Annotated in this window: 47 protein-coding genes, 2 pseudogenes and 2 riboswitches (1 of these 51 running past the window's edge); of the genes and pseudogenes, 6 read left to right on the top strand and 43 right to left on the bottom strand. The window is 34.2% G+C overall.

The genetic code is table 11. The annotated features are described in order from the left end of the window. From C7954_RS02505 to C7954_RS02410, 20 genes and pseudogenes are all read right to left on the bottom strand, one after another. Positions 1 to 204 carry the start of a threonine aldolase family protein gene (locus tag C7954_RS02505; protein ID WP_073157329.1) on the bottom strand. Its footprint begins 834 nt before the window's first position, so only the first 204 of its 1,038 coding nucleotides appear in the window; its start codon is at positions 202 to 204; its stop codon lies beyond the left edge, outside the window. Between the two features lie 53 nt (positions 205 to 257). After that, positions 258 to 581: an AzlD domain-containing protein gene (locus C7954_RS02500; protein ID WP_176760077.1), complete on the bottom strand. Its 324-nt coding sequence runs from the start codon at positions 579 to 581 to the stop codon at positions 258 to 260. Further along, positions 568 to 1,296: an AzlC family ABC transporter permease gene (locus C7954_RS02495; protein ID WP_089716361.1), complete on the bottom strand. Its 729-nt coding sequence runs from the start codon at positions 1,294 to 1,296 to the stop codon at positions 568 to 570. Before C7954_RS02495 ends, C7954_RS02500 begins: the two co-directional genes overlap by 14 nt. Before the next feature lie 101 nt (positions 1,297 to 1,397). Continuing rightward, entirely contained in the window at positions 1,398 to 2,429 is a 1,032-nt protein-coding gene (locus tag C7954_RS02490; protein WP_073157324.1) for an ABC transporter permease, read from the bottom strand. 22 nt (positions 2,430 to 2,451) lie between these two features. Then, a complete protein-coding gene (locus C7954_RS02485; protein WP_235817776.1) occupies positions 2,452 to 3,399 on the bottom strand; it encodes an ABC transporter permease in 948 nt (315 codons plus the stop codon). A 98-nt stretch (positions 3,400 to 3,497) separates the two neighbouring features. Then, positions 3,498 to 5,045: an ABC transporter substrate-binding protein gene (locus C7954_RS02480; protein ID WP_073157319.1), complete on the bottom strand. Its 1,548-nt coding sequence runs from the start codon at positions 5,043 to 5,045 to the stop codon at positions 3,498 to 3,500. A 76-nt stretch (positions 5,046 to 5,121) separates the two neighbouring features. Beyond that, positions 5,122 to 5,886, bottom strand: a complete 765-nt coding sequence (locus tag C7954_RS02475; RefSeq protein ID WP_073157316.1) for a gamma-glutamyl-gamma-aminobutyrate hydrolase family protein — start codon at positions 5,884 to 5,886, stop codon at positions 5,122 to 5,124. A gap of 232 nt (positions 5,887 to 6,118) precedes the next feature. After that, a complete protein-coding gene (locus tag C7954_RS02470) occupies positions 6,119 to 7,546 on the bottom strand; it encodes an alpha-amylase (protein ID WP_073157314.1) in 1,428 nt (475 codons plus the stop codon). Positions 7,547 to 7,705: 159 nt separating this feature from the next. After that, on the bottom strand, positions 7,706 to 7,909 hold the full coding sequence (locus C7954_RS02465) for a cold shock domain-containing protein (protein WP_073157311.1): 204 nt from the start codon (positions 7,907 to 7,909) through the stop codon (positions 7,706 to 7,708). A gap of 138 nt (positions 7,910 to 8,047) precedes the next feature. Beyond that, a complete protein-coding gene (locus C7954_RS02460; protein ID WP_134058610.1) occupies positions 8,048 to 10,579 on the bottom strand; it encodes a sensor domain-containing diguanylate cyclase in 2,532 nt (843 codons plus the stop codon). A 148-nt stretch (positions 10,580 to 10,727) separates the two neighbouring features. After that, a pseudogene (gene nrdD, locus C7954_RS02455) lies at positions 10,728 to 10,844 on the bottom strand (anaerobic ribonucleoside-triphosphate reductase); the annotation flags it as partial. Between the two features lie 127 nt (positions 10,845 to 10,971). Further along, positions 10,972 to 11,670: an anaerobic ribonucleoside-triphosphate reductase activating protein gene (locus C7954_RS02450; protein WP_073157303.1), complete on the bottom strand. Its 699-nt coding sequence runs from the start codon at positions 11,668 to 11,670 to the stop codon at positions 10,972 to 10,974. Further along, on the bottom strand, positions 11,671 to 16,011 hold the full coding sequence (locus C7954_RS02445; RefSeq protein ID WP_089719842.1) for a ribonucleoside triphosphate reductase: 4,341 nt from the start codon (positions 16,009 to 16,011) through the stop codon (positions 11,671 to 11,673). Between the two features lie 261 nt (positions 16,012 to 16,272). After that, a riboswitch (cobalamin riboswitch) is annotated at positions 16,273 to 16,471 on the bottom strand. A gap of 171 nt (positions 16,472 to 16,642) precedes the next feature. After that, positions 16,643 to 17,449: a metal ABC transporter permease gene (locus C7954_RS02440; protein ID WP_073157300.1), complete on the bottom strand. Its 807-nt coding sequence runs from the start codon at positions 17,447 to 17,449 to the stop codon at positions 16,643 to 16,645. Continuing rightward, positions 17,442 to 18,215 carry a metal ABC transporter ATP-binding protein gene (locus C7954_RS02435; protein ID WP_073157297.1) on the bottom strand — a complete coding sequence of 258 codons (774 nt, stop codon included), beginning with the start codon at positions 18,213 to 18,215 and terminating at the stop codon, positions 17,442 to 17,444. The genes C7954_RS02440 and C7954_RS02435 overlap by 8 nt, the downstream gene beginning before the upstream one ends. Next, positions 18,215 to 19,141 carry a metal ABC transporter solute-binding protein, Zn/Mn family gene (locus tag C7954_RS02430; protein ID WP_134058607.1) on the bottom strand — a complete coding sequence of 309 codons (927 nt, stop codon included), beginning with the start codon at positions 19,139 to 19,141 and terminating at the stop codon, positions 18,215 to 18,217. The genes C7954_RS02435 and C7954_RS02430 overlap by 1 nt, the downstream gene beginning before the upstream one ends. Before the next feature lie 35 nt (positions 19,142 to 19,176). Beyond that, the gene (locus tag C7954_RS02425) at positions 19,177 to 22,926 is read right to left on the bottom strand and encodes a DUF445 family protein (protein ID WP_134058604.1); all 3,750 of its coding nucleotides are present in this window, start codon (positions 22,924 to 22,926) and stop codon (positions 19,177 to 19,179) included. Continuing rightward, complete coding sequence (corA, locus tag C7954_RS02420; RefSeq protein WP_089655373.1) at positions 22,917 to 23,969, bottom strand: magnesium/cobalt transporter CorA; 1,053 nt, start codon at positions 23,967 to 23,969, stop codon at positions 22,917 to 22,919. The genes C7954_RS02425 and corA overlap by 10 nt, the downstream gene beginning before the upstream one ends. Before the next feature lie 243 nt (positions 23,970 to 24,212). After that, positions 24,213 to 26,057, bottom strand: coding sequence for a diguanylate cyclase domain-containing protein (locus tag C7954_RS02415; RefSeq protein ID WP_134058601.1), 1,845 nt, complete (start codon positions 26,055 to 26,057; stop codon positions 24,213 to 24,215). Between the two features lie 33 nt (positions 26,058 to 26,090). Continuing rightward, entirely contained in the window at positions 26,091 to 26,978 is an 888-nt protein-coding gene (locus C7954_RS02410) for a cation diffusion facilitator family transporter (RefSeq protein ID WP_073157282.1), read from the bottom strand. 158 nt (positions 26,979 to 27,136) lie between these two features. Here C7954_RS02410 and C7954_RS02405 point away from each other — a divergent pair, with 158 nt between their 5' ends. The 3 genes from C7954_RS02405 (at position 27,137) to C7954_RS02395 (ending at position 31,177) form a co-directional block, all read left to right on the top strand. Next, positions 27,137 to 28,843 (top strand): LytS/YhcK type 5TM receptor domain-containing protein, encoded by a 1,707-nt coding sequence (locus C7954_RS02405; RefSeq protein ID WP_089716357.1) that lies wholly within the window; start codon positions 27,137 to 27,139, stop codon positions 28,841 to 28,843. Continuing rightward, on the top strand, positions 28,840 to 29,625 hold the full coding sequence (locus C7954_RS02400) for a LytR/AlgR family response regulator transcription factor (RefSeq protein ID WP_166667666.1): 786 nt from the start codon (positions 28,840 to 28,842) through the stop codon (positions 29,623 to 29,625). Before C7954_RS02405 ends, C7954_RS02400 begins: the two co-directional genes overlap by 4 nt. A gap of 106 nt (positions 29,626 to 29,731) precedes the next feature. Next, on the top strand, positions 29,732 to 31,177 hold the full coding sequence (locus tag C7954_RS02395) for a carbon starvation CstA family protein (RefSeq protein ID WP_134058598.1): 1,446 nt from the start codon (positions 29,732 to 29,734) through the stop codon (positions 31,175 to 31,177). A gap of 66 nt (positions 31,178 to 31,243) precedes the next feature. Here the strand turns inward: C7954_RS02395 and C7954_RS13570 are convergent, their stop codons facing one another. The 17 genes from C7954_RS13570 to pdxR form a co-directional block, all read right to left on the bottom strand. Next, positions 31,244 to 31,387, bottom strand: a complete 144-nt coding sequence (locus tag C7954_RS13570; protein ID WP_166635202.1) for a hypothetical protein — start codon at positions 31,385 to 31,387, stop codon at positions 31,244 to 31,246. 47 nt (positions 31,388 to 31,434) lie between these two features. Beyond that, positions 31,435 to 33,483: a ferrous iron transport protein B gene (feoB, locus tag C7954_RS02390; RefSeq protein ID WP_089722787.1), complete on the bottom strand. Its 2,049-nt coding sequence runs from the start codon at positions 33,481 to 33,483 to the stop codon at positions 31,435 to 31,437. Then, entirely contained in the window at positions 33,483 to 33,713 is a 231-nt protein-coding gene (locus C7954_RS02385; protein WP_081374523.1) for a FeoA family protein, read from the bottom strand. Before C7954_RS02385 ends, feoB begins: the two co-directional genes overlap by 1 nt. 5 nt (positions 33,714 to 33,718) lie before the next feature. Beyond that, positions 33,719 to 34,396, bottom strand: a complete 678-nt coding sequence (locus tag C7954_RS02380; protein ID WP_073157266.1) for a metal-dependent transcriptional regulator — start codon at positions 34,394 to 34,396, stop codon at positions 33,719 to 33,721. Positions 34,397 to 34,689: 293 nt separating this feature from the next. Next, positions 34,690 to 35,325, bottom strand: coding sequence for an ABC transporter ATP-binding protein (locus tag C7954_RS02375; protein ID WP_073157263.1), 636 nt, complete (start codon positions 35,323 to 35,325; stop codon positions 34,690 to 34,692). After that, a complete protein-coding gene (locus C7954_RS02370) occupies positions 35,309 to 36,958 on the bottom strand; it encodes an ABC transporter permease (protein ID WP_089716355.1) in 1,650 nt (549 codons plus the stop codon). Before C7954_RS02370 ends, C7954_RS02375 begins: the two co-directional genes overlap by 17 nt. A gap of 96 nt (positions 36,959 to 37,054) precedes the next feature. Next, positions 37,055 to 38,074 carry a Fe(3+) ABC transporter substrate-binding protein gene (locus C7954_RS02365; protein WP_089716354.1) on the bottom strand — a complete coding sequence of 340 codons (1,020 nt, stop codon included), beginning with the start codon at positions 38,072 to 38,074 and terminating at the stop codon, positions 37,055 to 37,057. Between the two features lie 547 nt (positions 38,075 to 38,621). Further along, a complete protein-coding gene (purH, locus tag C7954_RS02360) occupies positions 38,622 to 40,199 on the bottom strand; it encodes a bifunctional phosphoribosylaminoimidazolecarboxamide formyltransferase/IMP cyclohydrolase (RefSeq protein WP_089655385.1) in 1,578 nt (525 codons plus the stop codon). Between the two features lie 2 nt (positions 40,200 to 40,201). After that, positions 40,202 to 40,816, bottom strand: a complete 615-nt coding sequence (purN, locus tag C7954_RS02355) for a phosphoribosylglycinamide formyltransferase (protein WP_073157253.1) — start codon at positions 40,814 to 40,816, stop codon at positions 40,202 to 40,204. Positions 40,817 to 40,829: 13 nt separating this feature from the next. Continuing rightward, the gene (gene purM, locus C7954_RS02350) at positions 40,830 to 41,864 is read right to left on the bottom strand and encodes a phosphoribosylformylglycinamidine cyclo-ligase (protein WP_110300972.1); all 1,035 of its coding nucleotides are present in this window, start codon (positions 41,862 to 41,864) and stop codon (positions 40,830 to 40,832) included. A 2-nt stretch (positions 41,865 to 41,866) separates the two neighbouring features. Next, positions 41,867 to 43,342 (bottom strand): amidophosphoribosyltransferase, encoded by a 1,476-nt coding sequence (gene purF / locus C7954_RS02345; RefSeq protein ID WP_073157247.1) that lies wholly within the window; start codon positions 43,340 to 43,342, stop codon positions 41,867 to 41,869. 25 nt (positions 43,343 to 43,367) lie between these two features. Further along, the gene (gene purC / locus C7954_RS02340) at positions 43,368 to 44,087 is read right to left on the bottom strand and encodes a phosphoribosylaminoimidazolesuccinocarboxamide synthase (protein ID WP_089719855.1); all 720 of its coding nucleotides are present in this window, start codon (positions 44,085 to 44,087) and stop codon (positions 43,368 to 43,370) included. Between the two features lie 3 nt (positions 44,088 to 44,090). After that, positions 44,091 to 45,503 carry a lyase family protein gene (locus tag C7954_RS02335; RefSeq protein WP_134058595.1) on the bottom strand — a complete coding sequence of 471 codons (1,413 nt, stop codon included), beginning with the start codon at positions 45,501 to 45,503 and terminating at the stop codon, positions 44,091 to 44,093. Then, complete coding sequence (gene purE, locus C7954_RS02330; RefSeq protein WP_073157239.1) at positions 45,493 to 46,023, bottom strand: 5-(carboxyamino)imidazole ribonucleotide mutase; 531 nt, start codon at positions 46,021 to 46,023, stop codon at positions 45,493 to 45,495. Before purE ends, C7954_RS02335 begins: the two co-directional genes overlap by 11 nt. A 14-nt stretch (positions 46,024 to 46,037) precedes the next feature. Further along, a complete protein-coding gene (locus C7954_RS02325) occupies positions 46,038 to 47,204 on the bottom strand; it encodes a 5-(carboxyamino)imidazole ribonucleotide synthase (RefSeq protein ID WP_073157235.1) in 1,167 nt (388 codons plus the stop codon). A gap of 21 nt (positions 47,205 to 47,225) precedes the next feature. Continuing rightward, entirely contained in the window at positions 47,226 to 48,497 is a 1,272-nt protein-coding gene (gene purD, locus C7954_RS02320) for a phosphoribosylamine--glycine ligase (RefSeq protein WP_089716352.1), read from the bottom strand. Positions 48,498 to 48,767: 270 nt separating this feature from the next. Then, positions 48,768 to 48,868, bottom strand: a riboswitch (purine riboswitch). A 51-nt stretch (positions 48,869 to 48,919) separates the two neighbouring features. Next, positions 48,920 to 50,356: a MocR-like pyridoxine biosynthesis transcription factor PdxR gene (pdxR, locus tag C7954_RS02315; RefSeq protein ID WP_073157229.1), complete on the bottom strand. Its 1,437-nt coding sequence runs from the start codon at positions 50,354 to 50,356 to the stop codon at positions 48,920 to 48,922. Positions 50,357 to 50,531: 175 nt separating this feature from the next. On the opposite strand from pdxR, the gene pdxS reads away from it, so the two are divergent. From pdxS to C7954_RS02300, 3 genes are all read left to right on the top strand, one after another. Next, positions 50,532 to 51,410: a pyridoxal 5'-phosphate synthase lyase subunit PdxS gene (gene pdxS, locus C7954_RS02310; RefSeq protein ID WP_073157227.1), complete on the top strand. Its 879-nt coding sequence runs from the start codon at positions 50,532 to 50,534 to the stop codon at positions 51,408 to 51,410. Then, on the top strand, positions 51,379 to 51,999 hold the full coding sequence (gene pdxT, locus C7954_RS02305) for a pyridoxal 5'-phosphate synthase glutaminase subunit PdxT (RefSeq protein ID WP_223174476.1): 621 nt from the start codon (positions 51,379 to 51,381) through the stop codon (positions 51,997 to 51,999). The genes pdxS and pdxT overlap by 32 nt, the downstream gene beginning before the upstream one ends. A gap of 217 nt (positions 52,000 to 52,216) precedes the next feature. After that, positions 52,217 to 52,681, top strand: a complete 465-nt coding sequence (locus C7954_RS02300) for a PTS sugar transporter subunit IIA (RefSeq protein ID WP_073157222.1) — start codon at positions 52,217 to 52,219, stop codon at positions 52,679 to 52,681. A gap of 40 nt (positions 52,682 to 52,721) precedes the next feature. Here the strand turns inward: C7954_RS02300 and C7954_RS02295 are convergent, their stop codons facing one another. From C7954_RS02295 to C7954_RS02270, 6 genes and pseudogenes are all read right to left on the bottom strand, one after another. Continuing rightward, positions 52,722 to 53,567, bottom strand: coding sequence for a carbohydrate ABC transporter permease (locus C7954_RS02295; protein WP_073157220.1), 846 nt, complete (start codon positions 53,565 to 53,567; stop codon positions 52,722 to 52,724). Positions 53,568 to 53,584: 17 nt separating this feature from the next. Continuing rightward, entirely contained in the window at positions 53,585 to 54,472 is an 888-nt protein-coding gene (locus tag C7954_RS02290) for a carbohydrate ABC transporter permease (RefSeq protein ID WP_073157217.1), read from the bottom strand. A 77-nt stretch (positions 54,473 to 54,549) separates the two neighbouring features. Continuing rightward, positions 54,550 to 55,881, bottom strand: coding sequence for an ABC transporter substrate-binding protein (locus C7954_RS02285; protein ID WP_073157214.1), 1,332 nt, complete (start codon positions 55,879 to 55,881; stop codon positions 54,550 to 54,552). 288 nt (positions 55,882 to 56,169) lie between these two features. After that, positions 56,170 to 56,632: pseudogene (locus C7954_RS14145) on the bottom strand (DUF3841 domain-containing protein). Then, a complete protein-coding gene (locus C7954_RS13995) occupies positions 56,623 to 56,754 on the bottom strand; it encodes a hypothetical protein (RefSeq protein ID WP_256208169.1) in 132 nt (43 codons plus the stop codon). Before C7954_RS13995 ends, C7954_RS14145 begins: the two are co-directional and overlap by 10 nt. Beyond that, positions 56,738 to 57,328, bottom strand: coding sequence for a DUF3841 domain-containing protein (locus tag C7954_RS02270; protein WP_073157205.1), 591 nt, complete (start codon positions 57,326 to 57,328; stop codon positions 56,738 to 56,740). The genes C7954_RS13995 and C7954_RS02270 overlap by 17 nt, the downstream gene beginning before the upstream one ends. Positions 57,329 to 57,671 lie beyond the last annotated feature (343 nt).

Here is a 57,671-nt window from a genome sequence, read left to right as displayed (position 1 = left end):
TGAAATTTGATTTGCCATTAAACCAGAGGGTAAATAAATCGCCTCATCTTTGCCCAGCATTTCAGCTGCCATTCGGCAGAGACGGTTGACACTTGGATCCTCTCCTAACTGCTCATCCCCAACTTCAGCCTCAGCCATAAATCTTCTCATATCCTGAGAAGGTCTGGTTCCTGTGTCACTAATTAAATCTACTTTAATTTCCATTTTAAAACCCCCATTTTTATTTTTAAATGTAAATAATTTAAATTTAGATTTCTTTAAAATAAGGCAGCAGTTATTAAATAAAAAACAAGCCCCCCACTTACAGTATAAAAAATATTCTTTGTTTTATAAGCAACTAATAATGTCGGAAAAAAGGCGACAAGCGAAGTATTTGCTAACTTTAAAGATAAAGAACCATTTTGAAGCAGGATTGAAGGTGCTAATAGTGCTGATAGGACAGCAGCTGGAATAAAACTCAACCAAAGAATCACTTTTTCAGGAAGTTCTTTATTTCCTAATAAAATCAGCGGTATTACTCGTGGAATAAAGGTAACTAAAAACATGCCAATAATCATTAATATGAATTTAATTATTTCCACTGATATACACCCCTAAAAATGAAGCTAAAACTGTTGCTAAAATTATATTCCAGCTTCCATCAATAGTTAAAGCAAAGAAAATAGATAATAAGGCTGAAAAAACAGCTACAATAATCTCACTCTTTGAACTAATCTGCATCACTAATAAGACAATGAACATTGCTGGTAAAACAAAATCTAAAGCTCCACCACTGCCAAAATTAATGAAGCCGGTTAAAAATGCTCCTAAAGCTGAGCTGGATACCCAGCCCAAATAAGCTGTTACACCTAAACCAAAGAAATATCGATGTTTGTTTTTCTGGTTACTTATTTTGCTCATCCCAACTGCAAAAGATTCATCAGTAATTAAAAATCCTAAAAAAGGATAATAATAAAATGGTAAATTTCTCAGATGTAGACTAAGTGATGCAGATAAAAGTAGATGTCTTAAATTAACCAAAAAAGTCATTGCTACTATTGCTGCTGCTGCAGCACCTGATGCAATCATTTCAATTGACACAAGCTGGGCTGAACCAGCAAAAATAAAGATAGACATTGCTGTTGCCTGCAGGGAAGTCAGTCCTTTGTTAACTGCAAGCATTCCAAAAGCCATCCCAATTGGCAGATAGCCCAAAACTATTGGAAAAGCATCTTTGATACCATTTTTAAAATTTGAATCTTTAAGCTTGGTTCTAATATTTTCTTTATTTACTAGCTTCTCATTACTCTGTGACATAAGTCTAATCTACCCCTTTAAGCAAATATCTTGACTACTCTAATTCTTGTTGTTTAATCTAGTTAATCTTAATCATTAAAACATCTTTATTACTCCAACTATCAATCAAGCTGTCTTGGATCTAAAGCATCTCTCAAAGCATCTCCAAGTAAATTAAAGCTTAAAACTGTGATTATAATTGCCAAGCCCGGGAAAATAGACATCCAAGGCGCCTGAATTAAATATTCTTGTCCCCTATTCAACATAGTACCCCAAGCTGCAGTTGGGGGCTGAATACCTAAACCTAAAAAGCTGAGCCCAGCAACTACCAGTATAGAAATACCAATTCTCAAAGTAGCAAGTACAATTAAAGATGAGATTGAGTTTGGTAAGATATGATAATATAAAATTCTTAAATCACCGGCTCCTAAAGCCTTGGCTGCAGCAACATATTCTTTTTCTTTAATCTGCAGGACAATAGAGCGTGTTAGGCGGGAAAAGTTTATCAAGCCTGTAACTCCAACAGCAATTATAATATTAAAAATACCTTTTCCTAGGGCAGAAATAATTGCCAGAGCCAGGAGAATAAAAGGTATTGAATTCCATATCTCAACAACTCTCATAATAATCATATCAGCTTTTCCACCATAATAACCAGCCATTAAGCCTAAAGTAACACCTAGGCTTGCATTTACTAAAACCGCAGCAAAACCAACACCTAAGGCTATTCTAGCACCATAAATAACTCGAGAAAACATATCCCGTCCAAAATCATCTGTTCCAAACCAGTGATTCCAGGACGGAGCAGCATAAGTCATATTACTGTAGTCAATCTCAGTTGGCGAATAAGGTGCAATAAATGGTGCCATAAAGGCTGCATAAAAAATGAAGGCCAGAATAAATACAGCAATTTTACCTCCATAACCCTTATTAAATTCTTTTAAAGTTTTGGCATAAAGATCATTTTCTTTAAATTTAAGAAATATGCTGTTTTTAAAGAGAAGCAGTAAAAGTGAAATTATAACAATTATTGAAAATACTGTAGCAAATTTGTATTCCAGGCTGCTCCAAACTCTACCCTCTATAATCCAATTTTGATAATTTACATATATTTGAATTAATAACAGTATAAACAAGATAATTTTATTTTTCAAATTTTAACACCTCGATTCTACACTATTTGTAGCTAATTCTGGGATTAATAAAAACATAAATTATATCTACCATAAGATTTACTACAACATAGAGCATTGATAAAATTAAAATTGAGCCAAAAACCAGTGGCTGATCTCTAAACTCAACTGCTTTAACAGCCAATCTTCCTACTCCAGGCCAGGCAAAAACAGACTCAATCAAAATTGCTCCCCCAAACATCATTGCCAGCTGATTGCCGATGTTAGTAATAATTGGAATCAAAGCATTTCTAAAAGCATGTTTTAAAATTATTATTTTCTCAGCCACACCTTTCGAACGCGCTGTGACCAAATAATCCTCTTTCATTATATCAAGCATTGATGATCTGGTTAAACGGCTGGTGCTGGCAATCATAACTGTACTTAATGAAAAGGCAGGCAAAATTAAATGTCTTAAACCAGATAAAGTCCAGAACCGCCCCCCATAACCGGAAGAAGGTAGGATTTGAAAATAGACTGAAAATAAATAAATAAAAATAATACCTGTAAAAAAAGCAGGAACTGAGATACCTATAGTGGCAATAAACATACTAAAAAGATCAAATAAAGAATTCTTTTTAACCGCTGCAATAACACCGGTGGGAATAGCAATTAAAACAGCAATAATTAAAGAAAGTGATCCAAGCTCAATTGTTGCTGTCATTCTTCTCCCAATGATATTAATGACTTTATCACCATAATAAATCGAATCTAATTCTCCGGTTAAAAAATTTTTAAGCATTAAAAAATATCTGACATAAAATGGTTCATTAAAACCGAATTTTTCATTTAGAGCTGCCACTGCTTCAGGAGTTATATTTGTACCAAGCATTATGGCAGCTGGATTACCGGGAACAAGCTGCATAATCCCAAATAAAATTAAGGAAACTCCTATCACAACTGGAATTAACCAGAGCAACCTTTTAATAATATAAGCAAACAATTTGTTCACCTCTTTCTAAAAAGACTATGCAGATAGTCTAAGCTATCTGCATAGTGATTTAAAATAATTTATCTTTAGTAAAAATAATTTCACTTTCAATAAAAATTTTATTCCTTATAAACATTTGCAGTTGGTGTAACTAAAGGAATTAAAAGTGAATTTCCTGGTTCTAACTCTCTTACATTATCCTGCATTACATAGATTTGAGTCGAATGAGCTAATGGATGGAAAACTAGATCTTCTATTAAAACTTTTCTTAAAACCTTATTATAAAGTTCTTCTCTTTTAGCCTGATCAGAAATCGCTCTAGCTTCTTCTAACCACTGATCAACCTCTTCGTCTGAATAAAAAGCTCTGTTTAAAGATCCGCCTTCATCAGGAGATTTAAAGAATCTATATAACCAGTAATCAGGATCTGGATCAGAAACAAATCTCAAGAAGAACATACCGATTTCACCACGTCCCAGCATATCCCACATTGTTCCAAACTCCATTGAATTAACTTCAGCTTTAAGCCCTGACTGATTTAAAGCAGTAACCATTGCTTCTGCAGTTTTAACCTGATTTGGACGACTGTTTGAAACATAAATTTGAGCTACATAATCTTCAGGAATAACTCCATCTGCTTTTAATTCTTCAAACTTCTGAGCAGCAGCTTGTGGATCAAACCCAACAGCATTTTCTTTTAAAAATTCTCTTTCTTCCGGCCAGATTGTTGGTGGTAACATTGAATATGCTCTTTCACCTAAAATACCAAATATCTGTGGAATAATCTGATCAAAAGGTACTGCCTGCAGTACAGCTTCTCTAAATTTACGCTCATGTGTTGGCTCCATTTCAAAATTAAAGCCCAAAAAGTTAATTCCTGCTCCAGCAGCTGATTTAACCTGATAATCAGGATTATCAGTAAATGATTCCAGCTGACCTACATCTAAGTTAACACCAAAATCAATACCACCACTTCGTAACTCCATTGCTTGAGTTGCAGATTCTGGTATAGATCTAATAACTAATTCTTTAATGTTAGGCACCTTATTCCAGTGGTTTTCAAAAGCCGATAATATTATCTGATTACCGGCATCCCATTCTTCCATTTTAAAGGGACCAGCACCGATAGGATTTCTACCTAATTCGTCGTCTCCAACTTCTTCAGCATATTCTTCAGGAACAATACCAAAAGTCATAGCTAAGATAAATGGTGCATAAGGTTCACTTAAAGTAAATTTAATTGTATAATCATCTATTACCTCAATTGATTCTATTGATTCTATTTTAGCTCTTAAACCAGAACCATAATCAGGATTTAAAATTCTATTGTAAGTATACTCTACATCCGCAGCTGTAAGTTCCTGACCATTGTGGAACATTACACCTTCTCTTAAATTAAAAGTATATTCTAAACCATCTTCTGAGATTGTCCAATCCTCTGCGATACCAGGGACTATCTTATTTGCCTCACCATATTCTACTAAACCGTCAAATATTAATGAAGCAACTCTTTCATTAACCGAAATAGTAGTCTCACCAGGATCAAGGTTGCTTACCTCATCCTCAATTCCCATTACAAATCTTTCAGTTTCCTGTGCCTGAACAGCTGAAAACATTGAAAATAAAAATAATGAAAGCAACAATAAAATTAAAAACTTATTTTTCATCATACTTCCTCCTCGTATAATATACTTAGCGATATTGAAATATATCACCATTTAAATATAAATTTGCTTGTTTCCATTAATTTCTACTGCGGTCCACAAAATCAACAAAGTCTTTAAATAACTTTAACTGAATTGGATCTTTGGCAGCCATCATTTCAGGGTGCCACTGCACTCCCAGCAAGTATGGATAATTTTTATCTTCAACAGCTTCTACAAAACCATCTGGAGCTACAGCAGAAACCGTCAAACCTTCACCAACTTTATCTACAGCCTGGTGGTGATAAGAATTAACCGCAACCTCATTTCCAGCAAGCACTTTGGCCAAGCGGGTGTTTTCTTTAATTTCTAACTGATGAGTTTTGTAATATTTAGGCACCATTAAAGCCATATGGGGAATTTTACTCTCATCATTATTACCACAGACATCTACCTTTAAAGAACCGCCATAATATATATTTATTAACTGAAAGCCTCTACAAATACCTAAAATTGGCTTCTTCATTTCCACAGCCATTTCTAATATTTTCAGCTCCCAGCGATCTCTTTCAGGAGAAATATCACCTAAGTTTTTTTCCGGATACGAATTATATAATGACGGATCGATATCACTTCCCCCAGGTAAAATCACACCATCAACTTCATCTAATACCTCTCTAATATACTTTTTATCATCAATTCTTGACTCAAGGTAGGGCATTATTAATGGTATAGCACCAGCCATACTCAATGATTCCGAATAATCTTGAGTGACTAAAGAAAAATCTACCCCCCCTAAACTGTACTGCTCTCCCATTTTTTCTGTTGGTACTTTAAAAGACGTAATTAAAATTTTAGGATACATACTCTTCCTCCATCCAAAAGCTTTTAACCGTTGTTGTAAGCTTGTTATTAATAGCTTATATTTTAAAAAATTATATCAATCTTTAGTGTTGTTGTCAACTTTGAATGTTTTATCACATTAAAGTTTTAAGATATAAATTTGATAAAAAAAATAATTTCCACTTATATATATTTTCTACATAACTCAATCTTTTTCCTGCATCGATTCTAAGAATATCTAATCAATTTAATTATTATTCAGCCGGCACCCAGACAGAATAACCTTCTTCAGCCGTTCCTTTAACCTTAAAAATCCCATTTGCTTCTGCATCAGTCTTTACTTTTTCATCTATATTACCGGTGAAATCATAATAAACTTGATTAGCTTGACCTGTATTAATCTTTTTTTCGATAATCTTCTCATTTTCATGCTGAGTAATCATCATTACCAGACCACTACCTGGATGCTCTTCATTACCAGCTCGAATATAGGAATAAGTATTTTTATCATTTTGATCACTTTCATAGTCATCACCATAAGCAAATTTTTTCCTTGCTTCAATTAATTTGTTAATTCTTTCTTTTAAATCCTGAGTGTGATAATCCTTCCAAAAAATTGTAGGTACTCCATCCCTCCGCATCAAAATATAGCAGTAAGCCTGCATTTTTCTATAAACTATTGCTTCTGTTCCATATTCATTTGTACCATCACGTTCAGTGTCATGATTTTCCACAAAAGTAATAGCTCTACTCTTATAATCATTTTCGTTCACCAAACCCTTATCACCAAGCCAGCGCATATCAAGATTACCCTGCATCATCTTTACAAAATTTTCTCTTAAAGGAAAATCAAACACATTAAGTTTTTCTTGACCAACTGTATTTAAATAGTCTTTTAGAGTTTCAACATCATTTACCCAGGCTTCGCCGATAAAAAATAAATCTTTATCAGTACTATTATTTGTAACTTCAATAAAATCATGAATCATTTCATTATCAACATGTTTACTGGCATCAAAGCGAAAACCATCAAAATCAATCTCATTAACTATCCATTTACCCCAGTTAATAACATCTTCTTTTATTTCTGGATTTTCATAATCTATATCTGCTCCCATCAAATAATCATCTTCATAAGAATCATCCCATTCTTTGCATTTGAAAAGGAACTCTCCAGCTCTTTTAGTTCTTTCATCCCAGTCAACACCATCAAATACTCTCCAGTCAAGTTTCAAGTCACTATATTTATTAGCCCGAGCTTCAAAATTAAATACTGTCCAAACTTCAGCATTTTTGTTATCTTTGAGCTTAACTTCTTCTTTATCATCAGCACCTAGTCGATGATTTAAAACAGCATCATATAAGAGTTTTAAATTATTTTTGTGTAATTTTTTTACTGCATTTTCAAGTTGTTTTTTAGTTCCGTACTTAGTTCTTTTAGTACCTTTCTGCTTAAACTCACCCAAATCCCAAAGATCATAAGTCCCATAACCAACATCTTCTATTCCAGCTGCCCCTTTATTTGCAGGTGGTAACCAGAGAAAATCAAAGCCAGCCTCTGAAATTTCAGCAGCTTGATTAGCAAGCAATTTCCAAAGATTAGACTCTTCCGGATATTCTTCCGCATATTTCCCTGTATTCATTTCCCAATAAAATGTCTGTAAAATAACAGGATTCTCCAAAATAACGCCCCCTTATATTTTCTTAATTTTAATATTCCTTATTAATCATTTTATCATAAATAATCTCTTTTTTACATTAAATAATGTCCTAAAATCATAAAAACCCCGCCCAAGAACCCTGGACGGGGTAAGTTGTCTTAGTTTATACAGTTTTAAACTCTATAACTTAACAACGTTTTCAGCTTGTGGACCACGGTCGCCTTCAACGATTTCGAATTCTACTTCTTGTTCGTCTTCAAGTGTTTTAAAACCTTCGTCCTGAATAGCTGAGAAGTGTACAAATACATCGTCGCCATCTTCTCTTTCAATAAAACCATACCCTTTTTTCGCGTCAAACCATTTTACTTTACCTGTGTAAATCATATTAATTCATTCCCCCTAGGAATATTCTATATTTGGGGTCGTTCAGTTAAAACTTCACCCATCGATAATTATTATAGCATAAGAAAATTTCCATTTCAAGGGTTTATTCTTAACAAATTTTGACTTTTAATGAAATACTTATGTGCTTCTATAAAACTTAACCATATCTTTCCCGGCACCTTTGGCTATATACAATGCAGTATCCGCCTGTTTGATTAGTTTTTCTGAAGAATATTCTCCATTCTTATTAATTGCTACACCTAAAGAAACTGTAACTTTCAATTTTTTATTCTCAAAGTTAATTTCAAGTTCTCTTATTTTCCTCATCAACCTATTTATAATTTTGGATAACAATCTTTCCTGCACTATATTAAAATAAATTACAAACTCTTCGCCTCCATAGCGAGCTACAATATCATCTTCTCTAATTTCATTTTTCAAAAGTTTTGATAGTTTCTGCAGTACTCGATCACCTACCTGGTGTCCATAAAAATCGTTAAACTCTTTAAAGTTATCAATATCCATAATTGCAACTGAATATTCTTCTCCATCTTTTTCCTTTAATTCTTTATGAAAATAGGAATGATTATACAAATCGGTTAAGCCATCAGTAACTGATAGTCTCTTTACCTTATTATGGTTTAAAGCATTCCTAATACTTACTCTAATTTGATTTGCCAAAGTTCTAATAAACTTTTTTTGATTTTCATTAATTAACTGTTTATATTTAGACTGTATTGCATATAAAACACCCTGATAATTATTAAGGCTGATTGGAATCGCAATTAGTGTTTCAATATTTTTCTTAAAATCTATATTATTTGCAATTATTATTTTTTCGCTAAGCGATATATTTTTGAAATGACCTTTCAGATAATAAAACAACTCACTATTTTTAGGTACATTAATATTTTTTACACTTTTTAGTTCTGTTTCTTCTTTTTTAAAAATAATTGCGGCTGACATGCCCATTGTTCCAACAATTATATCTAAAATTCTTTCATACAAAAGTTCAAGATCTAATGTTGAGTAAAGAAAATCAGATGTCTGTTCTAAAGTTGATAAACTGGCCAAATTTCGTTCTAAACTTTCATATAAGAGTGATTTTTTTAAATAATTTGGAATTTGTTGAATAAATAAATCATTTTTTTTAATATCATACAGATCAATTTCATCACTTAAAATAATAATTAATGCTTCAACTTCTTTTTTCAATGGAATTAAAAATGCTTGCTTAAAGCCCAGAACATTGTTTTTGATTTTAATTTCTGAAATATTCATATTCCAAAAAGTTCTGAAAATATCATAACCTTGCTTGCCCAGACTATCATCAAGATAAATATTGGTTAAATTTTCAGCTTCTTTAATTACAATACCACCGGTATATTTTTTATCATTAAAAAGCATTTTAAAAATAGTCTCTGCAGTCAAAGATATTTTTTTATCTCCAATACTTTGGTTTGCCTTTCTCATTTTCTGATTGATCATTTCTAATTCTGAAATTACTTTTTTAGAAAGGTGAAAAAGATGTTCTGTTTTAACTTCAGGAATTTCTGTTTTAAAATCTAGCTTTCGATCTATTAATTCATCACTTTCACTTAAATAAAGAACTGTTGTTGTAATATTTAAAAATTGTGCTTTGGAAGTTATTGTTCCATATTCACCACTGGTACAAAAACCTGTATTCTGACAGGGAATAACCTGCAGTTCTGTACTCAGACTCGAATTAAGTGATTTTAAATAATCACTGCGGCCACTACAAGAATAAACAAAGGCTATCTCTGGGAAAAAATTAAGGTTATTTCTTAAGTAAACTGCATTCCTTAAAATTTTATTTAAACTGCCATATGCAATTTTAACTTTATCTCCTTCTTTTAAATTACCAGAAAATCTAATTCCATCATTAACAACTTCCATAGCTGAACGTGCATTTTTAAAATTACCACTTAACACTAAAGGAAATTTGTTTACAGCAGCAGAAGGTAGTTTGTTTTTTATATTTTCTCCTAAAAATTCAGAATAAACCTTAAATATACTTCGACCATCAAGTTCATAAATAACCCTATCTTCTGCCTTTGTAATTTCCATCTCACGACTTATGCTTTCCCATCCCATGCTGAAAGTCCAGTCAGCCCGAAGCTTATTTCCATTTAATATGATTCCAATAGAACCACTTTTTATAATACCATTTTTATCGAATATATATGACTGCCCATCTTTAGTAGCAAAACCAGCCAAGCCTCCTGCTAAAATAATATTTTCAGCATATTTATTAAAAATATTTACAAAATTATCTCCATCAGTATATTTATTATCAGATAAAACTATTACAGCTTTTGTATTCTGCTGTATATTTTGTGCAATTATTTCAGCATTTAAATCAGAACTAGAATCTCTTTGAATTAATTCAAAACTGCTTTCCTCAAATCTAACAGCAGTAATAATAATTGTCTGCTCAGTAATATCACTATTTATAATTCCTTCACCAGCAGTAACACCTATTAATTCTGATAAGGGAAGTAAAAGGTTAAATTTTTCTATTATTTTTTTGTTTACAGCTTCCGATTCTGGAGTAATGATTTGAACAAGTTGTTCTGAATCATCTTCAAGTTTTTTAAAGAACTCATAACATTCTTCTAAATTATAACATCTCCCAATTTTTATCTGCACCTTTTACACCCTCCATAAAAATATTTTAAAAAATTAAAAATTCTATCTATTTAATTCTTTTCTATCTAAAACTGTAAATTCCTGCATAAAAGAACAAAGCTTTCACTTTAGCAGATTTTGCTAGGTGAAAGCTAGATTCGGTAAAATATTATTTTTCTTGATAATTAAATGTTTTTCGATCTTTAAATTCTTCCTTTTTTCCTTTATTCCACTCAGAAACAGGTGATAGATAACCAACAACTCGTGAATAAATTTCACATTTTTGTTTTTTAGCCATTTTTGTCCCTCCTTAAATTTAAAAATTGATTCATTTTAAATAAGATATAAATTTGCTGACTCCTTTTCTTCATTGAAAATAGACAGCTGCCGGCAGCACTGCCAGCTTTAAAATATTAATTTCTAATATGAACATTTTTAAGATATTTATCTGCAGTTACTTTAAACTCCTGCAGTTCTGATGGTGCAAAAGAACGCTGCTTTCTCAATTCTGGAGCTAAAGTATTAACCGGCCTAAAATTTTGAATAAAATAGTTTTCTGCATTTTCAATTTGCTGAGCAATTTTTTTTATTTCTTCTCTGTCATGCAGACCGGGCACTACTGTGGTTCTAAATTCATAATCTAAATCAGAATTTATAATTAACTCAACAGATCTTTTTATTTCCGAAAGCAGTCCAGGTGGGGCCAGCTGCTGATAGCTAGACCAGCTAAATTTTATGTCAACTGCCAGATAATCAATTAAATCTGACTCAATTAGTTCTTTTAACTTTTTGAAATTGGCTGCATTAGTATCCAGTTTAAGCAGCAGCTGATGTTCTTTTTTTATTTTCAGCATAAATTCTTTTAGATCCGACTGCAGCAGCGGCTCTCCCCCGGTAATTGTTACTCCATCCAGCAGAGCTTTCCGCTGTTTAAGAAAGTTGAAAAAATATTCTTCCGGCATCAACTCCTGCTCAGCTGAAATTTTCATCGGGATCAGCTGACTGTTATGGCAGTAAGGACAGTGAAAATTACAGCCCTGAGTAAAGACCACGGCAGAAATCTGATCCGGAAAATCGATAACTGAAGTTTTCTGTAATCCGGCCAGCTGCATCTATTCCACATCACTTTCTGAATTATTTTTTTCGCTAAAAGCAAAATTTGCCTCAACTGTTTCTGGTTCAGCCTCTGTTTCTGCCTCACATTTAGGACAGTACTCATGCTCTCCCGGCAGATATCCGTGAACCGGACAGATACTAAAGGATGGTGTTAAAGTATAATAGGGGAGCTTAAAGTTTTCAGCAATTCGTCTGACCAGCTTTTTAGTAGCTTTAATGGAATCAATTTTTTCTCCCAGAAATCCATGGAGGACCGTATTATGAATAAAAACCATTGTTCTATTTCCAGCTAAATAATTATGGTTTTTTTCTGTTGTTAAATCATAAAATTCATTATCTTCTATTTCAATTTTACTAGTTTTCTTAACCCTAACAACTGGCAGCTGTCTTCTTTTTCTTAAAGATAACTTATCTTTAATAAAATCTGCATCATTTGTAATCGTTAACTTATTTTTTATTTTAGTTGCCTGCTGTGCTGGAATTCGTATTCTAAATCCATCTACTTCATTTTTTCTTTTACTGGGTTTATCTTCTTTAGAAACCATGATACCTGCAGTGGACAATATTTCAACAATATCATCAGCTAACTCTTCAGAAACAGTATAATACTCTATATCTCCATGTTTCTTATTTATATGCCCATCACTATCAATTAAACCTGATAACAAAGAATAAACATTATTCTTTGTTATATTAGCTTTTACTTGCTCTGGAATATTAACTTCATAACATTTTTCGCCGCTAAAAAAACAATACTTTAAAAAATACTCATTAACTGAATACATAGTTGTAGCTAGTTCATATAATTTTTCACTTCTTTTGTCATTTTTTATTATATTAATATCTGTATTAAATTTATTATTAATTACTTTTTTAGCTTTTTCTAAATTACTCAAGTGTTCATCATTAAATCTCAATTTATATTTTTTTAGATGATTACCACCACGATTGTCTTCATATTCACTAATTGAGCCATTTCCAATAAAATATCCAAAAAGCCACATTAAATCATTGTCCAGCAACGATTCTTTTTCGGGGTATAAATTTTCACTATTTTGAAGTATATAATCTCCAATATTTAGTTCATCAGCTCTTTTTTCTACAACTTTAAATTTAAACATTGTTTTATATTTTTTTCTGTATTCAGGATTATACCTTGTATGGGTTGAAAACGACTTTGTCCCCTTAACCTTTTCTCCACAAATTGGACATTTATCCTTAACTGATATTTTCTCTAATACAAAAAATGGATGCCAGTCACTTGTAGTTATATCAAGACCTTTTTCAGCAGTAACTCTTATCTTATTATTTTTACTGACATCTATTGACATAGCATCTGTAATTAAATCCCACTCAGATCTATCTTCTTTTGCATTATAACTTAAAGCCTTAATTGGTTTTAAATTTTCATAATCTCTCACAATTTTTTCAATTTTAATTGCACCTTTATTTGTTAAAACTTTATTACCTTTTTCAATGCAGCCCCCAGTATAAAGTGACTGAAGTTCATCCTGCAGCTCTAAAGCTGTAAAAATATCATCAGTTAATCCTACCGGTAATTGAGTTGAGTTGGTATAATAGGGATCTGCATCTTCCTTAATTACCCGCTCCTGATTGGCAGCAATAATCTGATCTCCAAACTTTTCTCGATCCAAGCGGGCAAAACGATAGGCTGTTCCTTCAGCTGGAGTTGCCTCAAGATTATACATATTATCTGTTTCTTCCTGATACTGCTGCAGACGCTCTCTCATCTTTTCCATTACTTCTTCAGAAAACTTCTGTCCGGCTGGAGTTGAAATATCTTTACCCATGAAATTGAGCAGAGCTTCATTCATTCCATTGAGCCCAATTGTGTTAAAGTGATTTTTCCAGTACTGATCAAAGCGTTTTTTTATATCTCTTAAATAAAACTTTGCGTAGGGGTATAGGCCCTGCTCAGTTAGAGTTTCTAAAACTCTGCGCTTAACTTCCAGGCTTTCTTTTGCCTGATCCATCAGATAATAGACTCTTTCCATAAACTCTTCTTTAGTCTGAGCCTGATAACCGATGCGGGGCATGTTTAAAGTTGCTACACCTATCGAACCAGTTAGAGGATTAGCCCCAAATAAGCCACCTCCTCTTTTGCGGAGCTCTTTGTTATCCAACCTCAATCTGCAGCATTGATGAGTTATTATTCCATTTGGCAACTCATAAAGATGTCGGTTGGTATCTACAGTAAAGTTATATACTGTATCTGTTTTTGTACCTATTTGTCTTAAATTTTTAATTTTAACTAAATCAAAATTACTATTATCCAATTTAAAGGTATTATAATCATCTTTGAATTTTAGTTCATAGCTTGTAAAGATTTCTTTGTCAGACTTATCTTGTTTAAAATATCTGGTGTTTTTATTGTTTTCTCTATATTTTAATCTTTTTCCAACAGTATTAGCAAGAGTAATTAAATCTTCAGCAAGTTTTTTATTAGTTGTGTGGAAAAGAATATTATTATTTTTATTACCATCTGTTTCATAAAGCCCATCAACAATTCCTGTTCTAAACTCTAATGAGCTATTCCAGACAAAGTTATTTAATCTTTTTGTAGTCGCTTTTTTCCCTCTAATGTAGTCTTTAACAAACCCAACAGCCTGTTTTCCATAAACATTAATTTTATAAATGCTGTCTGAATCAATTTTTTCTATTTTAACCTTACAGGCTATTTCATTAAAATAATTTTTTATTTCATCAACAATATCTTTTCTATTGATATTTATAGCAAAACAAATTTCCCCTTTACTATGATTATTTATCCAACCTTCTCCCAGATAGTAACCCAAAATCTTACCAGATTGATAATTTCCTATAAAACTTTGACTATAAGCTTTTCTTGACAGTAAGAATTCATCTCCAACTAAAAGATTCTGACTTTCAACTTCTTTAAACTCGCCATTTCTAACAACTGCACATTTGTGTTCATATGAAAAACTCTGCTTATACCCATTTTCTAATTCTATATTTATATAAGTAGAATAATTTTCATATGGTACTTCAAACATATCAATAATATCAACAAATTTCCCATCCATTAACATTTTATAATCCGGTTTTTTGTTTTTTGGAGCTTCAATCCAATTATTTACAAGATGTCTTATTTCATTCTTTGCTATATTACCGTTTTGATTTTTATAAATAACTTCCTGTGCACCAAGTATTGCCATACTTCTTGCATCTTCGGGATCCATATCTGAATTGATAAAATTAGAAAAATATGGTATCCCAAATTTAGCTGTCATTTCCCAGACCGGATCCAATTTTTTATTTTCCCACTCAAAGTCCTCAGTTATATTATAAGTAGGAATTGGAAAGGAAAACATTCTGCCCTTAGCATCACCCTCCATCATTAGTTCAGCAAAAGCTCGATTAAGCATCTCCATTTCCTGTTGAAATTCACCATAACACTTTTCCTGATACTGACCACCAATTATAACCGCCTGATCTTTTAAATAATTGGGCACCTCAAGGTCCATGGTGATATTTGTAAAAGGGGTCTGAAAACCAACTCTGGTTGGTACATTCATATTAAATAAAAATTCCTGCATCGCCTGTTTAACTTCTTTGTAGTTGAGACCATCATAGGCGATAAAGGGGGCCAGATAAGTATCAAAGTTAGAAAAAGCCTGGGCACCAGCGCTCTCCCCCTGGAGTGTATAGAAAAAATTTACAATTTGCCCAAGAGCTGTCTTTAAGTGTTTTGGTGGTAAGCTTTCAATTTTGGTAGTCACCCCTCTAAAACCGGTCCTCAAAAGCTCCTCTAAATCCCAGCCACAGCAGTAAACACTCAAATTGCCCAGATCATGAATATGTAAATCACCACTGCTGTGCAGATCTGCAGTCTCCTCAGGATAAATTTCCTGCAGCCAATACTGACCCGTCACCTCTGAGGCGATATAATTATTTAAGCCCTGAAGTGAATAACTCATATTAGAATTTTCATTTACCTTCCAGTCACTGCGGTCTAAATAATCGTCCATAATATCAACCGCATCAGCAAAAAGCTTTTTGCTGTCTCTAAGTTTACTGTGCTGTTCCCGGTAGAGAATATAGGCCTTTGCGATTTCGGCATAACCTTTTTCGATCAAAACTTTTTCCACCAGATCCTGGATCTGTTCTACCTCTACTGTGCCACCATTTTTAAAAAAAATCTTTAAATAAGACAATACCTCAGCTGTTATCTCAGCAGCAATTTTAGGATCAGCCTGCTTTACTGCGGAAACTGCCATTGCCACAGCATTTTCAATCTTTTCTGATTTAAATTCTACCTTTTTTCCATCTCGCTTTATTACATAATCTAAATTCATAATTCCTCCTTTTCGAACTTATGTTTGAGCAATATTTAAATATTTTTCAGTTTTATTAAACATTCCCTCTTAATTCTAATTTTTTTAAAAAACTGATGTAAATAAACAAAATCCTCTCCGCACAGGCCGCACGAAAAGGATTGATAATTAAAGTTAGTTGTCAGAATTTTATTTAAAATTAGCTCATTACGCTTAAACCAGAATAAGCTGTAGTTTATTAAATAAAATCTGCTCAACACCCCCTCATGACCCGTGAGTTTATGGTGTTTATAAATAAAGGCAGGTCTTCCGGCTCGGTTCAGTTAATAATCAGCCTTCCCAGTTTCCCAGTGACAATTTTGATTATCTTTAAACCTTACGGCGGCGGGACCGCAGAGGTTTTTCACCTCTTTCCCATTTTAATTCAGCCAGTTATTTTCGCTATTAACACCAAAATAGTGACTAAAACCCTTATTTAAAACTATTCAATTTTTAATTAACTATTTTTATCTTAATACATTTATAGACAAATCACAAATATTTCAATTAGAATCTACAGACAAATTTAAAGCTAAGCGCTAATTAAAGATAATTTTTCTTTAAAATACTCACTTTTTGTTTTCTGATAATTGATAGAATTAAATTTAAGTATTTAATCATTTCGACCTTTAACAGCTACAGAACCAAAATAGAAAATTGCCGCTGTAATAATAATCACTGCACCAGATGGAAGATCATAATAATAAGAAAAAGTTAAACCACTAAATGAAAAAACAAGACCCAAAATAACGGCAAGACCCATGATTTTCTTTAAATCGTCTGTATATAGTCGAGCTGCCGCTGGTGGTGCTGTTAAAAGTGCAATTACCAAAACAATTCCTACAACTCTGATTAAAATTACTATTGCAATAGCAATCATAATAAAAAGAAAATTTTCTAAAAGATTAGATTTAACTCCCAATACTTGCAAAAATTCTTCATCAAATAAATAAGCTTTCCAATAATTAAAAAGACTGCTGATTGCAGTTATCATAAAAATAGTTAAAGCTGCCATCAGCCAAACATCTACTCTCCGGACAGTTAAAATATCACCAAATAAATAAGATGAGATATCCGGTGGATAACCAGGAGTAAAGCCAATAAATAATACACCTAAAGACATTCCAAGAGACCAAAACATACCAATTAAAGTATCAGAACCGGTGCCAATTTTGCGGCGAATAGAAGCAATTGCCAAAGAAGCAGCAACTGCAAAAGCAAAAGCTCCATAAATGGGCTCGATATTCAAAAGATAGCCAAGTCCAATACCTCCAAAAGAGGTATGAGCTATACCTCCACTTAACATCACTAGTTTTTTTTCAACAATTATTGTCCCAATCAAACCACAGGCAATGCTGGCCAAAACTGCAGCAAAAAAAGCATTCTGCATAAATTGATAATTCAAAATTGCATCAATCATCATTTTCCCCCTCTCCATGAGGTTCAAATACATGATGAGGATGGCCATGTGCGATTAGATCAACAGGACAGCCAAAAACCTGTTCAGTTGTATGCTGATCCAGCTGTTTATCCCCGTGATGATAAAGTTTTTCATTTAAACAGGCTAAACTATCAAAATAAGAAGAAACAGCTGCCATATCATGGGTTACAACTATGATAGTTTTTTCTTTATTTAACTCTTTCAATAACTGATAAATTTGCGAAGTAGAACTAGCATCAACATTTGCAGTAGGCTCATCTAAAAGTAAAATCTCAGGCTCTACAGTCAGACCTCTGGCAATTAAAACTCTCTGCAGCTGACCCCCAGATAGCTTTCCAATCTGACGATCTTTAAGCTGCAGCAGATTCAGCTGTTCCAATACCGCTTCTGCTTTTTCTATATCTTCTTTTTTATACTGATGAAAAAATCTAACTCTTCCTCCAAGCCGAGCCATCAATACTACATCGAGCACACTAATTGGAAAGTTTCGATCAAAGTTTGAAATTTGAGGCACATAACCAATCTTATCCACTGCCTGATCTAAAGGATGACCAAATATTTTAATGTCTCCTGTTGTAGGTTCAATCAGCCCCAGTATGACCTTTAATAGAGTAGTTTTACCACCACCGTTAGGGCCAATAACCCCTAAAAAAGAACCTTCTGCAACCTGGAGACTGATATTTTTCAAGGCATCCAAATTACCATATTTAACTGAAACATCTTTCAGTTCTACTGCATAACTCACTAATTATCATCTCTTTCCTTAAGTTCAGCTTCCATTTTAACAGCCATTATTTTTAAATTTTCAAGATAATTTTTAGCTAATGGATTGAGCTGGATAGTTTTTCCACCCAATTCTTCAGCAACAGCTCTTGTTTTTGTACTATCAATTTCTGCCTGATAAAAAACATTGTTTATTCCTTCTGCCTTAGCAAATTCAATAATTTCCTGCAGATGTCTGGGACCGGGCTCTTTCCCCTCAGCTTCTATTGCTATCATTTCCAGGCCATAATGCTCTATAAAATATCCAAACGCTGGATGATAAACCAGTATTTTCTCACCCTCATAAGGAGCTAAGATTTCCTTGTTTTCTTGATCTACTGCCGCCAGCTTTTCTAAATAAACTTCGGCATTTTTATTAAATTCTGCTTCATACTGAGGCAGAATCTCAATTAATTCATCTCTAATTATTTTTACCATATAACTAACCCTTGCTGGTGAAAGCCAAATATGGGGATCTCTCCCCCCATGACCATGTTCATCAGCCTCAACTTCCTGATGTTCCTCTTCAGCTTCAGCATCCCCTCCTCCAAAATAACGATGAGGATATTTAGACTCAATTCTTTCAAATAATTTTACTACTTCTAAATCTGACTGGTCTTCCGCTCTTGGTAAAATATTCTGCATATCGGCTGGGACTCCTATCGAAAAATAAATGCTTGCCTCATTAAAGGCTCTCATTTCAGCAGGAGATGGTGCATAATTAGATGGGCTGAAGCCTTTTGGTATCATTTCAACAACTTCTACCCTTGCCCCCGCTACTGCCTCCACCATTTCCAGCTGGGGCATTATAGTTACTGCCACAGTTGTTTTGGCAGCCTTACCAGAAAAAGGTATAGTTAATATTAAAATTAATAAAACAAATGCAATTATTTTTCCTTTTAAATTCATATTATATCACCCTATTAATTTAAATTGATGTATATTTAAATCACTGTTCTTAAAAGCAGCTGCAGCACACCAAAAACACCACCAAACCAGCCGTACTGTTTTAGATGATTGAAATATTCTCCGGCAAAACTATCAAAAATATTCTCTATTTCTGCTGGATTCATTTTCCGTATTTCTTTGGCAGTCAACTCTTTTAATTCAAGACTTGAAAGTAAAGCTTCGGAATTGGTTTTGAAACTATCAATTCCTGCTTCAATAACTAAAGTCAATAAATATCTTAAACTGTCTCTGTTCATTTCAATTTTTAAAGTCTCAGTCACTTTTGAAATCTCAGCTTCAAGTTGACTTAGCAAAGATCTCCTTAATTTTTGATCATCTAATAACGAGCTGCTATTTTCTTTAAATTTTGCTAAGAATTCAGCATCAAAATATCCGGCATCTAATAATTTAAGCCCGCCAAATATCTTCTTTAACTCTTGATTTAAAAGACCAAAGTCAAGCTGTCTTATTAACTGACCAAGTTCCTTTTTTATATTATCTGTAGAAATTAATTTTTTGAACTGAATTAAAATCTCTAACTTCTGTTCAAGATTTAAATGCTCATTTATAAAAAACTCAACTAATTCAGATTCAATGCTTAAATTCAAGGAAAAAAGCTTTTTGTTTTCTGACTTAAAAGTTAAATCAATTAAATCAGTCAGAAGATCTTCATTTAAATATAAAGCTTCTGTTAAAAGTTCAGATCCCGCTTCTGTATTTAAGAATCTTTTCAGTATCTGATTAGTCTTCAAACTATCTTTAGTCATTAGTTCTTTATTTTCAATCTTATTTATAAATGAGAAATATATACTTTCTAATTTACTTCTATTTTCTATAAAATATTCATCTTCCAGCTGCTTAAACACTCTTGCCACAACAGAATCTATAAATTCATCTAAATCAGCCATGTAGAGTGCGCCAGAAATTAAGGTGTTTTTAAGCAGACCACCTTTTTTCTCTTTTTCTTTTTCTATAATTTCATCTTTCTTAAAATTAATCAAACGAGCCGTTTTTTCCTGCTGCTCCAAAAATAGAGATCGACCCTGATCCAAATAATGATCAGCTTCTTCTTTTGCAATGTTAATTAGATATTGTTTTAAATCAAAATCAATTTCTCTTTCAAATAAATACGGGACTAAAAATTTTACTATGGGATAAAGTTCTTTGTTCTGCATAAAATTTTTCAGCTCTTTTGAACTAAATTCTAAATTATATTCACCAGCAGCTGCTTCAATTATTTTTTCCGTCTTAAAATTGGAACTAAGTCTGGACTCTAAATTTAAGAAATCATTATCTTCTTTTAAATATTTAGTAAACTCAAAAGCAAAATCAAAGTCTCCAGCTTTCTCTTTAAATAATAAATTTAATTCCTGATTAAAAGCTGCTGCTGCACTTTCAAAGCTCTGCTGATCTAATTCAGAAATTATACTTTTTAAACTGTTCAAAATTGTCTCAGCTAAAATTTGATTATTCTCTGTAATAAGATCAAAAAATTGCTGATAGTCATTTTCTTCAAAAAATTCTACAGTCCGAGCACTAATTTGTGAATGATTTTGTTCTATAATTTCTGCTGCAGAATTAGCTTTTAGCAGCTCCTTTTCTACAAATCTACCCATAGAATTAGCAAAACGACTTCTATTCTTTGCTACTATTCCTGGAGTGAAAGGCAATTTGAAACCAGCTAATTTTTTCTGCTGATAAGGATGAAAGATCATCCAGATTGCTAAAACATTAGTTAACCAACCCACCCCACCGTATAATACAGCTGAACTTAAATAGTCAACCCAAACCGGGGAAGCGTTAAAGATCGCAGTTTCTGCACCACTGGCAGCAAAAATCAACCCAGCAGCAGCACCCAGCAAAGCTCCTAGATAAGTAATTGGTTTTAATTCTTTACCCATAAAATCTTCTATCGCAGCCTGAACTTCCTGATCTGAAAGTTTATGTAAATTTGTTGATGCTGCTTCAGCAATTTTGCCTTCTAATAGTTCAGGTAAATTATTATAAAAGAAAGTCGATATTGATTCAGTTAAATCTGCAACAGCTTCTGGATTGTCTCTAAAAACCCTATAAAAAGAAGATATTTCCTCTGCTGACAATGTGGTTTTTAAATTACTAAAGGACCTTTGAATTAAATTTTTAAATTTAGCTTTAGAATTATTAACTTTACTATTTAAAATAGCAAAGAAATTTTGATTCAAATAAGCAGCAGTTTGTGCCTGAATTACATTCTCTTCCTGCATGAATTTATAAAAATTAGCTGCAGCAATCTCCTTTTTATTATTAACTGCTGTCTCTGTAATTAAATCCTTCAATCTAAAGTTAAATACATAATCAACCATAATATCTATTGATTCTGATTCCTCGCTTAATTTTTTTATCAGGGAGAACAACAAATCCATAATTTTATTTGAAAAATAGTCCTGAGCAAAAAAATCTTCAGAAAAAAGTTCTATTAATCTTTTATCTTTATTTTGCTGATAAAAATCCCAGATTAAAGTTTCTAAATTATTAGTAAGCTCTTCTATCTCAATTTTACTTACTAGTTTATTTATCTTTATTTTTTTTATTTTGCTAAAAAAGAACTCTGTTATCTTTTGCTTATCAGCATTTAGATTGTCTCTAAGATAGTCTATTAGATAAGTTGTTGGCAAAGCATATTCGTCTATATTTTCTTGATATTTACTATAAATACCCTGACGACTCATTGCTTTAAAACCAGCACTGGCTTCGATCTCAGCTTCTACAGCCTCAAAGATTAAGCTATTTAACTCGTTTTCTTCTTCAGTTAAGAAGTTTAATAGTTCTGAATCTCCAGCAGAGATAATTTTTTCTACTTCAGCCTTTAATTCTGCCTCGAGATCTTCAGTTAAAAAATCTGCTAAGATAAAATCAGAATTGTTAAGTTCAATTTTAATGTTTACCAACATCTCTTTTAATATCTTCCTGATTTTTGCTTTATCTTTCGCCTTTTCAATCTCAGTTTTACTTTTTAAAAGGTCATTAATTCTAATCTTTTTAATCTCATTTATTATATCTTTACTAAAATCTTCTAAATTCAAAAGTTCTTTAGTTTTTTCTTTAAAATCATTTTTTTCAAGCTGGTTAAGTTTTTGATAGTTGTTCTTAAAATTTTCATTTAGCTTCTTAATGGTATTTTTAAGCTGCTTTCTGCTTTCAACATTTAAGAGCTCTTTTAACTCTTTATTCTGCAGCTGCTGATAAAATTCAATGACTAGCTTTTCTACCACAGCCTCAGATTCTAGCTTTTTCAGAATTCTGCTGTAAATTTCAGCAGTAATTTTCTTCTGATCAGAGTCAGCAATAAGTTTATTTAATTCAACGTCTTTTAGTTGTTCACTACTGACACCTAAAAGCTCCACTATTGCTTCAGCTGCACCCTCTGTTAGTATTTCAAGGTTATCTTCCCAGGCAGGTATATCAGAAATTAAAGTTTTAGAACTATGATTTTCTAAATGGTTATTTATAAAGTCATCTACAGTTCTACTAAATTCTTTTTTGAAATTCGGATGAGAAAATTCTTCTTTTAAAGTATGATGATTAATCAAATCTCTTTCAACTAAAGCAGAAATGCTGTCAATAAACTCATCTTTAGTCTTGATTACCACTCCCCCAAGTGGACCGTACTCTTTAAAAATCATCTTTAAGGCCAGATTATTTGTTAAATAGCCAGTTATCGCCCCTGTCCCTGCTGCCGAAATAATTGCTAATAAATCTAAAGCCATTTTTTGCTCCTAAAATAAATCAGCTGTACAACAGCAATCAACAGCATTAAGAACATAACAGCAGGATAAGCAATTTTATAGTCCAGTTCTGGCATATATTTGAAATTCATTCCATAAACTCCGGCAATAAAAGTAAGGGGAATAAAAATAGTAGAAATTACAGTTAAAAACTGCATTACTTCATTCATTTTGTTGCTCTTATTTGAAAGATAAATTTCCAGCATACTGGAAAGCATATCGCGACCCACATCAATTTCATCCATTAATTGTCCTACATGATCATAAACATCACGCAAATAATAATCTGTTTCTTTTGATAAAAGCGGTGATTCAACCCGATATAAATTACCAAAGATCGTATTTAAAGGCCAGATAGTTTTGCGCAAAAAAACTATTTCCTGTTTTAAATCCTGAATGTTTTCTAAAGTATCCGGGCCAGTTTTAGCTGCAACAACCAGATCATCAAGTTCCTCCAGCACTTCTTCGTTTCTTTCTAAAATATGAAAATAATTGTCTACAATTGCATCTAAGAGAGCATAAAATAAATAATCTGCACCCTTTTTTCTAATTTGACCTTTATTTTCTTCAATCCTAACTCTAACTTGATTAAAATCATCTCCATGTGCTTCTTGGAAAGTTATAACTGCATTTTCTAATAAGATTAAACTCACCTGTTCTGACTGTATGTACTCTCCTTGATAACTAAGCATATCTAAAATTGTAATTATATAATTATCAAACTCTTCTTTTTTAGGACGTTGTCTGGTATTTGTAATGTCTTCTAGTGTAAGTGGATGCAGCTGAATTAACTTACCAACTTCCTTTACCAGCTCAACATCATGAATGCCGGTAATATTAATCCAGTTAACATAATTCTCTTCTTCAATCAGCTCAAGTGAAAATTCTTCGATCATTTCCCGCTTAATATCATCCTCATTAAATCTTATCAGTTCAATTTCTGCATCAATTTCTTTCTCTATACCATGTAAAGTTCCGGGTGTATGACCGATCTCACTTGATTTTATTCGAGAAAATTTTCTCATGTTCTACCTCCTTTATTATTTTATCCACATTAATCTTTATAAAATCTACTAGAATGGCTTTTATTTACATATTATCGATCATTGTAAGTGATAATCATTTTTAATATCCACAATTTGTGGATAACATGTTGGTAACTATGCTGATTAATCCACATCTTTTGTTAATTAAATGTTAACAACTGTGGATAAAACACCTGTTTTGTTAATAACTTGTGGATAACATGAATTTTAATTGGTTGTATTCTATTTATTTTTATTATTTAAAAAATTAATGAATTTATCCACAATTTCTGGATCAAATACTTTAGATTTATAATATTCTAATTCATCAATGATTTCCTTTTCCTCTAAAGCTCCAAAATAGTACTTATTTTGCAGAAAAGGGAAGTAAATATTTGATTTTAATTTACTGTAAAAATTAATTACTGCAAAAAGTCTGCTTAAATATGGAATTTGGTCTCCTTTTAAAGCCTGAGGCCATCCATTCCCGTCAAAGTGTTCTGCCTGAGAATAAATAAGATCACAAATATCAACTAAATCACGATAGTAAGCTGCAAAAACTGCTGAATTTAGAACATATTTTTGATATTCATACCATTCTACCTCTGTTAATTTAGCACCCTTTTTGACAATATTTTTGGCAAGAGCTAACTTTCCTAGATCATGATGCTTAGCTAAAAGCAGCAGCTTAGATCTTTCTTCAGAATTTAAATTAAAATATTCTGCAGTCTTTTTAGAAATTTTTAAAAGTCTATTTCCCTGCCTTAAGTTGATATAATTATTTTCTTCTACATAATTTAAGATTGAACTATAAAACTTACTTTCCTTACTTTGTTTATACTTACTAAAATTGATTTTGGAAACCCCATCATTAAAAAAATTCTGGGCAGTTGTTTTTTTATCTAATTTGATCATTGAAACTGCTGATATATCAATATAGATCCCATTAATATTAATTTTCGCAAGTTTTTTCCGTACAAAATTAAGTTTTTGATCTATTTGAAAATCACTTTTATTTTTTAACATCACTGCAAAATGATCAGCATATAAATGAGCTGTAATTATATCCTTATTTGAAATTTGAGCCAGAATTGAGGCTATTTGTTTTAAGACCTCATCTCCCTGCTGATAACTAAAAAATTTATTAATTAAATGAAAATTTTCTACATTAATTAAGATTAATGCTAGTTTATCCTCATTATTCTGATTCAACTCTCCAAAAAGTTGGTTAAAATACTCTTTATTATATAAGCCAGTAAGCTTATCATATCTTTTTATGTGATTTAATTTCTGTTCCTGCTTCTCTAACTCTGTTATATCATAAGAGGCCCCTACAATTTCTTCTACTCTTCCGTTCCTGACCACAGGATATAAAGTAGTCTGCCATGCTTTCTGACCAGCTGGAAAAGTTATTTTTTCAGTATAATTAATTTTTTCTTTTTTTCTTAAACATTTACTGTATTTCGCCTCTAGTTCGACAGCTACTTCTTCACTAAAAATTTGGTTGACCCGCTTACCTCTAATTTCTTTATCAGTTAAAGCTGTTAAACGCTCATGTGTTGCATTAATTCTTTTATAATAGAAATTATCATCACAGTCAACTCTAATTAAAAATATTGCATCATGAGTATGATCAATAATAGTTCGATAATCATTTAGTTTCTCTTCTCTAGCTTTTAAATCTTCTTTTTTCTTTTTTTGCTTAAACATTGTTAATGATAATAGGTTAGCAAAAGCTGAATAACTATCATTTTTATTAAAAATAGCTGTTAAATTATTGGTGTTTTCATAATCAAGATCCAGTTTTTTATCTGATTCAGTTAACAGCATAATGCTTGATCCTGTAAATTCTTTATCAGCCAACATTAATAAATCTAATCCTGAAAAAATTTCGTCTTCTCTATTTTCAACTATGATGATATCGATATCATCATTTTGATAAAGATAATTAACCGCTTTTCGATTATCATTAAATCCCCCAACTAGTTCAAAATCAACATTGTCAATTTTTCTTTTCGCCTGATTAAGATAGGCTTCTATTTTATTTTTCTCTATTACATCCCTGATGATAGTAATTATTTTTAACACTGCAGCCCTCTCCTATATTTTAAAGTAATAAAATTAGTTTTGATGAGCAGAAAGTGGATCTACATGTACCATCACATCTTTAACATCATCACTATTTTTAATAATCTTTTTTTCTACCAGGCAGGCAATATTGTGCCCATCAGCTACCGAAAGCTGATCTTCAACAACTATTTTTAAATCAACAATATAATTGGGGCCATAGCTTCTTAGTTTAATGTCATGAATCTCGATCACACCTTCAATCTCAGCTGCCAAGTCTCTAATTTCATTAATTTTTTCTTTATCCGGACGTCCATCCATTAGTTCATAAGAAGTATCCCTCATTATTTCATAACCAACTTTTAAAATTAAAAGTGCTACAACCAACCCTGCCAGCGGATCTAAAAACCTAAAGCCTAATTTAGCTCCCCCAATTCCGATCAGAGCTGCTATTGATGATAAAGCGTCTGAGCGGTGATGATGAGCATCTGCAATCAAGCCTCTGCTGTTAATTTCTTCTCCAATTTTTATTGTAAATCTATAAAGTATTTCTTTAACTATAATTGAAACAAAAGCAGCAAATAAAGCCCAGCTCCCAGGCTCCGCAATATTACCACTCACAATTGTTAAAACTGCATCTCGTCCCAGAAAAAAAGCAGTCAAAACTAAAATAACTGCTAAAATATTGGTCCCAAGTGCTTCAGCTTTTTCATGTCCATAAGGATGATTTTTATCAGCTGGTGTTTCTGAAAATTTCATACTAACCATCACAATCATTGTTGAGGCCATATCTGAAACAGAATGAAACCCATCTGCAATTAAGGCTTTACTATTAGCAAAAAATCCAATAAATATTTTAAGTACAGCAAGTAAAACATTACTTAAGATGCTAATAATTGATATTTTTTTCCCTTGTTGATAACGTATATTTTCTTTTTCCATTTTCCTCCTCCTAGATCTTTTTTAAATTCTTATTCTCTACTATACCCTTTAGTATATCAATTAAGTTAAATAATAGCAATCAATCAAATTTGAATAAAGACTTATATTGTAGTATTATTTATTTAGGTGCTGACTTTGACTTTTTAAAGGAGAGGATCATGTTTAACAATAAAATTTTGGAATTACTATTTACTTTATTCAAAAGCATGAGTGTTATTGCTACTTTTGCATATATTCTCAGCCGTCTCAGTAGTGTAAAACACATTTTTGATGATAATTTTAATAAATATGAAAAAATATTTTTAACAATTTTCTTTGCCGTACTTTCGATCACTGGAACTTTTTTGGGCATCATTATTATGAATGCCTATGCCAACATTCGGGCTATTGGTGCTTTAATGGGGGGACTTCTCGGTGGTCCGCTTGTTGGGATAACAGCAGGTTTGATTGCCGGTCTGCACCGCTTTTCTCTAGGTGGTTTTACTGCTTTAGCCTGTGCAATTGGTACGACAAGTAGTGGATTAATCGGTGGTCTTTTTTATAAAAAATACAAAAATAATGAAATTGACTTCAAAAACGGCTTTTTAATTGGTGTTGTTGCTTTAACAATTGAAATGATTATTGTTGTGCTCTTCAGTCGCCCAATTAGTCAAGCTGTTGAATTAGTTAAAATCATTGGGATCCCAATGATTTTAAGCAACAGTATTGGAATTGCTATTTTTATCAGTATTTTGAATAAGGTAAAAGAAGATAATGAAAAAATTAGAGCTTTCCAGGCAGAAAAAGTACTTTCTATTGCTGATCGATCCTTACCTTTGCTCCAAAATGATTTAAATCCAGAAGCTGCTGCAGAAATTATAAAAATGATTAAAAAGGAAAGTCAGGTTGATGCAGTTTCCCTAACTGACAAAGAAAAAGTTATTGCTTTTACTGGAACCGGAGCAGATCACCATTTAGCAGGCGAAAAAATTAAAACAGAAGCCAGCCGCAAAGCCATAGCAGAAAAAAAGACGATTTTAATAGACAGTAAAAAAAATATTAACTGTAAACATGACAGCTGTCAATTAACAGATGCAGTCATTACACCTTTAAAAATTGAAGATAGTATTTACGGCCTGTTAAAATTGTATCGCTGTCAGCAGAAAATAACTGTCCTCGATATTAAATTAGCTGAGGGAATAGCAAGCTTTTTAGCTACTCAAATTAAACTTGCAAAATTATCAAAACAAGCTGAACTAAAAAGTGAGGCGGAGCTAAAAGCTTTACAGGCACAAATCAACCCCCATTTTCTTTTTAATTCGCTCAATGCAGTAGCTGCAGTTTGCAGAACCAAACCCCAACAAGCCAGAGAACTACTGATAAAACTAGCCGGAATTTTTCGCAGAACATTGAAAAGAGATGTCTACCAAATAACTTTAGCTGAAGAAATTGATTTTTGCAAAGACTATTTAAGTATAGAAAAGGCTAGATTGGATAAAAGGCTTGAAGTTAAATGGGAAATACCATTTGAATTAAAAGATACAATTATCCCACCTTTTATTATTCAACCCTTAATTGAGAATTCTATTAAACATGGAATTTATCCTCAGGAAAAGGGCGGCAAAATAATTATTAATGCTCAAAAAATAGCTGATAAACTTCAGGTCATCATCGAAGATAATGGTTGTGGAATTTCTCAGGATAAAATTTTTGAAATTGAAAAAGGAAATAATGATCGCATAGGAATTAGCAATATCCAGGAAAGACTGCACTCTGTCTATGGAAATAACGCTGAACTTATTATAGAGGCTAAAAATAATAAGGGTACCCGCAATATAATAAATATCCCTTCTGAATTTCTTTTTGAGAGGAGAAAAGCAAATTGATAGTCAAAACTATGATTGTCGAAGATGAGAAGCTGGCTCGAGATGAATTAAAATTTTTAATTGAAGAAGATCCTGACTTTGAAGTTATCTCTGAAACAGCTGATGGTGAAAAGGCACTTTCGTTATTAAAGAAAGTAAAAATTGATTTGCTCTTTCTAGATATTCAGATTCCTGGTAAAAGTGGAATCGAAATTGCTAGAATTTTAAACCAGCAGCAAAATGCTCCTTATATAATCTTTACAACTGCTTATGATGAATATGCTGTTGAAGCTTTTCAGCTATCTGCTGTAGATTATCTGCTGAAACCGATTTCTGACCAACGGCTGCAGGAAAGTTTAGAAAAGGCAAAAAAAGAAATTAGGGATAATAATAATAATAATAATAATAATTTTAATCAGCAGTTAGAAAATCTTTTTGCCAATTTAAATAATTCCAAACAAAAAGAATGTCTAAATAAAATTGCCGTTATGGAAAAAGATTATTATCTGATGCTTAACTTTAAAGATATCTACTACTTTTCAACAAAAAATAAAAAGGTTTGGGCTCACTGTTATAAAAAATCATATATAACCCAATTTCAGCTCAAAGACTTAGAAAATATGCTGCCGGAACAATTTTTTCGAATTCATAAAAGCTATATTGTTAATCTAAAGCATATCAAAGCTGTAATTCCCTGGTTTAAAGGTAAATATCAGGTATTAATGGAAGATTTTTCGGAACATAAAATTCCAGTCAGCAGATCCAAGGTTGATCAAATAAATACACTGTTAAATCTTAAATAATGCAATTGAGTATAATATTTTTACAATTCAGTTAAAATGCCTTTTATAATCCCCTGATCCAGATATAATTAAGATGTATTAAAAAACTATTAGGGGGTTATATTTTATGGCATCTTTTCTTATTTCTTTAGCTGTTTTAATTATTGGTTATTTTACTTATGGAAAAATTGTAGACAAAATCTTTGATTCACAGTCGGAGCGAGAAACTCCTGCAATTTCGATGGAAGACGGTGTAGATTACATAGCAATGGACTGGAAAAAAGCGTTTTTAATTCAGTTTTTAAACATTGCTGGTTTAGGACCAATTTTTGGGGCGATCGCCGGTGCATTATGGGGCCCAAGTGCTTTTCTTTGGATAGTATTTGGAACAATTTTTGCCGGTGGTGTTCATGATTATCTTTCCGGCATGCTTTCTATCCGCTCTGGTGGAGCCTCCATCTCTGAGATTATTGGGGAAAATCTTGGCGGCACAATTAGACAGATTATGAGGGTCTTTAGTATTGTGCTTTTAGTTTTAGTGGGAACTGTTTTTATGACTGGCCCTGCTATGCTGCTGGCTAACTTAACACCAGGCTTTATGGGAGTCAATATCTGGTTAGTTATTATTCTGGCTTACTATTTTATTGCTACTTTTTTACCAGTTGATCAAATAATCGGTAAATTATATCCAATCTTTGGTGGTGCACTTTTAATTATGGCTCTGGGTGTTGGTGGAGGATTGATTTTTGGAGATTATAATATTCCAAATATCGCTTTAAACAATCTGCACCCTGGTGAATTACCAATCTGGCCTTTACTATTTGTAACAATCGCCTGTGGTGCAATTAGTGGTTTTCACTCAACTCAGTCACCAATTATGGCTCGCTGTACAAGCAGTGAAAAAGAAGGACGCAAAATTTTCTATGGTGCAATGGTAGCAGAAGGTATTGTGGCACTAATCTGGGCTGCTGCAGCTATGACATTCTTCCAGGGAACTGGTGGCTTAAATGAAGCTCTAGCTTCTCTTGGTGGACCGGCCGGTGTCGTCCACGAGATTACAGGTACAATGATGGGAGCTGTCGGTGGAGTGCTGGCAATGTTAGGTGTAATTGCAGCTCCAATCACTTCTGGAGATACTGCTTTTAGAAGTGTGCGTTTAACTTTATCTGATATTTTTGGACTCGAGCAGAAGTCTGTTAAAAATAGATTACTGCTTGCTATTCCAATTTTCATTGTTGGTGGAGCTCTATCTCAGATTAACTTTGATGCTCTCTGGCGTTATTTTGCCTGGTCAAATCAGACAGTAGCAATGGTTGTTTTATGGGCTGGAGCAATGTGGCTTGCTAAGCGCGGTAAAAATCACTGGATCGCTTCAATTCCAGCTTTCTTTATGACAGCTGTTTCTGTAACCTATATTCTCTATGCACCTGAGGGTTTCCAACTTGCTTATAACTTCTCAGTTATAGCCGGTATTGTAGTTGCTATTACCACAATGGGAATTTACATTAGAAAAATTAACAGTACTCATTTTGAAGAAGAAATTATGCTTTCAGAACAGGAACAGGCAATTTAAATATTATTAGGTACCAGGTACAAATAAGCTTATTTGTACCTGGTACCTATATTATATATACCTATATTACTCTTTTCCACCTGCTGCCGGACAGCTTTTATCACTACAGCCGGCACAAGGACTATCTGTTCCCTTAATCCCACCGTAAACCTTTTTCCCTATATAATAAAGACTGCCAAAACCTAAAACTCCTAAAAATAAATATTCCATAATTACCTCCTTAAACTTACAAGCTTAAAACATTTTTAATTATTTGATTAAACTCCTAAACCGAGCAGCATTCCACCCTGGTAAACTATAAAAGCTACTACCCAGGCCAGGACAAAAAGATAAGAGGCTGTAATTAAGGGCCACTTCCAGCTCTGAGTTTCTGATTTAATAGCTCCCAGAGTAGCAATACAGGGAGTATATAAAAGCACCATGGTTAAAAATGAATAGGCTGCCAGTGGACTGAAGTTTGCTGTTAAAGCTGCTCTCAAGCCGCCTTCTCCAGCTGCATAAACCACACCTAAAGTGCCAACAACTACCTCTTTTGCTAAAATACCAAAGACAAGTGATGATGCTGCCTGCCAACTGCCAAATCCTAAGGGTTCAAAAATTGGAGCTATCAGCTGTCCAAACTGACCAATTAAGCTTTCTGCAGAAGCATATTCTACACCCAGTGGTAAATTAGCAAGTACCCAGATTAAGACTACAACTGAGAAAATAATTGTACCCGCTTTTTTTAGAAAGGCTCCAACCTTTTCCCACATATGAATAAAGACACCTTTTAAAGTTGGAAAACGGTAAGGTGGCAGTTCCATTACAAAGTGAGAACGCTCACCTTTGAATAATATTTTATTAAAGACACCTGCCATAATTACTGCCATTACAATCCCCAATGCATAGAGTGAAAAGACAACTGTACTGGCATGATTGGAAAATAAAGCACCAGCAAATACTACATAAACAGGTAATCTGGCTGAACAGGACATCAGTGGATTAATTAAAATTGAAATAATTCTGTCCCGCTTACTGTCTAAAGTTCTGGTTGCCATTACTCCTGGCACATTACAGCCAAAGCCAACAATCATGGGAATAAAGGACTTTCCGTGCAAACCAAGTTTGCTCATTACCTTATCCATAACATAGGCTGCTCGGGACATATAACCGCTGTCTTCTAAAACACCAATCGCCAGAAATAATAGAAAAATATTTGGAATAAAAACCAGTACCGAACCTACCCCACCAATAATTCCATCAGTTATAAAGGAAGTAATAAGTGGTGAAGCTCCTGCTCCTAAAAGCAGACTGCCAATCCAGCCCCCTGCAGCTTCAAAGAAAGTCTCTATATACCCAATCAGTGGTTCACCAACAGTAAATGTGAACTTAAAAATTGCCCACATAACTGTCATAAAGATAGGAATCCCAAGATACTTATTGGTTACAATCGTGTCAATTTTATCAGATACATTTTCCAGCTCCTGATCTTCTGCTGGCCGCTGTACACTTTCGGCAATAACTTTATTTATAAATTCATACTTTCGATCAATTATAATATTATCAAAATCATCTTCAGCCTTGAGTTCCCTCTCCGCAATTAAACTCTTGATTTTTTTAGCCTTAGAAGCTCCGACTTCTCTCTCCAGTAATTTTACAGCTTCCGGATCATGCTCAATCAACTTAACTGCTGCCCAGCGCTGATTGATCTGACCGGTGAAATCAAATTTCTTGAGCATTGAAACTACTTCGGAAATTAAAGCTTCTACCTCACTGCCGTAATCGATTTTTAAAGCAGCCTCAGATAAATCACGATGCTGAACAGTTTCCGCAAATAGATTGTCAATTCCTCGACCTTTACTAGCAACAGTTTCTACAACAGGAGTGCCCAACAGCTGACCAAGTTTCTGTTTATCAATCTTAATTCCCTTTTTCTCAGCCTCATCAGCCATATTTAAGACTGCAATTAAATCTACACCCATCTCTAAAAGCTGAACTGTAAAATATAGATTACGATCAAGATTAGCAGAATTAATAATATTTAAAACTACATCATAATCGCCGGTAGTTAGAAAATCTCTTGCCACTACTTCATCTTCCGAATATGCTCCCAGAGAATATGTACCAGGAAGGTCAATAACCTCCAGTGAATAATTCTGATAGGAAGCCCTACCTGTTTTCTTTTCTACTGTAACACCCGGCCAGTTTCCAACATGCTGTCTGGAACCTGTAAGTTCATTGAACATAGTTGTCTTACCGGAGTTGGGATTGCCAGCCAGAGCTAATTTAACTTCATTATTTTTTCCTCTTAATTTATTTAATGACATTAACTTTCACATCCTTCAGTATCTACCATTACTTTATGAGCCAGTCCGTGTCCCAGTGCAACTCTATTGTCTCCCAAAGCTACAATTAAGGGACCACCTGAACTGCTGTGAATCTTAACTTTTTTCCCGCTGACAAAACCTAAATCTGTTAATTTACCCTTTGCTGTTCTGCCGCCAATTATTTCTTTGATACAGGCTGTTTCTCCTTTTCTTAACATCGCTAAAGGCATCAATTTTAAACCTCCTTTACCAGGATCTCTGCTGCTTCATCCCGGCGTAAACTCAAACTGTAACCTCTAACCTTAATTTCGATTGGATCTCCCATTGGCGCCTTGCCTTTAACTTCAACCTTAGCACCTCTATTTAAACCCATATCCATTAATTTTCTTTTTAAACGACCTTTAGACTCAATTTTTACTACCTCTACTTTAGAGCCAACTTTAATTTTATCCAGCATCAGCTGTTCTGCTGTCATTTTTACTTCCTCCTTCTCGGTGTTCATTTCGAAAGCACAATTTTTCTTTTCTATATAATTATTTTTAATTAGATATTCAACCATTTTGCTGAAACTTTCTTCACTTAAAGCATGTTCAATACTACAGGCATCCTGATCAGCATTTTTTTTACTTACACCGAGTGTTTTATTAAAAAAAATATATAAAATTTTATGTCTGCAGTAGATCTTTTCTGCTGCTTTGAAACCACTTTTAGTCAATTTTATTGGACCGTACTTTTCTTGACTAATTAGACCTTCTTGATTCAATTTTTTTAAACCCTGATTGACAGAAGACGCTGCTATTTCTAAATAACGTGCAATATCTGTTACTCTAGCTGAGCCATTTTCTTTGATCAAATTAAAAATAGCTTCCAGATAATCTTCCAGTGATTCTGATAAATTAATCTCTGCTTCCACTTTCTTTTCCCCCAATTTTTAGGTTAACCTAAAACTAATCTAAAAAAATTTAACCTTACTATATTACAGATTGTCCGAAGGACATTTTGTTCTTATTTCTTATTAAAAGATAATTAATCAAGATAATTAATTGAAAACGATTCTCAACTTCAAGTAAAATTATATATAACTAAATTACTTTTGTCAAGATTTTTTTGCAAAAAAATTGTTTATTCTGCCCGTCATAACAGTTATTATTAATAATTGTTACTAATAAGAAAACTTAAAGCCTATTCGCTTTTTTAAAAATCATTTTAATTCATTATAATCTCTCTAGCCTGCATAAATTCTGCATCTTCTCTATCATGTGAAACTAAAATAGTTGTAACTCCAATTTCTTTAATTATCTGATTCAATTCACCCCTGATTTTATCTTTTAATTCGGCATCCAGGTTGCTGAAAGGTTCATCTAAAAGTAAAAGTTTTGGCCCTGGAGCAAGGGTTCTAGCCAGAGCTATTCGCTGCTGCTGCCCCCCTGATAATTGATGGGGATATCTTTTTTCAAAACCTTCTAAGTTTACCAGTTTTAAAAGCTCTTTGACTCTGGCTTTTCTTTTAGATTTACTTAAATGATCAATACCAAAGCCAATATTTTTTTCCACACTCAAATGGGGAAAAAGGGCATAATCCTGAAAAACCATTCCCACTTCTCTTTTTTCTGCTGCTCTAAATTTATGGTCTCCAGCTACAGTCTGACCTGCAATTGAAATTTTTCCACTGTCAGGGATTTCCAGACCTGCAGTTAAACGCAGAACCGTACTTTTACCACTGCCGCTGGCACCAACTAAAGCTACAACCTCCCCCTTTTTTACTTCCAGGTTAAAATTATCAACTATATTAGCTTCTTTTTTATTATAGGCAAAAGTTAAATTTTTAATTTCTAACTGCATTATTTTTCCTCCTTCGGTGATGAGTAATTAAATAGATAGCAGCTGCTGAAAAGAAAATTAGAACCAGAGATAGATCGGCGGCTCTATAAATCATCTCATCAGAAGCATATTCAAAAGCTTTTGTTGCCAGGGTATCAAAATTAAAAGGTCTTAAAATCATGGTCAGCGGTAGTTCTTTCATTATTTCTATAAAAACAAGTAAAAATCCACTCATTAAAGCTGGTTTCAGCATCGGCAGATCAATTTTAAAGAATGTTTCCGTAACTCCTTTACCCAGAGTTCTGGAAGCTTCAAAATAGCTTTCACCAATTTTTTCATAACCGCTGTTAACCGAATTAAAAGCAATTCCCATAAAACGCACGGCATAGGCAAAAATTAACATAACTAAGGTACTGCTTAAAACAACGTTTGCTTCTATTCCAAATCCCGTCTGCAGAAAAGATAAGACACCATCAAGCTGCAGCATAAAAAGCAAAACTCCAACTGCAATTACAGCCCCAGGAATAGAATAGCCAAGAATTGTAATCCGTGCTAAAAGATTGGAGACAAAATTGGAACTCATCCGGGCTGTTGTTGCAATTATCACTGCACCTGTCAAAATTAGAACCGCTGCCCCTCCTCCAGTTAAAAAGGAAGTGAAAGCAAAATGCAGAGTTTCCATTAACCCTCCACCTCTGCTTAAAAAACTCCAGTATAAAAGTTGAACCGTGGGAAGTAGAAACCCAAAAAAGAAAACTCCATAGGTAAAAAGCTGAGCCAGTACTTTTCTACTCCCTTCTAGTTTTCTTCTGCTCACCGGTCTAATATTAGAAGTAGAATAGCTGTACTTTCTACCTCCCCGCAGCAGTTTTTCTATAAACAAAACTACAAATATCACCAGCATAGCCATTACTGCCAGCCTCACCGATGTTGGTAAATCTCCCATTCCAAACCAGCTTTTAAAAATTGCTGTGGTAAAGGTACTAATCCCAAAATATTTTACAACACCATAATCATTTAAAACCTCCATCATTACCAGACTGCTGCCGGCAACTACTGCTCCGCGGGAAAGAGGCAGAATGATTTTAAAAAAGATAGTATTGTCACTTTTTCCCAGAAGCCTTGAGCTTTCCAGCAGAGAAGCTGACTGTTTAGACAAAAAGGCTCTGGTCATTAAAAAAACATAAGGAAAAAGAAAAATTGTATAGATAAAAATAGCACCTCTGATGTTCATGAAATCAAAATACTGCTGTGAAAGTCGCAGTTGAAATTTATTTCTCAAAAATGTCTGTAATGGCCCTGTATAGCTAAACATTCCCTGATAAACATAGGCTCCTATATAGGGAGGAATAGCCAGAGGCAAAATCAGCCCCCAGCTCAAAAAATCCCTTCCTGGAAAATTATAAGCAGCTATTACCCAGGCTAAACCTGCTCCTAAAAAGGCCGCCAGCAGACCGGTAGCAAGTACTAATATCAGAGAGTTTTGAAAGTAGTTAACAAGCAGATAATTTCTTACATGCTCCCAGTTCTCACCTGCTTCTCCAAATAAATTAATAATAATATTTAAATTTGGAATTAAAAGCAGAATTATAATCCCGACTGTCAGCAAAAACCAGCCTGGCGAAGCTTTTTTTAGCTTTTTTAATAGCTGCATTTTTACACCAACCTCATTAATATACTATAGGACAAATGTCCCAAATATGATTTTTAAATAAATCGAATACTAAAAGTTAACTGCTGGACCTTAATTTTACTGCCAGCCCACACGGTTAAAAATTCTTACCGCTGTCTGATTGTGGATTCCAAGTTCTGTCAGATTAATATTCTGTGTTTCAAAATCTCCCCAGGACTGCAGAAGTTCAGAGGCCTCTACTTCTGGATTAACCGGATATTCGTAATTTGCAGAAGCAAAGAATTTCTGTGCTGAAGCTGAACTAAGATATTCTAAGAGCTTAACAGCATTATCCTTATTGGGAGCATTTTTGACAACACCGGCTCCACTTACATTAATATGGGTCCCGTTTTCACCATCAGGAAAATGGATGCCAACATTTTCTGCTACTTCAACTTCAGCCGGATTATCAGAATTAATCATTTTTCCTAAATAATAGGTGTTCATAATTGCCAGATCTCCTTCACCTGCTGCAACAGCTGTTGCCTGAGCGCGGTCATTACCCTGTGGCTTACGGGCCATATTGTCAACAATACCAGCTGCCCAGTCTTCAGCCCACTTTTCTCCATAAATTGAAACTAAAGAAGCTAAAAGTGACTGATTATAAATATTTTCGGAAGATCTTACTACAATTTTATCCTGCCATTGATCTGAAGTTAAATCTCCATAACCTGCTAAATCTTCTGGATCAACTCGATCTTTAGAATAAACTATGACTCTACCTCTTATTGTTAAGCCATACCAGTAATTATCTTCATCTCTTAAATTTGCTGGTACATTTTGAGTCAGTGTTTCAGTACTAACTGACTGCAGAATATCTCTTTCCTTTGCTCTATGTAACCTACCTGCATCGGCAGTTATTAAAACATCAGCGGGAGAATTTTTCCCTTCTCTGGCAATTCTTTCGATTAACTGATCAGAATCACCCTTAAGTACATTAACTTCAATTCCTGTTTCTTCTGTAAAACGATTCAAAATCTCCTCATCTGTATCATAATGACGATTTGTATATAAATTTACCTCTTCTGCTGCTGCAGCAGCTGTTCCCAGACCAACAAAAATGCTAATTATAATTGTTACTATAATTAATTTTTTCACCTTAATTCCTCCTTGATCTTATTTTGTTTGAAAATGATTCTCAACTTCAGACGCTTCTAATTATAACTAAACCTATTTACTTTGTCAAGATTATTTGTAAAAAACATAGCTATTATCCCTGTTATACTGGTAATTAGTAACTATTACTGATAATTTTAATGTTATTTAAAGTTGCATTTTCTAATCAACTAAAAACTAAAATTAGTCAATTTTTTCTTTTTAATCATTTTCTAATCTTTATTTAAAGTTTTTTTAATAATCCACTGATATTATATAATTGTAGCAAAGAGATAGAGATTTGTTATCCCCTTTTTGAAGCTGTTGCAGAGGACAGCTTTAAGCATAGATAAAAGTAATAGATACTTTTCTCCTTGTTTTAACCGCCTTTTTCCCGAGGCGGTTTTTTTCATTTTTATAATAAAAATTCTCCACCCTGATTAATGGCTGGGTAGGTACCATTAATAAGAAATGGAGAATTGATTAGGGAAATCTATATTAATCCAATTTAACTGGATTTTTTAATTTAAATTGCTTCTTCAATTAGAATCTAATGTCTAAAGTGCCTCTTCCCTGTAAAGACCATGGCAATTCCTAATTTATTACAGGCTTCTATAACCTGATCATCACGGATTGAACCACCGGGCTGAATAATTGCTTTGATTCCCAGTTCAGCTGCTTTTTCAACTGCATCAGGAAATGGGAAAAAGGCATCTGAGGCCACAACTCCACCCTCCTGACGGCCGTCAGCTTTGCGTCCGGAAATAATCATCGAATCAACTCGACTCATCTGACCAGCTCCAACACCAACTACCATCTCATCTTTGGCCATTACAATTGCATTTGATTTAACGTGTTTTACTACCTTCCAGGAAAATAGTAAGTCATTGATCTGCTCTTCAGTTGGAGCTTTTTCGGTTACTACTTCCAGATCTTCAGCAGTAGTCTGAGCTAAATCTCTATCCTGTACTAAAAGTCCACCTGTTACCTTTTTCATGCTGTAACCTGGTTTTTCCCGATTAATAGAAAGCTCTCCGGTTTTTAGAATACGCATTTTATCAGAACGCTTTTTTAAAATTTCTAAAGCCTCAGCCTCATAATCGGGAGCAATTACAACTTCAATAAATTTGTCCTGATCAGCAATTTCTTTAGCTGTTGCTGCATCAATCCTCCTGTTGGCTGCTACAATTGAACCAAAGGCAGATAAGGGATCACCTGCATGAGCATTAACAAAAGCTTCTTTTAGATTATCAGCCGTTGCCATTCCACAGGGATTGGCGTGTTTAATTACTGCTGCAGCTGGTTTTGCGTTGAATTCTTTAATCAACTCTAAAGCTCCATCAGTATCATTAATGTTATTATAGGACATTCCTTTACCGTGCAGCTGCTCAGCAGTAGAAATCGAAGGCTCATTCTGCTCCTGTTCTAAATAAAAAGCTGCTTTCTGATGCGGATTTTCTCCATAGCGTAGGTCTTCCCTTTTATCATAGCGGTCGAGTAATGTCTCTGGAAGTTCTTTTTTCTCCTCCTCAGACAGCACAATTTCTTCTAAATACTTCTGTATTCTCTGATCATATTCAGCAGTGTGGTGGAAAGCCTTATAGGCAAGCTTTAATTTTTTAGTTTTTGTCAAAGCTCCACTGCCAACTTTCATTTCAGCTAAAAATTGATCATAATCAGCCGGATCAACTACAACTGCTACATCATTATTATTTTTGGCAGCTGAGCGGATCATTGTCGGACCACCTATATCAATATTTTCAATTGCTTCTTCTAAAGTCACATCTTTTTTGGCAATAGTTTCGGCAAAAGGATAGAGATTGCAGACTACCAGATCAATTGGTTCGATATCCTGAGCTGCAATTTCTTTTAAGTGCTCTTCATTACCTCTAACTGCTAAAATACCACCGTGAACTGCTGGATGTAAAGTCTTAACCCTTCCGTCCATCATTTCCGGAAAATTTGTTACTTCATCAATATCTGTAACTTCAATTCCATTTTCTTTCAACATTCTACCAGTACCACCTGTTGAAATAATTTCTACATCAAATTCTTTTAAGCCTTTGGCAAAATCTACAATACCTTCCTTATTTGAAACACTGAGTAATGCTCTTTTAATTTTAGACAAAGTTATTTTTCCTCCTTTATAATTTTAACTTTCCGTCCTTCAATTTTTATTCTTCCCTCTGCAATTAATTTTACTGCTTCAGGATAAATTTTATGTTCTTTTTTTAAAATTCTTGCTGCTAAATCATCTGCATTGTCATCTTCTTTAACCTCTACCACTGCCTGTTTGATAATCGGACCGGTGTCCATTCCCTGATCAACAAAATGCACTGTACAACCGCTGTATTTCACACCATATTTAACAGCCTGTTTTTGAGCATTAAGCCCTTTAAATGCAGGTAAGAGTGAAGGATGAATATTGATAATCTTATTTTTAAAATGTCTTACAAAAAGTGGGGATAAAATCCGCATATACCCGGCCAGAACTACAAGCTCAACTCCGGCGTTTTTTAAAAGTCCGATCAGCTCTTCTTCGTAATCAGCTTTTGTTTCAAAATGAGCAGGGTCAATAAATAAATGCTCAATATTCTCGCTTTCTGCTCGCTTTAAAACACCGGCATCCTGATTATCACTAATTAAAAGTTTTACTTCTGCCGGAATCTTTCCATTTTTGATATTGTCAATAATTGATTGAAAATTTGAGCCTCTGCCTGAGGCAAAAACAGCTATTTTAAGCATTTCTGCACCTTCTTTACTTTAATTCGAGAGAGCTATCTCCAGCTCCTGCTTTTATTTCTCCAATCAAGCAGGCTTCTTCTCCCATCTGCTTTAATTTATCTAAAATTTGATCTTTATCTTTTTTATGTATAACTAAGATCATGCCAATACCCATATTAAAGGTTCTATACATTTCTTTTTCTGCAATTTCTCCTGCTTCCTGGATCAGCTTGAAAATTATCTGGGGCTGCCAGCTTTTCCTTCTTATTTCAGCTTTGAGCCCTGCAGACAGAATTCGAGGTAGATTTTCAATTAAGCCACCTCCTGTAATATGAGCAATTCCTTTAATCTCAAACCCAGCTAAAATCTCTAATACTGTTTTTACATAAATTTTTGTCGGTCTGAGCAGCTCTTCTCCGAGATTTTTTTCAAGCCCCTTTACTTGAGCAGTATAATCATAACCAGCTTTATCAAAAAGTGCGGCTCGAGCCAGTGTAAAACCATTGCTGTGCAGTCCATCTGACTTAAGACCGATAACTAAATCTCCTGCTGTAATCTCTTTACCAGTAATAATCTGATCTTGATCGACAATTCCAACTGCAAAACCTGCCAGATCGTATTCTCCTGACTGATAAAAACCGGCCATCTCGGCAGTTTCTCCGCCAATCAGCGCTGCCCCAGCCTGCTTACAACCAGCTGCAATTCCTTTTACAATCTCAGCTGTTTTTTTAGGCTCCAGTTTCCCTGCCGCCAAATAGTCTAGGAAAAATAAAGGCTGAGCTCCCTGAGCTAAGATATCGTTAACTGACATTGCTACAAGGTCAATACCAATTGTATTATGAATATTCAGTTCAAAAGCCAGTTTAAGTTTAGTACCAACTCCATCTGTTCCGGAAACTAAAACCGGATTCTGATAATTACTTAAATCAGGTTTGAAAAGCCCACCAAAACCTCCAAGACCCGTCATTACTTCCGGACCAAAGGTTGACTTAACATCTTCTTTAATTAACTCAACTGCCTGATTGCCGGCATCAATATCGACTCCAGCTTTTTTGTAATCTAAACCCATAGCTAATCCTCCTCACTTAAGTAGCGATTATCTATCGGATAATCTCCATCAAAACAGGCAGTACAAAAACCGAGCTCAACCTCAGTTTTGATTGATTTGAGCATTCCTGTCTGACTCAAGTAATGAAGACTGTCAGCACCAATGCTCTCACTTATTTCTTCTACCGAATTACTGCTGGCAATTAACTCCTGCCGACGTGAGGTGTCAAGCCCAAAATAACAGGGATGTTCTACAGGCGGTGAAGAAATTGCCATATGAACTTCTTTGGCTCCTGCCTCTTTAATCCTACCTATAATCTGTTTACTTGTCGTACCTCGAACAATTGAATCATCAATTAAAATAACTTTTTTATTTTCAATAATTTCTTTGATCGGTGAGAGCTTGAGCCTGACTTTTAAATCTCTGATCTCCTGAGTCGGCTGAATAAAAGTCCTGCCCATATAGCGGTTCCTTAAAATCCCCTGAGCATAAGGAATACCCGATTCCTCAGCAAAACCTAAAGCTGCAGCAATACCGGAATCTGGTACTGGAACTACAATATCTGCCTCAATATCTATCTCGCGAGCCAGCTGTTTACCCATTTTTTTTCTGGCCAGCAGTACATTTTGTCCAGCAATGTTGCTGTCTGGACGGGCAAAATAAATATATTCAAAAACACAGAGGCTGGTACCATTTTCTCCTGTATAGCGCCTACTTTTAATTCCATCCTCATCAATCACTACTACTTCACCTGGGTCCACATCTCTTACAAACTCTGCCCCAATAATATCAAAGGCACAGCTTTCTGAAGCCACAATATAACTGTTACCTAATTTCCCAATTGAAAGTGGTCTAAATCCACGTGGATCACGGATTGCCACCAGCTGATCTTTGGTCATTGCCACCAATGAAAAACCACCTTTTAGCTGGTGTAAACTCTGAACTAAAGCCTCAACAATATTATCTTCAAAGGAACGGGCCACCAAATGTGCAATTACTTCCGTATCTAAGTTAGAATGAAAAATTGATCCATTCTGCTCTAAATTATTTCTTAACTCAGCTCCATTGGCCAGATTACCATTATGAGCTAAAGCCAGATCACCTTTAATACTATTAATCAAAATTGGCTGAGCATTGGCAAGTTTACTGGAGCCGCTTGTAGAATAGCGAACATGACCAATTGCCATCTCACCTTTTAGATTTTTAATATCTTCTTTTTCAAAAACACTTTCTACCAAACCCATTCCTTTATGCAGATTAAAATTCTCCTGATAGTTGGCACAAATACCGGCACTTTCCTGCCCCCGGTGCTGTAAGGCAATTAAACCAAGATAGGTCAATTCGGCTGCACTGCTTTCAGCATCAGCATTAAAAATACCAAAAACTCCACACTCTTCGCTCATTTTATCTTCATTCAGCTCAGCCTGAGTTAATTCTACCTCATTTGAACTCTGCTGAACTGTATTTCCTTTTTTAGAGAAATTACAACTTCCTCTCATCAATTTTCCTCCCTTAATCTTAAACTTATTTCCAGTCCTTGCCGGTAATCCGTTTATACATTTCATGATAAGCCTCTTCCACATTACCGAGATTCCGACGAAAACGATCTTTATCCAGCTTTTCTTTAGTCTCACTGTCCCAGAAACGGCAGGTATCAGGAGTAATCTCATCAGCCAAAATTATTTCTCCCGCTGCTGTTTTACCAAATTCAAGCTTAAAGTCAACCAGATCTACATTTCTCTTTTTCAAAAATTTAACTAATATATCATTTATCTTGTGTCCCAGAGCAATTAATTTTTCCAGTTCTTCTCGTCCTGCCAGTCCTAAAAGTTCAATATGAGAAACATTGATTAAAGGATCTCCCAAATCATCATCTTTATAGTAAAATTCGATTACCGGCTGCTGAAGCGGCTCCCCTTCTTCCATCCCAATTCTTTTAGCCAGACTTCCGGCTGCGACATTTCGCATTACAACTTCCAGAGGTATTATATCAACTTTTTTAACCAAAGAGTCACGCTCATTTAGTTCTTCAATTAAATGAGTTTTGATTCCCTTTTCTTCTAAGAGCTTAAAAAAGAAGTTGCTGATCTTATTATTAATCTTTCCCTTTTCTGCGATCTGACCCTTTTTCTGACCGTCAAAAGCAGTTGCATCATCTTTAAAGTGGACAATAACCTGATCATCCTGATCGGTGCTGAAAATCTGCTTAGCCTTGCCCTCATAAATCATTTTCTTTTTTTTCATCTTTTATAAAACCTCCGTTTTGAGATCATAGTCAAATTTATGCTGCCAGTTCTTAACGATTTTTTCTGTTTTCTCAGCTGCTATACCTGTATATTTTTCCGGTTTCAAAATTAATTCTTTCTGCCTTTTAGTAAATTTATCCCAATAACCCTGCAGTTCCTGACTCTGTTCAACCAGTTCTCTTAAAGAAAAATCAGTCTCCTGGGCCATTAAGGTCAACTTTCGTACAGCCTCATGTGCATCAGGATGACCGGCTGCAGCTAGTAAAATATATAACGGTTCTGCAACAATCATTTTCTTATTCTGTTCAAAATTCTTTTTTATATTTTCCTGGTCAACCGCCATCTTGGAGCTGACTCTGGTTAAACGAGCTGCTGCTGAAAGCAGAGCTGTAATTAATTCGGGAATAAAGCGGGATGAAGCCGAGTTGGTCAGATCACGCTGATGTTCAGATAACTGGTCCATATAAACTGTAGTCATCTGAGGCATAAAAGCCTTCCAGAGGCTCTTTACATTTTCATAGTTAATCGGATTTCTTTTGTGGGGCATGGTTGAAGAACCAACCTGATCTTTGCCGAAGTGCTCACCAATTTCTGCAATTTCGGAACGCTGCAGGTGGCGCATATCATCAGCAAAGGCTGCCAGTACACTAAAAGTTGAAACAAGTGCATGAATAAAATCTGTAATCGGCTCAGCCTGGACTATCTGAGTTGAATGCTCACCCGGTTTTAAACCGAGTTCAGCTAAAACTTCTTTTTCAAACTCTTCTGGATCTTCAAAAAAGATACTGCTGGCATTATAGGCACCAACCGCACCAGAAAATTTGCCGACAAGTTTGTCTGCTTTAGCTTCGATTTCTTCTATTCTTTCTCCCAGACGGGCTACATATTCAGCTATTGTAAAACCAAAGGTCACCGGTACTGCGTGCTGACCGTGGGTTCTTCCGATTTGAACTCTATCCTTTTCACGCAGAGCAATCTCTGCCCAACTTTTATGTAATTCTTTTAATTTGGGTAAGATTAATTCCTGTGCTGCCTTCTGATAGCGGAGTGAGTTGGCTGTATCTACAATATCATAAGAAGTAGCTGTAAAGTGAATATAGGGACGGATGTCTTTACTTACTTTTTTCTGGATACAGTTAACTAAAGCACGAATATTATGTTTAGTTTTAGCTTCTTCTGCGTAAATCTCTTCCGTAGTTAATTCATTAATCGCCTTTTCGACTTCAGCTGGAGCCTGCTCTGGGGCCATACCTTTTCTGGCTAGAACCTTAACCAAAGCCAACTCAACCTCCGCCTGAAACTCAATAGTCGCATTTTCCGAAAGGTATTTCCCAATCTGATCAAAATTCTTTTTCCTCCTTGAATATCGGTGATCAAGGGGACTTATATTGGCAAAAATATCTCTAGTCTGCAAATTTTTCGCTCCTCTCAAGGTATTCTTGATATCCCATATCCTTTAATTCAGCTGCTGTTTTTAAAACTTTAGCTTTCATTTCCTGACGGTATTTTTTCTGCTTTTTGTTTAATTCTTCATCACTGCGGGCTAAAATCTGTACTGCCAGTAAGGCGGCATTTTTGGCTCCGTTGATTGCAACTGTAGCCACTGGAACTCCTGGCGGCATCTGCACTATTGAATAAAGTGAGTCAAGTCCACTTAATTTTGATGTTTTAACAGGAACTCCTATTACCGGAACTGTTGTCAAAGCAGCTACCATTCCCGGTAGGTGAGCTGCACCTCCAGCTCCAGCTATAATTACATCCAGCCCTTTTTTTTCTGCTGTCTCTGCATAGTTGTACAATCTATCCGGTGTTCGGTGAGCTGAAACAACTGTCAGCTCATATTTTACCTCAAATTGATCTAAAATTTCTGCTGTTTCTTTCATTACCGGCAGATCAGAATCACTGCCCATAACAACTCCTACTCTAGGCTTCATAAAATTTTACCTCCCTAATTTTTTTCACCTTTAATTTCAATAAACTGGCTGGCTTCTAAAGCACGCTCAGAAGCTTGATCTAAACTATCTGCTGTCACAGTCAGATGGCCCATTTTGCGGCCGGATCTGGAAATAGTCTTCTGATAAATGTGGACCTTAACTCCTTTTACTGCCAGAGCTGGCTCCAGTCCAATCACCTCAGCTTTGCCTTCTTCTCCACTGCCTATGATATTTCTCATTACAGTTGGTCTCAGCAGAGCAGTATCCCCCAAAGGCAGCCCCGTAATTGCTCTAATGTGCTGTTCAAACTGAGAAGTCACACAGCCTTCAATCGTATAATGGCCTGAATTGTGAGGCCGGGGAGCAATTTCGTTAACTAAAAGCTCACCATCTTCTGTAACAAACATTTCGACACAGAAAATTCCTATTCCATCAAAAACTTTAAGTACTTCTCTGGCAAAATCTTCGGCCTTTTCTTCCAGCTCAGCTGAAATTTCTGCCGGCACTTTTGTTTCATATAAAATATTTTCTCTATGATTATTTTCTCCAATTGGATAGACCTTCATCCCACCACTTAAACCGCGGGCAGCAATTATAGAAATTTCTTTTTTAAAAGGAATATATTTTTCTACCATCAGTTGAATTTTTCCTACTCCCAGTTCCCGAAAGGCTTCTTCTACTTTATCCTGACTGTCAATTAAAGCATTACCTTTACCATCATAACCACCTGTACAGCTTTTTAACATCAGTGGATAGCCCAGTTCTTGAGCAGCTTCTTTAATATCATCAGGGCTGCTGACTTTTTTAAATTCCGGCACAGCTATCTTATCTTGTTTTAATACATTTTTTTGATGATATTTATTCTGAATAATTTCTAAACTGCGGGCTGTTGGATAAATCTTATATTCTTCACTTTCTAATTCTTTTAAAACTTCAACTCCTATATGTTCAAATTCATAAGTTATTAGATCTGATTTCTCTGCAAGTTTTCTAATTGCTGCTTTGTCGTCAAAATCAGCAATCAGATGCTGATCAGCAATGCTGTGAGCTGGACATTTTTTTGTTGGATCTAAAATTGTAACATAAAAGCCCATTTTCTTTGCCTCTAAAATCATCATCTTACCAAGCTGACCACCACCGATAATTCCAATTTTCTGTCTGGTTTTATCTTTAAATTTCAAATTATAACCTCCAGCTTAAATTTATTTCACTAATGCTTTCTGGCCAATATCATTTCTAATATGAAAATCTTCAAAGTAAATTTTTTCTACTCCTTTATAAGCCTTATCAATCACTTCCTGAAAACTATCTCCTAAGGCTGTAACTGCTAAAACTCTACCTCCAGCTGTCAGTAATTTTCCATCTTTAAGTTCTGTTCCCGCCTGAAATACAATTATATCTTCAGCTGATTCAGCATCTTCGATTCCATAAATTTCCTTACCTTTTTCATATTTTACCGGATAGCCACCAGATGCCATTACCACACAGAGAGCTTTTTGATCTTTCCATTTTATTTCAAGCTGATCTAAATCACCTGTAATTACTGCTTCCATAATATCTACTAGATCTGTTTCTAAGAGCGGAAGTATCACCTGAGCTTCTGGATCACCAAAACGAACATTATATTCTAAAACCTTAACTTTTCCAGCATTAATCATCAAACCAAAATATATTATTCCTTTAAAATTAAGTCCTTCACTCTGCAGAGCTTTTTTAGTTGGCTTCATAATTTCCACTCTGAAAGCTTCCATAATTTGATCAGATACAACTGGAGCAGGTGCATAAGCACCCATACCGCCAGTGTTAGGACCTTCACCACCATCATAAGCAGGTTTGTGATCCTGGGAAGCAATCATCGGTACTATAGTCTTACCATCACAAAAAGCAAGAATTGTTGCTTCCTCTCCTTCTAAAAATTCTTCAATCACAACTTTTTCTCCTGCTTGACCAAATTTTTCATCTTTCATTATTGTTTCAACTGCTGCTTTCGCTTCCATTTTTGTCTGGGCTACAATAACTCCTTTACCTGCTGCCAGGCCTGAAGCTTTAACCACAATGGGAGCCCCTTTTTCTTCAATATATTCTAATGCTTTTTCTGCTTCTGTAAAGCTGCAGTAGGCTGCAGTTGGAATCTGATACTTCTGCATTAACTTTTTAGAAAAGGCCTTTGAACTTTCAAGCTGAGCCGCATTCTGATTTGGACCAAAAACTTTAAGTCCATGTTTTTCAAAAAGATCAACTATTCCTGCTGCCAGAGGGGCCTCTGGTCCAACTACTGTGATATCAATTTTCTCTTTTAGAGCAAACTCTAAAAGTGCTTGCTGATTGCTTTCATCAAAGTCAAGATTTTCGCCAAATTTAGCCGTCCCTGGATTACCTGCTGCTATATATAACTCTTCTACTCTGCTGCTTTGTGCTAACTTCCAGGCGAGCGCGTTTTCTCTTCCACCACTACCGATGAGAAGAATGTTCATTCTATCCACTCCATTTCCTTTTTTGTGAATTAATTTACTATAACCAGGTACAAATCGGTCGATTTGTACCTGGTACAAAAACATTATAAAAATAGAATAGCCCAGGTAGGAAGATTCTACCTATTATGAGTAGAACCTCCCCGCCTGGGCTTTTATCCCTTCGGTGTAATATATAATATTCATATCTGTACCGCTCGGACCAGCCAGCAATATAAGATCTAATCTGCTTTAAAATAATCTAAACAAAATAATCCTATAAGTGCTGCGGAAACCTAGGTACACTTCCCTCATAGTCGAACAGTTTACGGTGTCCGGTAGAGACTTGTGGGCCATATTCCCACTATTATATGAGGTACAATTTAATTTTTAGTTTTACAACATAATATTAACAGATGCAATTTTTAAAGTCAAGCAGAATTTATTTAAAGTAGAGGACTATAATCATCATTTTTGGCTGTTCCTCTAAATTCATTATAAATATCTCTTAAAAGTGTAATACCTCTCACTATTTGCTTGTCATCTACAGCGGCGAAACTGAGTCGGAAATAATTAGAATATCGATTATTGTTACTAAACAGATACCCAGGAGAAAAAACCAAACCTTTTTGAGCAACTTTTTCATATAATTTTTGAGCATCTTGTTTTTCAGGCAATTTTAACCAAAAATAGAGTCCGCCTGTTATTTCAAAAGTTATTTTTATCTCATTTGGCAAATTATTGATTATTTGATTTTTCATCAGTTTATATCGCTTTTTAAACAAATTTCTTTGTAAGCTAATATGTTTATCTAATAATCCTTCTCTGATGTAATAGTCAAAAGCTCTCTGAGTCAGACCCCCACTGGAAATATCAGTAGCATATTTAGCTTCTAACATCTCTGGCAAAAGTGTTTCCGGTAAAACAATAAAAGCAAGCCTCAAGCCGGGCATAAATACTTTTGAAAAGCTTTTAATATAGATTACCCTCCCCTGATCATCCAATTCCTTTAAATTATTTACCCTATTTTGATTATAATATAGATCAGATAAAATATCGTCTTCTATAATATAAAAATCATATTTTCTTGCCAGCTCAAGCAGCTGAAGTTGTTTTTCTTGACTCCAATTAACACCAGTTGGGTTTTGGAAATTCTGCATAGTAAAGAAAAACTTTATCTTATTTTTCTTAAGATAAGACTCCATTTCTTCTAAATCTGCCCCATCCTCTTCCATTTTAACACATTTTATATCTGCTTTTCGAGATTTAAAAGCCTGTAGAGCTCCAAAATAGGTAGGATCTTCAACTATAATCTGATCTTTATAATCTAAAAATATTTTACTTATAATATCTATTGCCTGTTGAGCTCCAGATACAACCTGAATTTGATTTAAAGAAGAATCAATTCCTCTTTTTGTTAAATATTTTCTGATAGATTTCCTTAAAGGCAAAAAACCCTGACTTTTTTGATAACTAAAAGCTTCACCCTGATCCCGCTCTAAAACTTGATTGATTGCATATTTAAAATCTTCTACCGGAAATAAATCTGTACTAGGAGCAGCACTAGCAAAATTAATACTTTCTGACAGCTTAATCTGCCCATGTTTTAACATATCTTCTCCATTTTCAGATTTGATTATTTTTCTGTCTGGTGCTACAAAACTTCCGCTACCTACTTTTTTATAAATTAATTCTTCATCAGCAAGCATATCGTATGCTTTAACAACTGTAGCGGGATTAACTCCTACATCGTCTGCCAATTTTCTGATTGGAGGCAGTTTAGTATCAGATTCGAGCTCACTTTTTATTTTCTTTTTTAATTCTTTATAAAGCTGCAGATAAAGAGCAGAATTACTCTCTTCTTTTAATTTTATTTTTAACATAATTTCACCTCTTTTATTGTATTAGTACAAAATCATTTAAAAATTATTGTATTATATATTTGACTTTTTGTATCGCTTTATCGTATAATTGTATTGTTAATTAAACAAAAACAAGCTTATTTATCATTATTGTATCACTACAATCTAAATTAATCAATTAGGAGGAACAAAATTTATGTCAGAAAAATATCGTTTAAACAAAAATTTAGCTCAAATGTTAAAAGGTGGAGTCATTATGGATGTAACTACTGCTGAAGAAGCAAAAATTGCTGAAGAAGCTGGTGCAGTAGCTGTTATGGCTTTAGAAAAAGTTCCAGCTGATATTAGAAAAGATGGCGGAATTGCTAGAATGTCAGACCCAAAAATGATCAAAAAAATTGTAGCCACTGTTTCTATACCAGTAATGGCAAAGGTTAGGATTGGTCATTTTGTGGAAGCTCAAATTTTAGAGTCTTTAAAAATAGACTATATTGATGAAAGTGAAGTTTTAACTCCTGCTGATGAGGCCTTTCATATTGATAAAAGAAAATTTGAGATTCCTTTTGTCTGTGGAGCTACGAATCTAGGTGAGGCATTAAGAAGAATTGGAGAAGGTGCGGCTATGATTAGAACTAAGGGAGAAGCTGGAACTGGAAACGTGGTAGAGGCTGTTCGTCATATGAGAAAAATCAATTCTCAAATCAATAATTTAACAACTTTAGGTAGTGAAGAATTAATGACTGCAGCCAAAGAGATGCAGGCTCCCTTTGAACTTGTGGAGTACATAGCAGAACACGGTAAACTTCCAGTAGTTAATTTTGCAGCTGGAGGAATTGCTACTCCTGCTGATGCGGCTTTAATGATGCAGCTTGGTTGTGATGGAGTTTTTGTAGGTTCAGGAATTTTCCGTTCCGGTAATCCAGCTAAAAGAGCAGCAGCAATTGTTAGAGCAACAACCCACTATCAGGATCCACAGATTATTGCAGAAGTATCCGAAGACCTCGGTAAAGCAATGTCTGGCATTGATATTAATGGGCTTACAGATGCTGAAAAAATGGCTGATCGGGGCTGGTAAAATGAAGGTTAAAGTGGGGGTGCTTGCCCTCCAGGGAGGAGTAACTGAACATTTAAATCATTTAAACCAGATTGAAAATGTTCAAGTTGCACCTGTTAAAAAGCCTGAACAATTAAATGACTGTAACGGCTTAATTATACCTGGCGGTGAGAGCACAACAATGAGAAAATTAATTAAACATTATAATTTTACAGAAGCAATTAAGGCTTTTGATCAACAGCAAAAAGTTATCTGGGGAAGCTGTGCAGGTTTAATTTTGCTGGCAGCTGAAATTGAAGGAGAAAATAACGAGCAGCTGGCACTTTTAAATATTAAAGTTAAAAGAAATGCCTTTGGCAGTCAGTTAGATAGTTTCATTGATAAAGCTGTAATTCCAAAAGTTTCTGATTCAGTCCAGGAACTTGTCTTTATCAGAGCACCCTTAATTACAGAAGTTGGCCAAGATATTGATATACTATACCAAAAAGAAGGCCAAATTGCTGCTGTAGAAAACAAAAATATAATTGCCACTGCTTTTCATCCGGAACTAACTAAAAGTACTATTTTTCATCAATATTTTGTTGAAAAAGTTAAAAGCCTTAGCAATTAATTTGTATTTTTAAATACAGCTAAATAATGACATAATCCCCTTATGGTTAACAGATTAAATAATACAGTCTGTTCTACCAGAAAGGGGATTTTATCTCGAATAATACTAATTCTATGAAAAATAAAATAAAGCAAAAATTAAATAATACTTGTTTTCACATAAATTGACTTAAGTAGATAATTTATTATATAATTCTATACAGGAATGGAGGTAAAATATGCAAATAACTAAAATGATATCAAAAAACTTAATTAATCTTAAGCTGAATACCGACGATAAAGAAGATGCTTTAATAGAAATGGTCAATTTGTTAAAAAAAGAAGATAAAATTGAGTCAGAAGATAAATTTTTGGCAAAAATTATTGAACGAGAAAGAGAAGGAAGCACCGGTTTTGGCAGGGGAATTGCTGTTCCTCACGGTAAAAGTGAAACAGTTAACGAATTATCTTTAAGTATTGGTAGATCAAAAAAGGGTATCGAATATCACAGTCTGGATGGTAGGAAAGTTAATTTAGTATTTATGGTAGCTGATTATCCAGATTATTCACCTGAATACTTAAAATTAGTCTCGACTCTGGTAAGTTGGTTGAGAGAAGATAATTTTAGAAAAGAGTTACTCAATGCGGATGGAAAAACAGAATTTATAGAACTTTTTAGAGAAAAAGAAAGATCTACTAAATAACAGCAGATCTTTCATCAAAATTTAAACATAAAAATAATATCTATTCTTTTATACCCTGAGTAGCAATTCCTTTTACGAAAAACTTTTGGGCCAGTAAAAATACAATTAGAGTTGGAATTACCACCATAATAGTTCCTGCCATAATAATTCCCCAGTCCCGTTCTGAAGAACTGGCAAAAAGCATTTTTACTCCCTGCTGAGCTAGCTTTTTTTGATCATCATTAATAATGATCAACGGCCAGAGATAAGCATTCCACATCACTAAAAAGTTAACTACAGCCAATCCAGCAAGATTAGCTCCCGACAAGGGTAAGAGAATCTGGAATAAAAACCGAAAAGGTCCACAGCCATCTATTTGAGCAGATTCCATAATAGACTTAGGAATAGTCAAAAAATGCTGCCTCATCAAAAAAGTTGTAGTGGCACTTGCCAGAAACGGTAAAACCAGACCTGAAAAAGAATTTCCCAGTCCCAATCTGCTTATAAACTCAAACAGAGGAACTACCCGCACCTGCATCGGCAGCATTAAAGTGAATAAGACTGCAAAAAACAAAAACTTTTTGTATTTGAACTCAAAATGCGAAAATGCATAACCACTCAAAACTCCCAGCCCTAATTTCCCTAACATCACCACAGAAGAAGCCAGAATACTGTTAACTAAAATTTTATCAAGGCTGACTAAATTCCAGGCCTTAATATAATTATCAAAGTATAATCTGTCAGGTAAAAATGATGGTGGATAAGAAAATATCTGGGCTCTGGGCTGCATACTGACACTGATGCCGAAAATAATCGGCATTAAGACAATGAAAGAAATGATTATCAAGACCAGATGTAGTGCTATTTTTTTATAAATACTATAGGGACCTCTATTTAAATCAAACATATTTAATCACCTTTCTCTTATTGATAATGTACATTATTTGCGCCATATTTAAAATGGAAAATAGTCACTATAATTACCAGAGCTAATAAGATTACAGATTGAGCTGCTGCAATTCCCGGCCTGAAATTAATAAACATTTCCCGATATAATTTATAGATTACAATATTTGTAGAATCAGCGGGACCACCCTGAGTCATAATATCTACAATCCCAAAGCTTTCAAATACACTGAAAATAATATTCATGATAATTAAATAAAAAGTTGTGGGAGATAATAAGGGAATTGTAATATCTTTAAATATAGTTATAGCTCCTGCCCCATCAATCTTTGCAGACTCATAAACACTATCTGGGATTGCCTGCAGGCCTGCCAGAAAAAATATTATATTAAAGCCCATATTCTTCCAGACAGTTGCTATAATAATAGCCAGAAATGCAAAAAAACTATTCGTTAACCAGTTTACCTGAATATTAAAAGCAAGATCTAATAAATAATTAACCTGGCCTGCTACCGGATTCAGCAAAAAAACCCAGAGGGAACCGGCTACAGTAGGCGAAATAGCATAAGGAATGAAAAATATAACTCTGTAAAATTTTATTCCTTTTAGATTCTGGTTCAAAATAACTGCTAGCAGCAGAGAAAATACCAGCCCAATAGTAATGGTGAAGATAATAAATAATGTAGATCTCAATAAGCTGTTGAGATAAGCTGGATCCTGAAATAAATTTATATAATTCTGGATTCCTACAAAAATTCTTTTGCGTCCAAATGGCGCCTGTTTAAATAAGCTTAAAAACACTGAATTAATACTGGGCCAGTATAAAAACAATAACAAAACAATAAATGTGGGGGAAAGAAGTAAATATGGAACAAGTGAATGGGATCGATAATTTAATTTTTGCAAAAAATACACCTCCAATAATAATATCCCTTCCTGATTTTCAGGAAGGGACAGCTGTCAACAATAAACTATATGAATTCTTATTCGTTAAGTTGATTATATTCTTTAAGTGATTTATTTACTCTCTCTGCTGCCTCATCCATTGCCGCTTGAGGAGTCATATTTCCTTCTAATGTTTTTTCAACTGATTCTTCCACAATTTGTCTAACTTCAGGGAAAGTGCCGATTAGTGCTCCCTGAGTCGAAACTGCCTTTTTACTCAGTAGTAACTGTAAAAATGCTGTTAGATAATTTGGATTTTCAGCAAAAAACTTATTATTCATTTCTCTTTCAACTGCCGCTTTGGTTACCGGGAAGTAGCCTGTATTTTCAAACCAGTAAACCTGCTGTTCTTCTTCCGAAAGCCACTTTAAGAATTCCCAGGTAGCTTTCAATTCCTCTTCTGGATGGTCAGCAATTGTCCAGAGACTTGCACCACCAATAATTACTCCCCCGCGATTAGCAGCTGCTGGTCTTGGTAAAAATCCGGTTCCCAATTCAAAACCTGCTGCCTCAGCATTTTCTGTAAACCCTGCCACTGAAGAGGTAGATTCTATTAACATTGCTGCTCTTCCGGAAGAAAATGCCTGATTTGCTCCATCCCAGCCTCGTCCTGGATTAAGCATAATTCCTTCATCAACCATTTCTTTCCACAGTTTAACAAAACGAACTGCTGCCTCTTCGTTTAGATTAGACGCTGTTGCTCTAGCACTACGTCCATTATCATTGTTAACCAGAGTTGCATCCTGGTTTGCAACCATCTGTTCTACAAACCAGCCAACAATTCCCAGTGTAAATCCATAGCGCTCAACTGTGCCATCGTCATTTTTAATTGTTAATTTTCGTGCATACTCTTTTAGTTCTGCAAAAGTCTGAGGGGGTCTATTAGGATCTAAACCCGCTTCTTCAAAAGCATCTCTATCATAATATAAAATTGGTGTAGATGAGTTAAAAGGCATAGAATTCAATTTGCCGTCCATTGTGTAGTAATTTGAAACCGGAACTAAAAATTTGTCCCAGTCAAAACTATTATCGCCCGCTACCTCTTTGCCCAGATCCTCTATCGGCATAATTATGCCGCTGTCCAGCATCATCTGAGTTCCAATTTCGTAAATCTGAATAATATGTGGTGCAGTTCCGGTTTGAACTGCTGACTGAGTTTTAGTCAAAGTATCATTATAAGAACCTGTATACTGAGCCTTAACCTCAACTTGATCCTGACTACTATTAAACTCTTCGACTAACGTGTTTACTACTTCGAGATTATGTCCTCCCATTGCATGCCAGAAATCAATTGTAACTTCTTCTGCCGCTGCCGAAAAACTCACTATAAAACAGAGACTTACCAGAACTAACAAAACAGTTTTTTTCATAAATTTTTTTCACTCCCTTTTAATTTGGTGAAAATAGAAATCCACTAAAATGTTTTTCTCTAACAATAATATTAACACTGAAAAGTTAAATCTAAATTTCCAAAAGGTTAATTCTAGGTAAATAAAAAAAGAGATCTACTGTATAGGAACAGCAAATCTCTTACTTATGATATTTAATTATATCTAATTTTACTAGCATTGCATAAAAATATTTAAGCATTGTCAAATTTAGTTTGTTAATAAAGTATACTATCTATAGAATATTCAGTCATCTCATTGTCTTTATTGTCATTTTTTCCTACTATATTCCTTATTCTCAATAATCTCTTCCACCCATTCAGATCGAAGTTCCCAAAGTGCTGCCCCTTTTTTCTCAGAATTAAAGCCATCATTTTTACCTTCAAAAAGTTTCTCCCAGCTCTCTTTAATTTTCTTTTTTAACCGGATAGTGAGGGGAAAGAATAATCTCTGAATCATCAGTAATTCCATACTTTTTTAAAGTTTTTTTATGTTTTTTTAAGTCTTCTTGATCATCAGCAATATAACTAAGATTTAAAATTTGATTCCACTTCTTTTTATCAAAAAATATAACTTTATCTTTAGGCACTTTTAATCGGATTAAAAATCCACCGCCACCACTTAGAGCAGTCTTAGGATCAGCTGCAGCCCAAAATGGATATTCAGCATCATTAGGTTTTTGAACTATTTTTTTAGCTTCTTTGACAAAGAAATCATATGCTTTTAAAAATATTTTAGCTTCTGAACCATATTTTTGCTCAATATATCTTTTTTTGCTGTCAGCCGCTGCTGATCAAAAAGAAGCTCCTTTACTTTTTTGCTCTGCTGTGTCCAAAGCTCAATCTTTGTACTCATAATCAACCACCCACTCCTCTCTTAGCTCCCAACTGATTGCAACTTTCTGATCTGAAAGCTCTATTTCTGAGTCAAATAGTCTTTTCCAGCTTGAAGTCATTTCTTTTTTTAACCGCGGATAAAAATTCTCTAGATAGATCTCTGATTCAACATTAATATTATACTTTTTTAGTTTTTCTTTAAATCTTTTTCTGTCATTCCTATCTTTTGGTAAATAGAGATAATTAACAATATAATCCCACTTCATCATATCAAAAATCATTATTTGATCCCTTGGAATCTCAAGTTCAAAAAAGACCATTCCTTCAGCTGCAGGAAGTTTTAGTTCCTCTTCTATGCTTAGCCAGATAGGATATTTAACTTCTGCTGAAATCTCCATTCTTTTAGCCGACTCATGGCGCAGCCATTTATATACATCAAAATAAATATCAGCACAATTTTCAAGTTTTTTTCTGATATATCTTTCTTTTACCTTATAAATCCTTTCTTCTTTAAGCACTTTCAGCACATTCTTATGCTGTCTGGTCCAAACTTTAACTTTAGCGTCATCAGTTTCATTTTGAATTTTAGCCATTCCTTGACCCTCCTCGGGGCAAAACTCCGAGGTTTGCGAGCAGACTTTCACTCTATTACCCCGAGTCTATTTACTAAGAATCCTAATTATAGAGTACCCTTTGATCTCCATTCTTTTTAATAAACTCAAACTTCGCACTTGTAAAAGTGCTTTTGCACCTTGAAATTTCAATATTATTTAGCAAAAAAATAGCATGAAACCCCCGTTTCTAGTATAATTGAATAGCAAAAAACAAAAAACCATAACGAAGGTTCATGCTATGAAAATTATACCACAAATTTACCAGAATGATAAGAAGATTTTTTCTACTGTTTCAACTTTTTTTAAAAAATATCGAATAGCT

Origin of the sequence: Halanaerobium congolense (assembly GCF_004366375.1) — a bacterium.
Lineage (GTDB): Bacteria > Bacillota > Halanaerobiia > Halanaerobiales > Halanaerobiaceae > Halanaerobium > Halanaerobium congolense.
This window is presented reverse-complemented; position numbering and strand designations above follow the sequence as displayed.

Coding starts and splice junctions, on each gene's coding strand:
- C7954_RS02375 (WP_073157263.1), bottom strand. CDS start 35,325: ATGCAGTTAGAAATTAAAAATTTAACTTTTGCCTATAATAAAAAAGAA.
- purM (WP_110300972.1), bottom strand. CDS start 41,864: ATGGGTTTAGATTACAAAAAAGCTGGAGTCGATATTGATGCCGGCAAT.
- C7954_RS02430 (WP_134058607.1), bottom strand. CDS start 19,141: ATGAATTTAAAAGGAAAAATAATTGCATTTGTTTTATTAATTTTAATA.
- pdxR (WP_073157229.1), bottom strand. CDS start 50,356: ATGTTAAAAATAAAATTAAAAGAAGAGAGTAATTCTGCTCTTTATCTG.
- feoB (WP_089722787.1), bottom strand. CDS start 33,483: ATGTCATTAAATAAATTAAGAGGAAAAAATAATGAAGTTAAATTAGCT.
- C7954_RS02410 (WP_073157282.1), bottom strand. CDS start 26,978: ATGGAAAAAGAAAATATACGTTATCAACAAGGGAAAAAAATATCAATT.
- C7954_RS02480 (WP_073157319.1), bottom strand. CDS start 5,045: ATGAAAAATAAGTTTTTAATTTTATTGTTGCTTTCATTATTTTTATTT.
- pdxS (WP_073157227.1), top strand. CDS start 50,532: ATGTCAGAAAAATATCGTTTAAACAAAAATTTAGCTCAAATGTTAAAA.
- C7954_RS02425 (WP_134058604.1), bottom strand. CDS start 22,926: ATGGCTTTAGATTTATTAGCAATTATTTCGGCAGCAGGGACAGGGGCG.
- purD (WP_089716352.1), bottom strand. CDS start 48,497: ATGAACATTCTTCTCATCGGTAGTGGTGGAAGAGAAAACGCGCTCGCC.
- C7954_RS02295 (WP_073157220.1), bottom strand. CDS start 53,567: ATGTTTGATTTAAATAGAGGTCCCTATAGTATTTATAAAAAAATAGCA.
- purF (WP_073157247.1), bottom strand. CDS start 43,342: ATGAGAGGAAGTTGTAATTTCTCTAAAAAAGGAAATACAGTTCAGCAG.
- C7954_RS02445 (WP_089719842.1), bottom strand. CDS start 16,011: ATGAATTTAGATTATGTAATAAAGCGAGATGGAAAAAAGGTAGAATTT.
- C7954_RS13995 (WP_256208169.1), bottom strand. CDS start 56,754: ATGAGTACAAAGATTGAGCTTTGGACACAGCAGAGCAAAAAAGTAAAG.
- C7954_RS02440 (WP_073157300.1), bottom strand. CDS start 17,449: ATGATTGATGCAATTTTGAATTATCAATTTATGCAGAATGCTTTTTTT.
- purC (WP_089719855.1), bottom strand. CDS start 44,087: ATGAAAAAAAAGAAAATGATTTATGAGGGCAAGGCTAAGCAGATTTTC.
- C7954_RS02395 (WP_134058598.1), top strand. CDS start 29,732: ATGGCATCTTTTCTTATTTCTTTAGCTGTTTTAATTATTGGTTATTTT.
- C7954_RS02300 (WP_073157222.1), top strand. CDS start 52,217: ATGCAAATAACTAAAATGATATCAAAAAACTTAATTAATCTTAAGCTG.
- purN (WP_073157253.1), bottom strand. CDS start 40,816: ATGCTTAAAATAGCTGTTTTTGCCTCAGGCAGAGGCTCAAATTTTCAA.
- C7954_RS02495 (WP_089716361.1), bottom strand. CDS start 1,296: ATGTCACAGAGTAATGAGAAGCTAGTAAATAAAGAAAATATTAGAACC.
- C7954_RS02385 (WP_081374523.1), bottom strand. CDS start 33,713: ATGCCTTTAGCGATGTTAAGAAAAGGAGAAACAGCCTGTATCAAAGAA.
- purE (WP_073157239.1), bottom strand. CDS start 46,023: ATGAAGCCTAGAGTAGGAGTTGTTATGGGCAGTGATTCTGATCTGCCG.
- C7954_RS02370 (WP_089716355.1), bottom strand. CDS start 36,958: ATGCAGCTATTAAAAAAGCTAAAAAAAGCTTCGCCAGGCTGGTTTTTG.
- C7954_RS02270 (WP_073157205.1), bottom strand. CDS start 57,328: ATGGCTAAAATTCAAAATGAAACTGATGACGCTAAAGTTAAAGTTTGG.
- C7954_RS02285 (WP_073157214.1), bottom strand. CDS start 55,881: ATGAAAAAAACTGTTTTGTTAGTTCTGGTAAGTCTCTGTTTTATAGTG.
- pdxT (WP_223174476.1), top strand. CDS start 51,379: ATGCTGAAAAAATGGCTGATCGGGGCTGGTAAAATGAAGGTTAAAGTG.
- C7954_RS02450 (WP_073157303.1), bottom strand. CDS start 11,670: ATGCAGCTGGCCGGATTACAGAAAACTTCAGTTATCGATTTTCCGGAT.
- C7954_RS02465 (WP_073157311.1), bottom strand. CDS start 7,909: ATGATTTACACAGGTAAAGTAAAATGGTTTGACGCGAAAAAAGGGTAT.
- C7954_RS13570 (WP_166635202.1), bottom strand. CDS start 31,387: ATGGAATATTTATTTTTAGGAGTTTTAGGTTTTGGCAGTCTTTATTAT.
- C7954_RS02405 (WP_089716357.1), top strand. CDS start 27,137: ATGTTTAACAATAAAATTTTGGAATTACTATTTACTTTATTCAAAAGC.
- C7954_RS02475 (WP_073157316.1), bottom strand. CDS start 5,886: ATGTATCCTAAAATTTTAATTACGTCTTTTAAAGTACCAACAGAAAAA.
- corA (WP_089655373.1), bottom strand. CDS start 23,969: ATGAGAAAATTTTCTCGAATAAAATCAAGTGAGATCGGTCATACACCC.